Origin of the sequence: uncultured Lutibacter sp. (assembly GCF_947495725.1) — a bacterium.
In the GTDB taxonomy this organism is placed as follows: Bacteria; Bacteroidota; Bacteroidia; order Flavobacteriales; family Flavobacteriaceae; genus Lutibacter.
Map to the genome: position 1 here is coordinate 1 of NZ_CANLZZ010000003.1, position 57,671 is coordinate 57,671.

48 protein-coding genes and 1 tRNA gene (1 of these 49 running past the window's edge) are annotated in these 57,671 nt (G+C 28.9%); 34 read left to right on the plus strand and 15 right to left on the minus strand.

From position 1 onward, the window contains the following. The 23 genes from Q0776_RS06985 to Q0776_RS07090 all read left to right on the plus strand — a co-directional run. Window positions 1–297: OmpA family protein (locus tag Q0776_RS06985; protein WP_298366415.1), on the plus strand; the 297-nt coding region annotated here is incomplete at its 5' end. A 1,432-nt stretch (window positions 298–1,729) separates the two neighbouring features. Beyond that, window positions 1,730–2,359, plus strand: coding sequence for a 7-cyano-7-deazaguanine synthase QueC (gene queC, locus Q0776_RS06990; RefSeq protein ID WP_298366417.1), 630 nt, complete (start codon window positions 1,730–1,732; stop codon window positions 2,357–2,359). Further along, the gene (locus tag Q0776_RS06995) at window positions 2,359–3,189 is read left to right on the plus strand and encodes a glycosyltransferase family A protein (protein WP_298366418.1); all 831 of its coding nucleotides are present in this window, start codon (window positions 2,359–2,361) and stop codon (window positions 3,187–3,189) included. Before queC ends, Q0776_RS06995 begins: the two co-directional genes overlap by 1 nt. Then, complete coding sequence (locus Q0776_RS07000; protein WP_298366419.1) at window positions 3,182–3,934, plus strand: glycosyltransferase family A protein; 753 nt, start codon at window positions 3,182–3,184, stop codon at window positions 3,932–3,934. Before Q0776_RS06995 ends, Q0776_RS07000 begins: the two co-directional genes overlap by 8 nt. Next, entirely contained in the window at window positions 3,927–7,115 is a 3,189-nt protein-coding gene (locus Q0776_RS07005; RefSeq protein WP_298366421.1) for a glycosyltransferase, read from the plus strand. The genes Q0776_RS07000 and Q0776_RS07005 overlap by 8 nt, the downstream gene beginning before the upstream one ends. Before the next feature lie 229 nt (window positions 7,116–7,344). Further along, entirely contained in the window at window positions 7,345–7,653 is a 309-nt protein-coding gene (locus tag Q0776_RS07010; RefSeq protein WP_298366423.1) for a hypothetical protein, read from the plus strand. Window positions 7,654–7,661: 8 nt separating this feature from the next. Then, entirely contained in the window at window positions 7,662–8,189 is a 528-nt protein-coding gene (locus Q0776_RS07015; RefSeq protein WP_298366424.1) for a hypothetical protein, read from the plus strand. A gap of 63 nt (window positions 8,190–8,252) precedes the next feature. After that, window positions 8,253–9,209, plus strand: a complete 957-nt coding sequence (locus Q0776_RS07020) for a DUF4407 domain-containing protein (protein WP_298366425.1) — start codon at window positions 8,253–8,255, stop codon at window positions 9,207–9,209. Window positions 9,210–9,476: 267 nt separating this feature from the next. After that, window positions 9,477–10,466: a hypothetical protein gene (locus tag Q0776_RS07025; RefSeq protein WP_298366427.1), complete on the plus strand. Its 990-nt coding sequence runs from the start codon at window positions 9,477–9,479 to the stop codon at window positions 10,464–10,466. A gap of 234 nt (window positions 10,467–10,700) precedes the next feature. Further along, the gene (locus tag Q0776_RS17805; RefSeq protein WP_366138976.1) at window positions 10,701–10,880 is read left to right on the plus strand and encodes a helix-turn-helix transcriptional regulator; all 180 of its coding nucleotides are present in this window, start codon (window positions 10,701–10,703) and stop codon (window positions 10,878–10,880) included. Further along, window positions 10,880–11,476 (plus strand): DUF1819 family protein, encoded by a 597-nt coding sequence (locus Q0776_RS07030; protein ID WP_298366429.1) that lies wholly within the window; start codon window positions 10,880–10,882, stop codon window positions 11,474–11,476. The genes Q0776_RS17805 and Q0776_RS07030 overlap by 1 nt, the downstream gene beginning before the upstream one ends. Before the next feature lies 1 nt (window position 11,477). Then, window positions 11,478–12,059: a DUF1788 domain-containing protein gene (locus Q0776_RS07035; RefSeq protein WP_298366431.1), complete on the plus strand. Its 582-nt coding sequence runs from the start codon at window positions 11,478–11,480 to the stop codon at window positions 12,057–12,059. A 6-nt stretch (window positions 12,060–12,065) separates the two neighbouring features. Then, window positions 12,066–15,575 (plus strand): BREX system P-loop protein BrxC, encoded by a 3,510-nt coding sequence (brxC, locus tag Q0776_RS07040; RefSeq protein ID WP_298366433.1) that lies wholly within the window; start codon window positions 12,066–12,068, stop codon window positions 15,573–15,575. A 14-nt stretch (window positions 15,576–15,589) separates the two neighbouring features. Then, window positions 15,590–16,453 (plus strand): hypothetical protein, encoded by an 864-nt coding sequence (locus tag Q0776_RS07045; protein ID WP_298366435.1) that lies wholly within the window; start codon window positions 15,590–15,592, stop codon window positions 16,451–16,453. Window positions 16,454–16,458: 5 nt separating this feature from the next. Further along, window positions 16,459–19,848, plus strand: coding sequence for a BREX-1 system adenine-specific DNA-methyltransferase PglX (pglX, locus tag Q0776_RS07050; protein WP_298366437.1), 3,390 nt, complete (start codon window positions 16,459–16,461; stop codon window positions 19,846–19,848). Window positions 19,849–19,881: 33 nt separating this feature from the next. After that, window positions 19,882–20,196, plus strand: a complete 315-nt coding sequence (locus tag Q0776_RS07055; RefSeq protein WP_298366439.1) for a hypothetical protein — start codon at window positions 19,882–19,884, stop codon at window positions 20,194–20,196. An 88-nt stretch (window positions 20,197–20,284) separates the two neighbouring features. Continuing rightward, complete coding sequence (locus Q0776_RS07060) at window positions 20,285–20,620, plus strand: HIRAN domain-containing protein (RefSeq protein ID WP_298366441.1); 336 nt, start codon at window positions 20,285–20,287, stop codon at window positions 20,618–20,620. A gap of 8 nt (window positions 20,621–20,628) precedes the next feature. Further along, on the plus strand, window positions 20,629–23,586 hold the full coding sequence (locus tag Q0776_RS07065; protein WP_298366443.1) for an NERD domain-containing protein: 2,958 nt from the start codon (window positions 20,629–20,631) through the stop codon (window positions 23,584–23,586). Beyond that, window positions 23,576–25,147: a S1 RNA-binding domain-containing protein gene (locus Q0776_RS07070; RefSeq protein WP_298366446.1), complete on the plus strand. Its 1,572-nt coding sequence runs from the start codon at window positions 23,576–23,578 to the stop codon at window positions 25,145–25,147. Before Q0776_RS07065 ends, Q0776_RS07070 begins: the two co-directional genes overlap by 11 nt. Continuing rightward, window positions 25,144–27,645: a BREX-1 system phosphatase PglZ type A gene (gene pglZ, locus Q0776_RS07075; protein ID WP_298366448.1), complete on the plus strand. Its 2,502-nt coding sequence runs from the start codon at window positions 25,144–25,146 to the stop codon at window positions 27,643–27,645. The genes Q0776_RS07070 and pglZ overlap by 4 nt, the downstream gene beginning before the upstream one ends. Window positions 27,646–27,648: 3 nt before the next feature. Further along, window positions 27,649–29,661, plus strand: a complete 2,013-nt coding sequence (brxL, locus tag Q0776_RS07080) for a BREX system Lon protease-like protein BrxL (RefSeq protein WP_298366450.1) — start codon at window positions 27,649–27,651, stop codon at window positions 29,659–29,661. 26 nt (window positions 29,662–29,687) lie between these two features. After that, window positions 29,688–29,957, plus strand: coding sequence for a hypothetical protein (locus tag Q0776_RS07085; RefSeq protein WP_298366452.1), 270 nt, complete (start codon window positions 29,688–29,690; stop codon window positions 29,955–29,957). Window positions 29,958–30,472: 515 nt separating this feature from the next. After that, window positions 30,473–32,014, plus strand: coding sequence for a Fic family protein (locus Q0776_RS07090; RefSeq protein ID WP_298366454.1), 1,542 nt, complete (start codon window positions 30,473–30,475; stop codon window positions 32,012–32,014). Between the two features lie 164 nt (window positions 32,015–32,178). Here Q0776_RS07090 and Q0776_RS07095 read toward each other — a convergent pair whose 3' ends face one another. The 3 genes from Q0776_RS07095 to Q0776_RS07105 form a co-directional block, all read right to left on the minus strand. Continuing rightward, complete coding sequence (locus tag Q0776_RS07095) at window positions 32,179–32,937, minus strand: hypothetical protein (protein WP_298366456.1); 759 nt, start codon at window positions 32,935–32,937, stop codon at window positions 32,179–32,181. A gap of 1 nt (window position 32,938) precedes the next feature. Continuing rightward, complete coding sequence (locus Q0776_RS07100; RefSeq protein WP_298366458.1) at window positions 32,939–34,357, minus strand: site-specific integrase; 1,419 nt, start codon at window positions 34,355–34,357, stop codon at window positions 32,939–32,941. A gap of 53 nt (window positions 34,358–34,410) precedes the next feature. After that, window positions 34,411–34,484: transfer RNA gene (locus Q0776_RS07105), tRNA-Met, on the minus strand. 128 nt (window positions 34,485–34,612) lie between these two features. Here Q0776_RS07105 and Q0776_RS07110 point away from each other — a divergent pair. Together Q0776_RS07110 and Q0776_RS07115 are read left to right on the plus strand one after the other, a co-directional pair. Beyond that, complete coding sequence (locus Q0776_RS07110; RefSeq protein ID WP_298366460.1) at window positions 34,613–34,996, plus strand: START-like domain-containing protein; 384 nt, start codon at window positions 34,613–34,615, stop codon at window positions 34,994–34,996. A gap of 77 nt (window positions 34,997–35,073) precedes the next feature. Next, window positions 35,074–35,892, plus strand: a complete 819-nt coding sequence (locus Q0776_RS07115; protein WP_298366462.1) for an aminotransferase class IV — start codon at window positions 35,074–35,076, stop codon at window positions 35,890–35,892. Here Q0776_RS07115 and Q0776_RS07120 read toward each other — a convergent pair. The 5 genes from Q0776_RS07120 to Q0776_RS07140 form a co-directional block, all read right to left on the minus strand. After that, the gene (locus Q0776_RS07120) at window positions 35,884–36,441 is read right to left on the minus strand and encodes a YqgE/AlgH family protein (protein ID WP_298366464.1); all 558 of its coding nucleotides are present in this window, start codon (window positions 36,439–36,441) and stop codon (window positions 35,884–35,886) included. The genes Q0776_RS07115 and Q0776_RS07120 overlap by 9 nt on opposite strands. A gap of 101 nt (window positions 36,442–36,542) precedes the next feature. Further along, the gene (locus tag Q0776_RS07125; RefSeq protein ID WP_298366466.1) at window positions 36,543–36,815 is read right to left on the minus strand and encodes an HU family DNA-binding protein; all 273 of its coding nucleotides are present in this window, start codon (window positions 36,813–36,815) and stop codon (window positions 36,543–36,545) included. A 189-nt stretch (window positions 36,816–37,004) separates the two neighbouring features. Beyond that, window positions 37,005–37,949 (minus strand): methionyl-tRNA formyltransferase, encoded by a 945-nt coding sequence (fmt, locus tag Q0776_RS07130; RefSeq protein WP_298366468.1) that lies wholly within the window; start codon window positions 37,947–37,949, stop codon window positions 37,005–37,007. Further along, the gene (locus Q0776_RS07135; protein ID WP_298366471.1) at window positions 37,949–39,844 is read right to left on the minus strand and encodes an ATP-dependent DNA helicase RecQ; all 1,896 of its coding nucleotides are present in this window, start codon (window positions 39,842–39,844) and stop codon (window positions 37,949–37,951) included. Before Q0776_RS07135 ends, fmt begins: the two co-directional genes overlap by 1 nt. Further along, entirely contained in the window at window positions 39,841–40,377 is a 537-nt protein-coding gene (locus tag Q0776_RS07140) for an ATP-binding protein (protein WP_298366473.1), read from the minus strand. Before Q0776_RS07140 ends, Q0776_RS07135 begins: the two co-directional genes overlap by 4 nt. A 117-nt stretch (window positions 40,378–40,494) precedes the next feature. On the opposite strand from Q0776_RS07140, the gene Q0776_RS07145 reads away from it, so the two are divergent. From Q0776_RS07145 to Q0776_RS07165, 5 genes are all read left to right on the plus strand, one after another. Continuing rightward, window positions 40,495–40,776, plus strand: coding sequence for a DUF493 family protein (locus Q0776_RS07145; RefSeq protein ID WP_298366475.1), 282 nt, complete (start codon window positions 40,495–40,497; stop codon window positions 40,774–40,776). Window positions 40,777–40,867: 91 nt separating this feature from the next. Continuing rightward, on the plus strand, window positions 40,868–42,484 hold the full coding sequence (locus Q0776_RS07150; RefSeq protein WP_298366477.1) for a peptidylprolyl isomerase: 1,617 nt from the start codon (window positions 40,868–40,870) through the stop codon (window positions 42,482–42,484). Continuing rightward, window positions 42,481–43,332 carry a peptidyl-prolyl cis-trans isomerase gene (locus Q0776_RS07155; RefSeq protein WP_298366479.1) on the plus strand — a complete coding sequence of 284 codons (852 nt, stop codon included), beginning with the start codon at window positions 42,481–42,483 and terminating at the stop codon, window positions 43,330–43,332. Before Q0776_RS07150 ends, Q0776_RS07155 begins: the two co-directional genes overlap by 4 nt. A 1-nt stretch (window position 43,333) precedes the next feature. Continuing rightward, the gene (locus Q0776_RS07160) at window positions 43,334–44,692 is read left to right on the plus strand and encodes a peptidylprolyl isomerase (RefSeq protein WP_298366481.1); all 1,359 of its coding nucleotides are present in this window, start codon (window positions 43,334–43,336) and stop codon (window positions 44,690–44,692) included. A 2-nt stretch (window positions 44,693–44,694) separates the two neighbouring features. Continuing rightward, the gene (locus tag Q0776_RS07165) at window positions 44,695–45,648 is read left to right on the plus strand and encodes a MoxR family ATPase (protein ID WP_298367482.1); all 954 of its coding nucleotides are present in this window, start codon (window positions 44,695–44,697) and stop codon (window positions 45,646–45,648) included. Here Q0776_RS07165 and rsmD read toward each other — a convergent pair. The 3 genes from rsmD to Q0776_RS07180 are packed head-to-tail and all read right to left on the minus strand — an operon-like array spanning window position 45,640 to window position 47,733. Further along, entirely contained in the window at window positions 45,640–46,194 is a 555-nt protein-coding gene (gene rsmD, locus Q0776_RS07170) for a 16S rRNA (guanine(966)-N(2))-methyltransferase RsmD (protein WP_298366483.1), read from the minus strand. The two genes, Q0776_RS07165 and rsmD, sit on opposite strands and share 9 nt — an antisense overlap. Next, complete coding sequence (locus tag Q0776_RS07175; protein ID WP_298366485.1) at window positions 46,194–47,033, minus strand: DUF3822 family protein; 840 nt, start codon at window positions 47,031–47,033, stop codon at window positions 46,194–46,196. The genes rsmD and Q0776_RS07175 overlap by 1 nt, the downstream gene beginning before the upstream one ends. Beyond that, entirely contained in the window at window positions 47,005–47,733 is a 729-nt protein-coding gene (locus Q0776_RS07180; protein ID WP_298366487.1) for a hypothetical protein, read from the minus strand. The genes Q0776_RS07175 and Q0776_RS07180 overlap by 29 nt, the downstream gene beginning before the upstream one ends. A 103-nt stretch (window positions 47,734–47,836) precedes the next feature. On the opposite strand from Q0776_RS07180, the gene Q0776_RS07185 reads away from it, so the two are divergent. Continuing rightward, complete coding sequence (locus Q0776_RS07185; protein ID WP_298366489.1) at window positions 47,837–49,264, plus strand: ATP-binding domain-containing protein; 1,428 nt, start codon at window positions 47,837–47,839, stop codon at window positions 49,262–49,264. Between the two features lie 2 nt (window positions 49,265–49,266). Here the strand turns inward: Q0776_RS07185 and Q0776_RS07190 are convergent, their stop codons facing one another. The 3 genes from Q0776_RS07190 to Q0776_RS07200 form a co-directional block, all read right to left on the minus strand. Then, on the minus strand, window positions 49,267–50,814 hold the full coding sequence (locus Q0776_RS07190) for a PAS domain-containing sensor histidine kinase (RefSeq protein WP_298366491.1): 1,548 nt from the start codon (window positions 50,812–50,814) through the stop codon (window positions 49,267–49,269). Continuing rightward, the gene (locus Q0776_RS07195; protein WP_298366493.1) at window positions 50,808–51,914 is read right to left on the minus strand and encodes an FIST N-terminal domain-containing protein; all 1,107 of its coding nucleotides are present in this window, start codon (window positions 51,912–51,914) and stop codon (window positions 50,808–50,810) included. The genes Q0776_RS07190 and Q0776_RS07195 overlap by 7 nt, the downstream gene beginning before the upstream one ends. Before the next feature lie 115 nt (window positions 51,915–52,029). Beyond that, complete coding sequence (locus Q0776_RS07200) at window positions 52,030–52,350, minus strand: YbaB/EbfC family nucleoid-associated protein (RefSeq protein ID WP_298366495.1); 321 nt, start codon at window positions 52,348–52,350, stop codon at window positions 52,030–52,032. A gap of 70 nt (window positions 52,351–52,420) precedes the next feature. Between Q0776_RS07200 and Q0776_RS07205 the strand changes: the two genes are divergently transcribed. The 3 genes from Q0776_RS07205 to Q0776_RS07215 all read left to right on the plus strand — a co-directional run bounded on the left by Q0776_RS07205 (window position 52,421) and on the right by Q0776_RS07215 (window position 57,009). Further along, entirely contained in the window at window positions 52,421–54,487 is a 2,067-nt protein-coding gene (locus Q0776_RS07205) for a S9 family peptidase (RefSeq protein WP_298366497.1), read from the plus strand. Between the two features lie 84 nt (window positions 54,488–54,571). Further along, window positions 54,572–55,609, plus strand: a complete 1,038-nt coding sequence (locus Q0776_RS07210) for a cysteine synthase family protein (RefSeq protein WP_298366499.1) — start codon at window positions 54,572–54,574, stop codon at window positions 55,607–55,609. A 155-nt stretch (window positions 55,610–55,764) separates the two neighbouring features. Continuing rightward, the gene (locus tag Q0776_RS07215; RefSeq protein WP_298366501.1) at window positions 55,765–57,009 is read left to right on the plus strand and encodes an aminotransferase class I/II-fold pyridoxal phosphate-dependent enzyme; all 1,245 of its coding nucleotides are present in this window, start codon (window positions 55,765–55,767) and stop codon (window positions 57,007–57,009) included. A 74-nt stretch (window positions 57,010–57,083) separates the two neighbouring features. Here the strand turns inward: Q0776_RS07215 and Q0776_RS07220 are convergent, their stop codons facing one another. Next, window positions 57,084–57,671 carry the 3' portion of a Crp/Fnr family transcriptional regulator gene (locus tag Q0776_RS07220; protein ID WP_298366503.1) on the minus strand. 99 nt of this gene lie beyond the right edge of the window, so the window shows 588 of its 687 coding nt (coding positions 100–687); its start codon lies off the right edge, out of view; its stop codon occupies window positions 57,084–57,086.

Below are 57,671 nucleotides of genomic sequence, written 5' to 3' on the forward strand. Positions count from 1 at the left end.
GTTGAATTAGATAAAGTTGTTGAGTTAATGAACAAGTATCCAGGTATGGTAATTAGATTAGAATCACATACAGATAGTAGAGCCAACGATCAATACAACATTGTACTTTCTGAAAATAGAGCTAAATCTACCTATGATTACATCATTTCAAAAGGAATTAGCCCAGATCGAATTACGAAATATGAAGGGTTTGGAGAAACTCAATTAGTGAATAAATGTTCAAATAATGTAAAATGTACAGAAGAAGAACATCAACTAAATAGAAGAACAGAATTTATAATTCTAAAAATGAAATAATAATAAAGAGCAGTCGTAATATAAATTTACTTGATTATACTACCGTTGTGGGGACGACAAATTTCTCAAGAAATTATATGCGGCTGCTTATTTTTACTAGTATTTTAATATAAATATATTTTTATATTACTTACCTCTTGAATAACCTAGTTTTACAAAAAAAAACTGCAATTTTCTCTTTACTAAAATATGATTACTTTTTTAAGTAAGTAGGAGGAATGTTTTTTTATGAAGGAAGTCTATTATTTTTTATAATAATTATCACAAAATTTTTTTTCAGAAAGATTTTTAGTTTATTTTTTACATTCAATTTAGAACTTTAAATGAAACATTTGAAAATTTCAAATATTTTTTGCTTAATAAATTGTGTTTTTAATATCTCTTTTATTTTCGTTAAACTTTTGCGTAGAATTATTTATGATGTTCTTTAAACCATAATATGAGGTTTGTATAATTGTTTTTTTTTAACTAAATTCAAATGTAGAAGAGTCTTTCGTCCAATTTTGTTTTGGAATACTTTTGTTAATTAAAATACAATTCGAGATTATTCTCAAATGATTACCTTACTCGTTTGATAGAAATTCATTTAAATTAAACATGAAAAAAGCGATTTAGGAGCACTAAATCGCTTGTTTTCACATTCTTATTTTGTAGCGTGATGCTGAATTGAACTGCAGACCTCCTGGTTATGAATCCAAGTTAAATTGAATTTAAAGCCATTTTACTGGGGCTCCCGAGCTATTGTATTTTTAAATCGTATGCAAAAACGTATGCAGTTTTAGCTTTTGATTATTATTAATTTTCTTAATGCAATTTAGTAAAAAAAGATTCATTTTTTAATGTTAAATATTGAATTTTTAATAAATAGAAGTATTTATAAATGATAAGGTATTGTAGCTAGAGTAAATTATGTAGAGTCATTAATATATTTTTTGCATTAAAACTTAAACAATAGTATAAATGCTAGTTAGAATAATCTTGAAACAAAGAAGTGAGCTGTAAAATGTGGAAACCCGTATATTAACTGTTAGAGGTATTATTACTTTTGAATCAATCATTAATAATGAATTTAAAGCATTTATTAAATTTAAAATGTAAAATTTATGTTAAGGAAAGTATTAACATTAGTGGATATGGACTTTATTATTTTTTGAGCAAAATTTGATTTGGAGATATTAAATTTTTAAAAGGTTGATTAGGTCCGAAATTATGATGAAACCTTGTTAAAAATAAAAAGTGCTGTTTTTTAATAGAAGATAAACCCTTTACAATTCAAACTTTGATTATTGATTATATTAATTGTATCTAATATATTAAATCAATTAGTTGTATGGAGAATAATTTATTGAAAACCATCTTATTTTAGCTAAATAATAGAGAGGTTTTATTATTTTTGATGTTGAAAATGATTAAAGAACCCCTAAATATTGTTATGAAAAAAGAAACAGTAATTCTTCTGTTAAGTGGAGGAATTGACTCTACAACGTTACTTGCTAAATTAGTTAAAGAAAATTATGAAATTATTTGTTTAAGTTTTAACTATAATCAAAGAAATAAGTTAGAATTGGAGTTAGCGTGTAACAATACATCTTATTTTAATGTAAAAAAACATATAATAATAGATGTTCCTAAAAACTTATTTGAATCATCAGCTCTGGTCAATAACAAACTTGATATAAATGGATTTAATGTTGACTCTTATGGAAATAAAAGAATTAATTCATATGTGCCTTTTAGAAATTTAGTATTTTCAAGTTTAGCATTAAGTAAAGCAGAATCATTAGGGGTAAAAAAAGTTTTTATTGCTGTCAATAAAGATGATTCTGAAGATTATTGGGATTGTAGACCCTCATTCTTTAAACAATTAAATTTATTAACAGAATCAAGCTCAAATATTAAAATTAAGACACCTTTCATTAATTATTCAAAAAGAGAAATTATAGAAATAGCTAATCAGTTATGTGTAAATTTAGATAATACAATTTCATGTTATCAACCAGTTAATAATCAAGAATGTGGAGAATGTTTGAGTTGTAGAATAAAGGAAGAGGCGTTAGCATAATGAAAAAGATTGAAATTGGAGTTTTAATTGCAACATCAATGGATAGAATAGATTTATTATTGAATAGATCTCTAAATTCTGTATTAAATCAATCAATTCTTCCTCATCTATTAGTTATTGTAGATGATAATGAAGAAGAAATTTATTTTTCAAATAAGTGTATAATTGAAAGAATGAACTTGCCAAATGTTTTTTATATTAAAAACACTAGGAAAAGAGGAATGTCTGGTACTGGTGCTTGGAATACTGGTATTGACTATTTATCTAAGAAAATAGGAGTAAGTGATTATGTAGCTATTTTAGATGATGATGACTATTGGGATAGTTCTTATTTAAAAGCAACAAACAGTATTATAAAAAAATCAGAGCCAAAAGCAATTTTTTCTTATTTGAAAAGAGAAGATTGTAAACACCCGCATAAATTTGAATATGAAGATTTAAATGTAAAAAACTTTTTAGTTGGGAATCCTGGAATCCAGGGAAGTAATATGATTTTCAAGCTTTCTGCATTAGAAGAAATTAATGGTTTTGATGAAAATTTAAGAAGTTGTACAGATAGGGATTTAATGATAAGATTTTTAAATGAATATGGAATAAAAGAAATAGAAATTAATCCTAATGTCCTAGTACATCATTGTGTTGGACATAAAACAGTTACTTCAAATATTGAAGCAAAAAAAAGAGGTTTAGATGTTTTTTATAAGAAACATTTAAAAAAATATAATAAAGAAACTTTAATATCGTCTTTAGAAAGATCAAAAAAACTGTTTAATTATTCAAAAAGTGACGAGATTATTAAACTTTTTAAAGAGTTGAAATTTAATGGTTAAAAGAAAAATAGTTGTTGCTGTTGCAATGCATAATAATTCAAATGAAATACGGAGATGTTTAATTTCAATATTAAGGCAAGTAAATATAGAAAGACAAATTCATATTGTTATTGGAAATGATAATTCATTTGATGATTGGAAATCGCAAATAGAAGATATTTTGCATATTAATCATAAGGTAATTTCAATATTAAATTTAAATAACTCTAATGTTGTTAAAACCAGAAATGAAATAAACACATATATATTAAAGAATCTAACGGAAGTAGATTTAATTGCAAGGTTAGATGCCGATGATGAGTATTCAAATGCCGATGTATTATCAAAAATTGAACAAATATTTAATTCAAATAGTCCTGATTTAATTCTTGCAGGAAATTATTTGAGATTAAATAATACTATAATTAGTAGAGTTAATAAAAGCTCTAGAAAATTGTTAGATAAAAAATATTTGAAAGATAGAGTATTTAATATGTCACAAGGTGATTCGAATGCTGAATTACCCTCTTGTAATTTATTTATTAAACCTTCTGTATTAATTCCATATCCAAATATTGAAAGTGGTGAAGATCATTTATTATTGATAAAATATTTATTAAGCAATACTTATAAATGGCATTTTGCTGAAGAGATTTTAGCAGTGAACTATAATCTAAATGGTTCTACAACCTTGAGTAACAAAAAAAAGAACACTTATATTTCTTGTAGAGAAGAAATGTATAATATGCTATTATTGAATGAGTAAAAGAATTGATACAGCAAAAAGTATATTGGAGTCTCAACATATATCCAAAACAATTTATTTGGGGAGTGGTCATGAAGGAGTTGTTTTTAGAGATAATAACTATGTTTATAAAGTTATTATTCCATTGCAATTTGAGAGCTTTAATTTTGAAAAAGCCTACAGAAGAAAATCTTATTTTTTGAACCTACCAACTAATACCAAACATTTATATAATATTGATTTAATCAGAGCAAAAGAGACTTTTATAGTCAAGTATAATTATGAAGAAGGAGAAATTTGCTCAAATTATCACGAAGATGAAGCAATTAGTATTTTAACCGAATTATGGATCCTTAAAATTATTATTATGGATTGTAAACCTGAGAATTGCATTCGGGTTGGTAATACTATTAAAATAATTGATTTAGATGGTAAAGACTATACTGATAATCTATTTCTCAATATGTGTGCGAGAATGTATTTATACATTAATTATTATGCCAAATATGAGTATTCACATTTTCAAAAGGTAAAAAGATCAGCAATCAATAATTTCACATTATCTGAATTAAAAGGGTTGCGAGAATTTGTAAATAAAGTTTTTGCAAATATTATTTTAGAACAATCAAAGGATAAGGTTTCATTTAATTTAACTACATCTTCAAAGGAATCAATTAAGTATTCAGAGAAGTTAAATTTTGAAAAATCGTTTTATTTGGGATTAAAAAAAGGAAAATATTTGACAAATGTTTCATTTGAAGATGTTAATCTAAATGAACATAATTATTTTGAGCCTAGTTCTTTTTTTGTAAATTATGAAAAGATTAAGCCATTACAAGAAAAAGTAAGTTTACTCATAAAAACTTGTCCTCAAGATGTTCAAACTGTGGAGGAGAATATAAAACACATAGTAAAACAATTAATTTCACCTAATCCGTTTTATGAAATAGTTGTTTTAATTGATCCTAGAGAAAATAATTTTTTAAGAGAATATTACTCAAAGGGCTCTGTTCAATTATTAATTGATAAAATTCAAAAATTACATTTAAATAATGTAATTGATAGATATATAGTTTTTGATAATGAACAAAGTTTAAGTATTAACAAACAATGGTTTGATCTTTCTTGTAAAAGATCACACACTTCAAAAAATGCCCCTGTTTCTCCTCAATTATGGGCTTTTAATCAGTGTAAAGGTGATTTTATTTTACAAATGGATGTTGATGTAATGATTGGACGTAAAAATTATAAGCATTCTTTTTTAAAAGATATGCTTAATGAGTTTTATAAGAATAAAGAAGTTCTTTCTGTTGGATTTAATATATTGAATAAAGAATCAAATGATTATTTCGGGTTTAAAAATGGAGGTTTTGTCCCTGAAGTTAGAATGGGATTGTTACATAAAAAAAGAATAAACTCCTTATTGCCTCTACCTAATTCTATTGATGATAATGGAAATTTAGAATTTACTTGGCATAGGTCACTTTTAAAAAAACAAAAAGAATCAAAAAAATGCTCTATTAGAGGAGGTAACCATGAGTCATTTTATATTCACCCACAAAATTATAGAAAAAATAAGCCATATGCATGGATGTTCATACTAGATAGAGTTGAGCAGAATAAAGTTCCAGAAATCCAATATGGAGCTTTTGATTGTGAAGGTTCATTATATGATTGGTCAATTCCAAAACGAAATGAGAAGTTAGTAGTAGTTTCATGTTTTAGAAATGTTTCTTACAATCGTTTTTTAAGAATGTGGTATTCTTTGATGAGTCAAAGTTATAATGATTTTGGTTTGATTCTACTAGATGATAATTCAGATAATGGATTACCTTACCTTATTGATTCACTAATTAAGCCTTATAAAGAAAGAATTACTTTTATAAAGAAAAGAACAAAATCTACAAGACTAGAAAATGTATATAGATCAATTCATTACTATATGGATAATCCTGAATCTATTATCGTAATGTTAGATGGGGATGATGCGTTAATTGGTAATGAAACATTACAAAACTTGATTTACAAGTACGATAATTATAATGCTGATGTTGTTGTTGGAAGATTTCACCAAACTTATAGATTACAACCACATTATAGATATCCTGTTGATTTTAATAACCCAAGAAAAAAAGGAGGAAATGTATGGCAGCATTTAAAAACTTTTAAAAAATACTTGTTTGATTCAATTCCTCTAACACATTTCAAATATGAAGATAAAGAAAAGAAGTTATATCAAAACAATTGGTTTGAAACTTGTGATGATTTTGCTTTAATGGTGCCTATAGTTGAAATGAGCAAGCAACCATTACAGTTAAATGAGGTTAATTATTTCTATGAGCGTGATTATGATAAAAAAGATGAAGATAGAGATTTAAAAGAAAGCTGTATTGCAGAAATTTTAAATAAACCTAGTCTTTCTCCAGTTATTGCGTTTAAAGGAAGAAAAACATTTGAACCAAATCAGAACAAAATTGAAATTGATATTACATATGATTGTAATTTAAAATGTATTGGATGTAATCGTTCTTGTACGCAAGCGCCAACTACAGAGTCTGTTAGTGTATTAGATATTGAAAAATTTATTAATGATTCGATAAGTTTGAATAAAAAATGGGAACTAATAAATGTGTTAGGAGGAGAGCCAACCTTACATCCAAATTTTGAAAAAATAATAGAATTAATACATGAAAATTATATTGAAAAGTTTTCACCTAATACTATTTTACAAGTTGTTTCTAATGGTGTTGAAGCGAAGTCTAGGGATTTATGTGAAAAGGTAAAATCTTTTAAGAATGTCAGAATTGATTATGGATCATTTAAGGAAAGTAAAAATGTAGAATATTTTTCACCTTTTAATGATGCCCCATTTGATGATGAAGACTATGATAATTCGGATTATGACAAAGGTTGTTGGGTAACCAGTTATTGTGGCATTGGTTTGAATAAAAGAGGTTATTATGCATGTAGTATTATTGGTGGTATCGATAGATTAAAAGAAGGAAAGAATGCAATATCGAGCTTATCAGAAGTGTCAAAAGAAGATTTAAAAAATCAACTTGAGGAATTTTGCAAATACTGTGGTAATTTTAAAGCTTACAATCAGAATGCAGGAGATTTTATTCCTAGAATTGAAAAAGAACCTTTTAAAAATATTGTAACTAAATATTGGAAAGATATTTATAAAAAAGCAAATCAATAAGTATATCTAATTTCTTTTTAGAATTACATTTAAAACAAAACTCATGGACTTAAAATATATATGGATAATAAAATATAAAAAGGCTCATTTGTATGAGTTAAGACCAACTTCTGAATAAAGCAATAATTATAAATACAAGTCAATAGTAATTAAAACCTTACGGAAACCCGTAAGGTTTTCTTTTTTAATGAAGGTAAATTTGAGGTAAAAATATTAAACAAGGGAATAGTTGAAAAATTCTAAAAAGCAAAATTATCAATTTGGAAAATTTAATCATGGTTCATATGGAGCGAAATTGTTTGATGAACGTTGGAAAAAATTACGTAAATCCGTGTTGAAACGAGATTTTAATAAATGTGTAGTTTGCAGCTCTGTCGAAAACCTTCAAGTTCATCATAAGCAATATCATTTTTCTGAGCTTAAAAGAACTTTTAAAGAGCCTTGGGAATACGATATTAAATATTTAGTGACAGTTTGTAAAAAGTGTCATCAAAAAGGGCATAGTAAATATAAAATACCAACGAAATATATTAAATAAATTATAAAATGGGATTATTTGAATTTTTTAACAAAAAAAATAAATCAGAAAATTTAATTGAAAATATAGAGCCAAGCGAAGCTCAATTTGTAGATGATACCGAACCTCAACCTGAAAATGAATCTATAATTATTTATAATTTAGATGAAATTTATGATTATGCTAGTGTTGATTTTGAGCAAAGAGGATACCAAGATGCATTGACCAACCCAGATACTTCATATAAAGAAGAAAATATTGATTTATTATTGATGGATTTAGGGATAAAAATAGAAAGAGCAATATTCCATTATTCAAATTTATTACAAGACCTTGAGTTTCATATAAAATCTAGAAAAGATGCTGGGCTTATTGATACAGTTAATCAGCTAGAAAGTCAAAAAGAAAAAACATTAAAGAGTTCATCACAAGTAAAAATGATTAAAGATGATTTTGAAAATAATGAAGGGTTGAGCAAAAGAATTAGATTTTCTTATAAAAGAGGTTTTAATAGAGGGTTGGCATCAATGTCAACTAATTTACTTAATTCAATTTAATTGAACATGAAAAATTGGTGGATTAAATTCGGTTGTTTTCTTACAGGTTACAATTATGAAATAATGAGGAATAGTAGTGAAGCGAGTTCTAAAGCAGTGAAAAAATTTACTTCGGCAATATTAATTGTTTCACTGATATGGGGGTTTATAGGATATTCATTTTGTAATAGATATATTCACCTTAATCAATTTGGATCTATAATAGGGGCTGTAATTATGGTTTTTATAATTATCCAGATTGAACGACAAATTATTCTTAATGTTGGGAAAAACAAATTTTCATTGACTTTTAGATTTGGAATAGCACTAATTATGGCTATTCTTGGTTCTCTAATTATTGATCAAATAATTTTCAAAGAGGATATTGAAATAGCACAATCTGAGAAAATTAATGCAAGAATAGAACAAAATTTAGAAGCTAAAATTTCTATGATAAATGATGAAATATCTAGGCTAGATACATTGATTGTGGAGAAGAACGTAGAGAGAAATTTATTACTTAAAGAAATTACTACAAGACCTACAATTAAAATGCCTTCTAATAAAGTTAAACGAATTCCGGGAAAATTTAATAAAAGCGTAGTTGATAAAGTCACTGGTGAGATTTCTATAGTTCAAAAGGACACCATGTATATAGAAACTGAATATACGAGTTCATCGGTACCTAACCCTAAAGGGGATTTAATTCCAATTATTGAAAATGATCTAAATGAATTTGCAACAATGAGAAGTGATTTTATTGCTCAAAAATTACAAGTGAGGAAAATTGTTGAAAAAGAAGAAAAGGGAAAAATAGGTTTTTTAGATGAATTAGATACGATGTATGTTTTATTGAGTAGTAACAAGGTATCTCTATTTGTTTGGTTACTTTGGTTTTTCTTTTTTATGTTCATCGAGTTGTTTGTAGTTACAGGTAAATTGGGTTCTAATAATGAAACTGATTATGATATAACAATTTTACATCAAAGAGATGTAAGAATAAAAGCTATAGAACAATTATCTAAGAAAAATAGAGATTAAAATTTGTAGATGTTGATCTATTAGAGATTTTGATGTATTTAAAGTAATAAAAATTTAAATACATTTAAAAGCTCCTTCAAAATTTGTCTACCCTTATGTTATTGGAATTTATATTTTTGATAATTTAACTCTCGCTAATTTAGATAAAACTTTTATAGAGTTAATTACTGAAAAATTCAACACTATAAATGATGTACTAATTTAGCCTTGGGTAAAAGAATATGCTGAAAAATTATAGAGTTTAGATAATTTTAAAAACTAATTTATATGTGGTTTAAAAAACTAACTGGATTTGATGAAGTTTCTCCAGAGAACGTAAGAAAGAATATTTTAATTGATGGAGTAAACCTAACTTCAAAAGAGAATAGTAAGTCCTTTCAATTTGGAACTTTGCAAATACCAACACTTAATGAATTAAAAGAACAGTCACCTCCTTTAGCAATATATAAAGAAAAAATTATGGTAACTGAAGTTGTTGGTGATGTTCAAAAATTACATTGCATTCCAGATAATAAAAATGCACTATTTCAGGCTGCATCTCAATTCAATTTACTTGAAATGGTAGGTCCTCATATAACCCCTGAACATGGAATTGATATTTATGAGCATGACCATACTCAAGGTCCGGCATGTGCCATAGCTTGTGGAGCTGGAACTATTTACAGAAACTACTTTGTTCCTCTTAATGGACAAATAGGACAGACTTCAACGAATCAAATTGATTGTTTAGATTTGATTGGAGAAAAATTAAATAATAGCGAGTTACTTCTTTGGAATATGAGTAATGGATACTTCTTACCAAGTAAAGAAAGACTATTAGAAATTAACACTCAGCTAAGCAACTTTAATAATTCTCAAAGTGAGCATTTAAAAGGTAGGCTTAAAATAGGAATTCAGTGGGATACTGAGGTAACTCTTACCAATCAAAAACAAATTGTATCACAAGCATATTGTTCAGCGCTTCCTGTGGCCTATTCGGATATTCAATCGTTTTATTGGGAGCATTTTGCAAGAATAATATTAGAAGCCGCTTATGAAGCAACTCTATATGCTGGTTTGATTAATTTGGGTAAAACAGGTTCGAACAAGGTTTATTTAACGCTTTTAGGAGGCGGTGCTTTTGGCAATGAACCTAATTGGATAATGGAATCAATATCAAAATCAATAGTAAAATTTAAAAATACCCCATTGGATGTTAGAATAGTTAGCTACGGCAATTCAAAACCAAGAATTCAACAACTCATCAACGAATTATAATGATAAAAAGAACTGAGTTGATAATTAAGACTTTTCTTGTTTTAAAATTATCGTTATAAAAAATATTATTAATTAAATAACGTCATCTCCTTTTATTGACATGTCCTATTTATAACCAAAGAAACATTTATAAAAAATTTGAATAATGAATGAAAATTTGAATAAATTTAGAACCATTCTTTTAAACTCTTTCGTTACCTTTACTGAAGAGAAACTTTAATTTTTATTAAATAGATGCTGTTAAAAGAATTACTAAAATCTAAAGGTGTTAAACAAAACTGGTTAGCCCAGCGAATTGGGGTGAGCACTGTCACTATGAGTAACTGGGTAAAAGAAAAAAGCCATCCTTCAAAGAAAAACTTAATGAAGCTGAGTGAAGTACTGAATGTTCATCTAAATGATTTGGTACATTAATGATTGAGTTAAATAAATATAATTTTTCGTTTACGGGGTTTTCACTTAGGGTGAATGAAATGATAAAGGTCGCAGAGGCTATTCAGCTAGGTCAACCAGTTGAAATGGTTGATTTTGGTGATGGCAATAGAAATACTGGCCAACGTAGATTAAACGAAATTAAAAAAAGGTTAAGCAAATTAACAGATAAAGAATTACAACTTTTCATTGCTGGAGATTTCACCTCTCAAAAACAACTCGCATTTTTATCGGTATGCAAATCACATAGTTTTATTAGAGATTTTGTGGTGGAGGTATTACGTGAAAAATTACTGGTGTTTGATTATCAAATTACCGAAGGAGATTACATTTCATTTTATAGACGAAAATCTGAACTACATCCAGAAATGGAAAAATTAACAGAAATTACCGAAAACAAGATAAAACAAGTCACGTTTAAAATATTAGAACAAGCTGGAATCATAGATGACATAAAAAGCAAAATGATTCAACCTCAACTTTTAGACGCTAACGTTATCAATACAATAGCATCTGATAATGAGCAATGGTTAAAAGTCTTTTTTATGAGTGATATGGATATAGAAAATAGAAGTTAATATGGTAGAGATTGTAAAAAAGTTTGACGATTTATACAAGAAACTATCATCTAGTCGGTTTTTAAGAAAAGATGGATTGGGTGGTGAAATACCCTTCTTTATATCACCATATAAAGCCGAACAAGAGCTAAAAGTAGCGGAGTCAATTCAACTATTGAAAAAGAAATTAGACACCGCTGGGGTGCCTATTTTAGAAATAAATTTATATGATTTAGTTTGTGAAATACTAGACGAAAAAGGTGGTGTGGAGCGAATGTTTCGAGTAGAAAAAAAGAAATCCAAAGAGAAATTTTTAAGAGCATTACAATCGTCATTAAATATACATCAAGTGTTGATGCCTAGGATTGAAAAGAAGATATTGGAAAGTGAAGCCAAGATTTATTTCCTAACGGGTGTTGGTTTAGTATACCCATTCATAAGGTCTCACAATGTATTGAACAATCTTCAAAATATTGCAAAAGAGGCTCCAACGGTGATGTTTTTCCCTGGGGATTATGATGGGCATTCTTTAAATCTTTTTGGACTGTTGAAAGATGACAATTATTACCGAGCATTTAATATTGATAAAATTGAAGCAAAATAGATTATTATGATAAAGAAGTTTTTTGAAAAAGACATCAACAGAAACATTGAAACGGTTATTAAAGCGGATGACCGTGAGCATATCTCAGATGAGGTAGTTGAATATGTAATCACCAATGAAATTGGAAAAAAAATTAGAGACCTCTTCTCTGAATACATTGATTATGCTGGAGCCAATGGTGTTTGGATATCAGGTTTTTTTGGTTCTGGTAAATCTCACTTGTTAAAGATTTTATCATATGTGTTAGAGAATAAAGAAGCATATGATGGTTATAAAAGTGGAGAGTTATTTGCTGAAAAGATTGAAAATGACGAAATGTTAAAAGCCGATGTTCTTAGAGCCTCCAAAATACCTTCAGAATCTGTTTTATTCAACATAGACCAGCAAGCTCAGATTACAAGCAAATCTGATGAGAATGCCATTTTATCTGTATTTTATAAAGTGTTTTTTGACCATTTAGGGTATTATGGTTTTCAACCTCACGTTGCGGAATTTGAAATGTGGCTGGATAAACAAGGCCAGTACGATACGTTCAAAACCAACTTTAATACCAAGCACGGAAAATCTTGGGAAGAAGCTAGAATTGATTATTTCGACCCGATGGTAACTGACGATATTGCTGAAGTATTGGGTAAATTAAATAATACAGATGCATCAAAATATGAAGATATTTTAGATGATTTAGAAGATAAACAAAAACAATCCATTGAAGATTTTGCTGAAAGAGTTCATAACTATCTAAAAACAAAACCATCAAATTTTAGACTAAATTTCTTTGTGGATGAAGTTGGGCAGTACATTAGTGACAACACTAAACTGATGCTAAATTTACAAACCATCGCTGAAACCTTAGCTACAAGAACTCACGGAAAATCTTGGATATTGGTAACATCTCAGGAAGATATGGAAAAGGTTGTTGGAGATATGAACAAGCAACAACAGAATGACTTTTCACGTATTCAAGCTCGTTTTAAAATAAAAGTTCCATTGACCTCTGCAAATGTGGATGAGGTAATTGAAAAGCGTTTATTAAAGAAAGATTGTGATGCTCAAAAACAGCTGGTAGCTTCTTATCAAACAGAAAGTGCCCATTTAGAATCATTAATTTCATTTTCAGAAGCAGGAGTTCAATTTAAGGGATATCGTGATGGAGCTGATTTTGGGAATAAATTCCCATTGGTTCCATATCAATTCGATTTATTTCAACAATGTAGAAGAGCATTATCAACACACAATGCATTCCAAGGAAAACACGCTTCCGTTGGAGAACGTTCTATGTTGGGAGTATTTCAGCAAGTGATTCAAAAAATTGAAAATAGAGATGACAAAGCCCTGGTTAGTTTCGACTTAATGTTTGAAGGTATTCGTAATGAATTACGTGGTGAAATCCAAAGTTCAGTGATTTTAGCGGAACGAAATCTGGATAACAATTTCGCTAAGCAAGTATTAAAAGCACTATTCCTAGTGAAGTACTTTGTGAATTTTAAAACAACCAAAAGAAACATCTCCGTATTGATGATTGATGATATCAATATCGATATTAAAAAGCACGAAAAAAATATTGATGAAGCGCTGAATATTTTGGAGAACCAAAATTACGTACAACGAAATGGTGATTTGTATGAGTTTTTAACGGATGATGAAAGAGATATAGAAGAAGAAATCAAAGAGACCGAAATAGATGAAACAGCTGTTACCCAATTATTAAAAGAAATTTTATTTGATGAAATCATACGTGATAACAAAATAAAATACTTGGATAACAAGCAAGATTACGATTTTACCACCAAGATTGATGGCTCTATGTTTGGACGAGAAAAAGAGTTAGAAATTGAAATCATTACAGAAAATTATAGTGATTACGAGAACGTAGTTTTTATACAATCACAAACAATGGGTAGCACCAGTATGAAAATGGTGTTGAGTTCTGATGCTGTATTTATGAAAGATGTTAAAATGTATTTAAAAACTCATAAATACGTAAAACAAAATCAATCTACATCCAATGCAACAGAGCGCAAACGAATACTTCAGGATAAAGCACAATTAAATGCTGAAAGACGAAGAAATTTAATGCTCATTGCTAATATTTCGTTGGCAAAGTCTACTGTTTATATGAATGGTTCTAAACACGAATTGGGGCAAACAGCTGATGGTAAGACTCGTGTGGTAAATGCATTTCAAGACCTGATAAAAACAGTGTATTCAAGTCTTAGAATGTTAGGTAGCACACAATACAGTGAAGATACTGTTAAAGCAACTATTGTCTCAAGACAAGATGATTTATTTGGAGCAGATGATGCTACTATTTCAGAAGCAGAATCAGAAATATTAAATATCATAAATAGACGAAAGAAACAAGCAGACAGAACATCCTTAAACGACCTTAAAATACACTTTTCACGTAAACCATATGGTTGGTATTCAAATGCTATTTGGACCGTTACCGCAAGGCTATACAAGCGAGGTAAAATTGAAGTAATGCAAGGTCCGAACCTATTGGAGGACCAAGATGTATTGAACGCATTATTGAACAGTTCTAAACACGGAACTACATTATTAGAACCACAAGCAAGTTTTGATGTGGGTGCTGTAAAAAAATTAAAGCAAACTTATAAAGATGCTTTTGATGAATCGTGCCCATTAAAAGAACCTAAGGATGTGGCCAATGCTTTTAAGAATCAAATAAAAGAAATGGCTGTTGGTGTAAATCAATTGCTGGCTCGTAAAAATGAATACCATTTCCTAAAAACTTTAGAAGATTTTAGTGAAAAATTGGATACGCTATCTAAAAAAGAGTACAGTTATTATATTACCAATTTGGCCAATTTTGAGGATAACTTATTAGATGCTAAAGAGGATTTATTAGACCCGATTAAACGGTTTATGAATGGTGACCAAGTAAAAATTTACGATGAGGTTAAAAAATTATTGAATAGTAACAATGCCAATCTAAATTTTATTGAAGGAGATGAGGTTAAAACCTTAGAGACCATTCTTGATAGTGAAACTCCTTACAAAGGAAATGGCATTCAATTGGCAAAAGCATCAAAAGATAGCTTAACTAAAAAAGTATTGGAAGCTATCAATTCCGAAAAGGAGATATTCAATACGAAGTTGAATGCGATTGAGAAAGCAATTAAAGATTCGGAAGAATACAGCAAAATTGAGGAGGCAAAACAACGACAAATTGAAAAAACGATACTCGATTTAAAAAAGAAAATAGCTGAAGAACGCTTTATTGGTAATATTAGAGATATTACTCATACAATGGATGACCATTTGTATAGTAGCCAAATGAATTTAATGACGGAATGGTTAACTCCAAAATCAGCTGAAGGTGATGGAAGTAAAGAGTATAAAAAAACAACACCAAAATACATTAAAAAGAGTAGCATTCACATTGAATTTGCAAAGCACGAATTAACTACTGAAGAAGATGTGGAAGCATATATGGAAGCTTTAAAAGAAGCCTATTTAGAACGCATACACCAAAATCTTAAAATCACATTGTAATTAAAATAATTGTTATGAAATATACAAAGCCAGAAATTATTAGTCTTAAAAATAGTAATGAGTATAACGAAAAATGGTTGCAAGCAAGAATTGAAGAGGACCCTAGTGTAATTGGTTTAGGAGAGCTAGAATTTAGAGATACTGAAAAAATACTATTAGGAGGAGGTCGTTTGGATACAATATTATATGACCCTGAAGATAATAGGAGATATGAAGTGGAAATTCAACTAGGGAAAACAGATGAAACCCATATTATTAGAACTATAGAATACTGGGATTTAGAGCGTAAAAAAAATCCACAATATGAACACTGTGCAGTTATAATTGCTGAAGATATTACAAGTCGTTTTTTAAATGTAATTTCATTATTCAATGGCTTTATTCCCTTAATTGCAATCCAAGTTAAAGCAATTAAAGTCGAAGATAATATTTCATTATTTTTCACAAAAGTATTAGATGAATTAAAATTTGAATTGCTTGATGAAGATATTGTTTCTGAACCTTCTGATAGAAATTATTGGGAAAAAAGAGCAACTATTCAATCTTTAAAATTGATGGATAATATTTTTAAGGAACTAGGTGAATTAGTTATTGAATATAAACCTAAATACAACAAGCATTATATAGGTTTAGAGAAAAATAATATGGCTAATAATTTTATAGAATTTGTACCAAGAAAATCTGTTGTTATTATGAATGTTAAACTGGTAAAATCTGAAGAACACGATGAGTTATTAGAGCACTCGGACATAGATACTCTTCCTTATGATAAAAATTGGAAACAGTATAGAATGAGGTTAAATAAAAAAGATATACCAGCAAATATAGAAGTAATAAAGAAACTAGTAAATGACGCTAAACAAGCTTATAGAAATTAATTGCTATGAACACCAACACCCTAAAAAAATTCGCTCAAGAAGCTCGACTAAAATTAATATCACAAATTGGAGCTAAATTAGAACTGGTTTTAACAACCGATTCTGCTGAGTTACGTGAAAAAGCATCGCAAGTTAAAAAGCTACAAGAAGCTATCAATACTTCTAGTAAAGAACACGTAATTGACACAGTTGCCTATACGTGGTTCAATCGTTTTATGGCATTGCGTTTTATGGATGCCAATGAGTACCAACCTATTGGCATACGAGTAGTAACTCCAAAAGCTGGATATACCTTACCAGAAATTTTAGATGAAGCCAAACAAGGAAATATTTCTGATGAGTTACACGTAAATATACAACATATTTATGATGTCTTGGATGGAAAAACACCAAGTAACAACGCACAAAACGAAGCCTATAAGGAATTGTTAATTGGAGCTTGCAATCATTTAAATCACGTTTTCCCGTTCTTATTTGAAAAGTTAAGTGATTATACAGAGTTGTTATTACCAGACGATTTAATATCTGAATTCTCAATTATACAAGATGTAAGAGAAGGGATGACCACTGAAGATTGCCAAGATGTAGAAATTATTGGTTGGCTATATCAGTTTTATATTTCTGAAAGAAAAGATGAATTAATCAATGCCAAAAAGCGATACAGGGCTGATGAGATTGCACCTGTAACCCAATTATTTACACCCAAGTGGATTGTACAATACATGGTTGATAATACCTTGGGGCAATTATGGAAAGAAGCCAGACCAAATACAAGGATTACCAGCGCATTAGAATTTTATATCAAACCAAATAATTCAGAACTCATTCCTTCACGAGATTTAAAATCTATGGAGGATATTACGTTTTTTGACCCCTGTGTAGGTTCTGCTCACGTATTGTGTTATGCTTATGATATTTTCTATAAGATGTATGAGGAAGAAGGCTATAATCCTTCCGATATTCCAGAACTGATTATCACTAAAAACTTATTCGGAATAGACATTGATGATAGAGCTGCTCAATTGGCAAGCTTCGCTTTGATGATGAAAGGCAGAAAGAACCAAAGACGTTTTTTTAGAAAGAATATTGTACCAAATATAACAGCTTTTCAAAATATTGAATCACACCCGAAATTTGAAAATGCTAAAGTGTTAGGGTCTCTAATTAAAATTACAAAAGAAGAAGTTGATGAAATAGAAGTTGATGAAACAACATTGTTTGTTGATAGAGATTTGCAATTAAAAAAACAGGCTTCTTTACTCGCTGATAAATATGACATTGTTGTCACCAACCCACCATACTTAAATTCTTCCTACATGGAAGGTTCTTTAAAGCAATTTGTAGAAAAAGAATATAAAGAAACAAAGTCTGATTTGTTTGCTTGCTTTTTGGTTCAAGTTTCAAATTTCACAAATGAAGATGGTCTCATTGGGTTTATATGTCCATATGTATGGATGTTTATAAAATCTTACGAATGGCTACGAGAAAATACAATAGATAAAACAACAATAGCTTCTTTAATTCAATTGGAATATAATGCCTTTGGACCAGCAGTAGTTCCTATTGGAACTTTTGTTTTAAGAAACAAATTCATACCTGATTATGAAGGGTTATATATCAAATTGTCTGATTTTAAAGGTGTAGAAAATCAAAAGCCAAGAACACTGGAAGCTATTCAAAATGCAGATTGTGGATGGTTATTCAAAGCAAACCAAAATGACTTTTTGAAATTACCTAATTCAGTTATTGGTTATTGGGCTAATGAATCCATGATTGAAATTATGGACAACGTTAGTCTTGAGAAAACGACTTCCTTCAAAGAAGGTTTAACGACAGCTAACAATGACTATTTTCTTCGCCTGTGGTATGAGGTACCACTTTTTAAATTAGATTTTGCTCTTAACCCTAATAAAACAGGAGATGATAAAAAGTGGATTCCTTATAATAAGGGTGGAGCTTTTCGAAAGTGGTATGGCAATAGATTTTTTGTTGTGAATTGGTCTCAATCTGGAATGGAAATAAAAAATTATAAAGGTTCCTCTTTTAGAAATGCTAGTTTCCAGCTTAAGGAAGGCGGAACCTTTTCAGCATTAAGTAGTGCGTCTCTTTCTGCAAGATATAGTGAGCCTGGATTCGCTTTTGATAGTAAAGGAACAATGTTCTTTTCAGACAAAAACCTAGAAAATGTAATTGCGTTTTTAAATTCAAATGTTTGTTCGAAAATGCTCAAAGTTGTTTGCCCGACTTTAGATTTTAGATTTGGTACTATTCAACAGTTACCATTTTTGGTTAACGAAAAAATTGACATTGGAAATGTAGTTAATATAGCAAAAGAAGATTGGAATCAAATTGAAACATCCTGGGATTTTAATCAAAACGAACTAATCCGCATCAAAGGGCAAGACCTTGAAGAATCCTACGATTTATATCAGCAATACTGGGAAAAAAAATTCTTCCAACTGCACCAAAATGAAGAAGAACTCAATAAGCAGTTTATAGATATTTATGGGTTACAAGCCGAATTAACACCAGATGTAGCTTTAAAAGATATTACCATTTTAAAAGAAGAAACCAAGATTGTAAATAACCAATTGGTATTTCAAGCAGATGAGGTGTTCCAGCAATTTATGAGCTATGCAGTGGGTTGTATGTTTGGCCGTTATAGTTTAAATAAAGAAGGTTTAATACTAGCCAACCAAGGTGATACCTTAGAAGATTATTTAACCAATGTTGGAAAGTTAAAAGAAGAGGTTACTTTCCTTCCAGATGATGATAACATTATTCCAATATTAGATGATGAATGGTTTGAAGATGATATTGTAAACAGATTCAATGAGTTTTTAAAAGTAACATTTGGTAAAGCTAACTTTGAGAAAAACTTGGCATTTGTAGAAGAATGCTTAGGTAAAGATGTCCGTAAATATTTTGTAAAAGACTTTTATGCAGACCACATTAAGCGTTACAAGAAAAGACCAATTTATTGGATGTTTTCTTCACCAAAAGGAGCTTTTAATGTGTTAATTTATATGCACCGTTACACACCAGACACGTTGAACCAAATATTAAATGGCTATCTAAAAGAATACCGAGAAAAACTAAATACACACATTGAGTCTTTAGACCATTTAATTGAAACTGGTTCCTCTTCAGAGCAAACCAAAGCATCCAAAGAAAAAGACAAGCTTAAATTAGTGATTAATGAGCTCCTAGAATATGAAAGAGATGTATTGTATCCACTAGCTACAGAACGTATTGCTATAGACCTAGATGATGGTGTATTGGTAAACTATAATAAGTTTGGGGAAGCCATTAAAAAAGTAGCTGGTTTAAATGATGCTAAAGCTAAAGCCAAGGTGAAAAAGTTTGATTGGATAGATGTAAAAGAGATAAGATAAAGTAAACATAAATAATAATTTAAAAGAATAAAAATGAGCGATGTAATAAAAATAAGTAAAGATGTTATGTCAGCATTCTTTCCAAATAGTGATGAGCATAAACAATGTTATGATAGACTTTTAAAAAGAACACAAGAAGCAGGATTTAGTTCACTTCAAGTTCATCCTAGTTTTCAAAAAGAACACAATAAAAATGGTAAGCACCTTGTTTATATGGAGACTAAAAACTTATTTTATGCTACTGATAATCCAAGTGCATATGTTCTTAAATGTGTTAGAGAAGGTGTAAAACCTGAAAGCATTTGTGCCATTAATAAAAAAGGAGAGTATATGAATATTCATATTTAAAAATAGTTGGCTTAGTTAATAAAAAAGTCAAAGACAAGGTTAGAAAATTGATTGATATAAGTTTAATATGACAATATAAAACTTTGAAATGGAAAATGAAAGAAAAGTTTTCTTGATTTATGTGGCTGGGTCTCGTTATGAAAATAGTGATGGGTCATCAAGAATTAAATATTTGTTAGGGTTGACAAATAGCGATAAGCTGAAATTAATACGAGAACCAGACAATCCTTTTGACCAATATGCCATTAAAGTAGTCTATGGAAACAACTTTCAAATTGGATATATTCCAATGGAAAAATCAAAAATCATTACCGAATATTTGACTCAAGGTTATAAATATGAAATACCAAAATTTTCGATAATTAGAGCTGATATTGGATATAGATTGAGTTGTGAGTTTAAATTAATAATGATAAAAGAATAAAAATTGCTATGCCACTTGAAATTAGACACAATAGAGCTGAACACGCTCACGAAAACTTTCAATTTAGACGAATTGTCAAAACATTAAAATTGGTGTTTGAGGAAAAAGGATGGGATGGCTTATTAATAGGCAACCCCGAATCTGAAGTCTTTCCAAGATTTAGAGCCGATGCTATATTGTTATATAATTATGGGTTATTGGTAATAGATTTAAAAAATTATGAAGGTGAAATAGTATTACCTATTGATGATACAGATTTTAAAAGGAATACTTGGTATATTGATACGAAATCTGATAAAGCAAGAATAGAAATTAAAGGGGGAGCTAGATTCGCCAATCCTTTTAAGCAACTGGTCTCTTATAGAGATGTAATGTACGAAGTAATTAGAGCGAATCCAATATTAAAAGCTAACCTCAACCCTAGCAGAACGTGTGCAATAAATCTATTTTCAGGTCCAATTAAATTGAACAGAAAAGTACCTGGAGCACTACCTTACTATAAAATAGTTCAGGAGAGTGACCTTTTCAAATTTTTATATGATTTTAATAGTAAAAATGAATATTCAGAAGAAACCGCTAATAGTTTAAAAACAATTTTTCCAACTGAAGAATGGGACGAATGTTTACCTTTTGAATTTAAAGATGAGGTTTATAAAGGACGAATTATTGAAATTGATAATAATGTAAAAGGTGAAATTACTTCATTTCTAAAGAGTGAAGAATCTGGAATTTTAGTATTAGAATCTATGGAATCTTTAAAAAGAGATGAATGGGCGCATTACATTCTGTCAGAAGGAATAAGTTATAATATCCCTCAAATTGAACCTTGGACTCATTCTACTAGAATTCAAAGAAAAATTAAAGTTCGTAGCGGGATTAATCCAGCTAGTTTATTTAATACAATATATGGGGGGAAATCTAGATTAGAAGATGGGAAAATTGTTGATGCTTTAATTGAGCCAGAAGATGAAAATGAGGATTTAAAAGATATCATACCATTGAGGTCTGATGAAATATTGGATGAAAGAGCTGTAGTAATTCTACAAGATGCCCACTTAATTTCAAGAAGTTTACATCAATCTGAATTATTAAGATTTGGTACTGGGAGATTGCTTGAAGATTTAATGACATTTCTTTCATTAGAAAATACAAATAGGAAATTAATATGCATTGGAGATCCGTATTCATTGTCTTATGGAAAAGAATCGGAGTCAGCAATTTCAATTGAAACTTTAAAGGAACTTTTTAATGGTAAAATTCAACATTATAGAGATGAACCAGCTTTTAAAGATGGAAATGAAATAAATAAACTAAGGTCAAATTTAGCATCTTCCATTAATTCAGAATTATTTAATAGTCTCAAATATAATTGGAATGAGAATGATTTATTTAAACCTGAACATACAGAAGTATTAGCATTATTAAAAACATGGTTTTCAGAACCTTTAGGTTCTCAACCTACTAATGCTGTTTTATTATTTTCTAATGAACTCGCTAAGAAATCCAACCTTTGGATAAAAAATAATTGCCTTAAAAACTCTTCGAATTTGGCGAAAGATGATTTATTATTATTAAATAATAATGTAAGCATCCCTGATGAAACTGGGTTTGGAAATCCATCAAGACTTTATAATGGCATGTATTTAAGGGTTCTTTCTCTTCTTGATGAAAAAACAGAATCAGTTATCATAAAAAAATCTAAGCCACCTATTAATTTACGCTATGTAAAGTTAAAAGTACTTTGTTTAAGCTTAGAAAATAAACAAGAAGCCGAAATTTGGTTAAATAAAACTTATTTTGAAGGGAATGGAAGTTTTACAAAAGAAGAGCAAATAGCATCTAAGATTTTAATTTCCTTGAAGTTAAAGAATCATAAAGAAAAATTTCCTTTTAGTGAGTCTTTCGAATATCGAGAATTCAAACAAGATAATTTTCATGTCAGCCTGAATAAAAAAATTAAAGAGCTTGAACTTGAGTTGAAATCTGGTGGTAGAGTGAAAACTTTGTTAACTGAAGCTAAGTCTAATTTGAAAAGATTGGAAAGGAAGTATCAGAAAAGATATAACCATATGATGCTAATTCAAGTATCATCAAATGACCCAATTTTAAATGCTGTAAATGCTAGTTATGGTTGGTGTATAACGGTGCATAAATCTATAGGAACACAATTCAACAATATAATTATTAATGCTACTCAAAGTGAAAATGGAGGGGTTAATAATGCAAATTATTTTCGTTGGTTGTATTCTGGAATAACTACCTCAAAATCTAAGGTTTATTTGGCAAACCCAATAGAATTTAATCCATTTATGAATTGCCAATTTGAAGATTCAGTAGATGATGGTTGGGAAGAAAAAAGCAAGAAGAAAAAAGGATATGATTTTCCTAACTTTTCTATTCCTAAAAAATATGATATCAAACTGAATAGTGATTTAAATGGAAATTCTAAAGTAGCAATTTATTTGTTTTCAAAATCCATTGATAAGGATGGTATTTTGTTTAAGAGAACTAGAAAGCAAGGAGATTATTTGTGCAAAGCTTTTTTTTCAACACCGAATAATTTAGGTGAAATCACGATGGCCTTTAATAACAATAAGGAAGGCCTCGTAACTTCTATAAGAGCTGAGATGAATGGAGGCCCTTATGAGAGGTTCATTTCAAAAGCAATTGAATTTATTGAAGAACATATACCTAAAGAAGAAATTGAATCAGAAGCAATACCTACTGATTTCAGAAAGCCAGTATATGCTGAATTAATGGACGTTTGCTCAAAGAAAGGATGTGAATTCAAATTATTAGAAAGCAAACCTTATCAAGATATTTTACAATTTGAAAAAGGAAAAGAAAAAATTCGTTTTAGAATGTATTATAATGGAAAAGGAATGTTTTCTTCAATAACTGTTTTAGAGAAAACTAATTCAAATATTAGTATTGAACTTCATGAATTGCTATTAAATGATGAGTAAGAGAGAATTACAAATACAAGCCGAAAATTTACTGAACAACAATTCCCAAGAGGAAGCTTTAGTAATATGCAGAAAACTATGGGATGACTTTCCTCAAAACGAAACTGACTCTTTTAATTTGTACGATGCTCGTCTTACCTTAAAAGCAGTTAAAAACAATTATAAAGCAGATTTTAATTTTGTGTATGAGGTTTCAAAAATGTTTTCAAGCGACTTCCAAATCAAAAACTCCTTTAGTTGGTTCGTTTTTCATAAATACATCAAAGGATGTTCTAATAATGACATAATTCAATATGAAAATGTAATTTTTAAATTAATAGAAATAGCCTCTCAAAAAAATTTAAGAACTGATGACTCGTTTCCATGTCCAGTTACAATTGCTGTATTAAATTTAGTAAAAGCTTATTCAAAAGGTTTATTTAATGCCTCTAAAATATTAGAATGGTTGGGAAAATTGAATCCAGAATTTTTGTCTAAAAAAGAGAATATTATTCCAAATACAGAAAGAGGAGATATAAACGATGCCTCAGATTTAGAAAAATATTACTCTTGGATAACTAAGGCTTTAATAAAGCAAGAACGTTATATAGAATGCGAGGAGAAATGTAAAAAGGCGCTAGAAGAATTGAAAAATTTCCACTATGATAATTCTTTATGGTTGCATATGCGGATAGCAATTTGTGAAGAACACTTGGGAAATATTGATAAAAGTGAGCATATGTTTCAAGATATTCTTAACACCAAAGCTGGAAGCGACAAATGGTTCATATATAAAGAAATCGCACTTTTATATTTTGAAAAAGGAGATTATGATAATGCTTGGTCCTATTCAGTAGATAGTGCTTTTTATGGGAATGAGCCAGAATATATGATTGGCTTATTTTTGTTACAAGCTAGAGTGTTAGTTAAATTAAATAGAGTTAATGAAAGTAAAATTTTAGCGAAATTAATTGGAGCTATTATAAAAGAAAAAGGATGGAATAACAAGCAAGAATACAATAGACTATTAGAATATCATAAAGTAGATATAGCCAATTTGGAAAGTGCAATATCATTATTTAGACAGGCCAGAGAGTTTTGGGTTTCTGAACGTTATAAAGGACTTATTGAGGAAAAAGGGAAAATTGTATTTATTCATCCGAGAGGGAAAATGGGTAAAATAAAAACAGAAAACAATAATACTTATAATTTTCACAAACGAGATTTTCAAAAAAGGCAACGAAATCTGGAAGAATTAAAAGAGGCTGAAGTTTCGTTTATAAAAATGAATTCTTTTGATGGGAAATTAATTGCAGAAAATATCAAAGTATTAAAAATGGTAAAAAGTTCTATTTCAGAAAAATTTAAAGTAGGAACGATTATTACTGGGACTGTTAAAAATATTGCTGATTTTGGAATCTTCGTGAGATTAACTGGACCAAAAACGGGGCTGCTACATAAAAATGGCTTACCTAATCATTTAAAAAGTTCATTTAATGAGGCATTTACATCTGGGCAAAAAATAAAAGTTAAAATTATTAAGGTTACTGATAAAGGACCACAGCTAAAATTACAAGAATGAGTATTATTAATTTAGAGAATTCATTAATAAAAATATTCAATACTTCACGCATTACTTTTTGGTATGATGAAAAGAAAGAATTCGCTGAACAATATGAAGAATTGGATATTAATGGGGTGGATAAAATTCATGTTCAAGGAAATGAGTTCGAAGTAAAATATCGCATCTCCAAACAAGAGCCAAACAATAAGTTCTTGCTCTACTTTACAGATGAGAAACCACTAAATGAAGAAAATTGGTTGTTGGATTTAGAATTGGCACACCACGTTTTTCATACGGACCAAGAAGCAATGTTTATGCAAGAAATTGGAATGGGGTATCATTTCAAAGAATTGGTTACTGAACATATTGAATTCTTTAAATCTAAAGAACGAAGAACTAAATTAAAAGAGCTGTTGGGAGAAGGTGACCAGCACGAAGATATTAGAGGTAAAATGTTAGCTGTGTTGTTCAACACGGACTATGTGAATTTAAGCACTTTTATTCAAGCGCATAGCTCAGAATTTATTGATGGGAATGATAAGTTTGATAAAAACTTGGACCGATATAATCTTACTAACTATTATTGGGGGAAAATTAAACACCAATTTAATTATCTCAATGAAGCTCCATCCATATATGATTTTCTTTTAGAAGTATTTAGCACCAATTTTGTATTGGATTCTAAAAGCAAGTTAAATAAAGAATCAAGAATATTGCTGTTGCAATGGAAGGACACCATCCAATTTAGAGATAGCTTTGACCAAGTTTCTGAGAAAATTGCATTGGATTTGGATGTTAAATCCAAATTGAATGAAACGACTATAGAAACTATTATTGATGATGATTTATTTAGGTTAGCAGATTTCAAAGTAATCCATGAATTAGTTAATCAATTAGCTGAAGGAAATATTACAACTGAAAAAGTTTTAAAGTTCATAAAACAGCGGGAAAATAAGTTTTGGAACAATGAATTTCAACCTTTCTATAGCTGTATCACTTTTGGAGCTCAATTCATTGATAAAGCAAAAGAAACCTCATCTACTAAATATAAATCATTTGATGAAGGTATAAAAAGCTATTCAGAGAATTTGTATGAAGTAGACTTTATTTACAGAAAATTCATTTGGAATTACAGACAAACAAAACAAAATAGAATATTAGCAAATTTAGTTGAAACAGTAGAAAAAATATATTCCAACGATTGGTTGTTGAACAACAATAATAACTGGCAAAAAGTAATTGACAATGTTGAGGTATGGCCAGTTAATAAAGGCAACAGCCAGAGAGCATTCTTTAAGAAACACGTTGTGCCATTCATTGAAAAGAAGCAACGATTGTTTGTCATTATTTCCGATGCATTGAGATATGAGTGTGGAGCTGAATTGAGTGCGAGACTTCAAGCTGAAAACAGATATGAATCATCTTTAGAATCAATGGTAGCATCACTTCCTTCCTATACACAATTAGGAATGGCTTCGCTATTGCCTCACAAAGAAATTACGTTTAAAGAAGGTTCAGATTCCGTTGAGGTGGATGGAATGTCTAGTTCTGGTACACAAGGAAGAGCAAAGATATTAGCCACCAATTCAGGAGTAAGAGCCACTGCAATAAAAGCTAAAGACTTTATGAATTTTAATTCTGCAACTCAAGGAAGAGAATTTGTAAAAAAACATGACCTCATCTATATTTATCACAACAGAATTGATAACACGGGGGATACGCTAGAAACTGAAGAAAAAGCTTTTGATGCTGTTGAAGATGAAATGGATTTCTTGATGGATATGCTAAAGAAAATAGCCAATATGAATGGAAATAACATGATAATTACATCAGACCACGGTTTTATTTATCAGAACAATCAATTGGATGAAAGTGATTTTATTGAATCCAATCATAATGGTACCATCTGGAAAAAGAATAGAAGATTTGTAATAGGAGAAGATTTAAAAGGAGATAATAGTACAACAGCATTTACAGGAAGTCAATTAGGTTTAAAATCGGATGCTGATGTTTTGATTTCTAAATCTATTAACAGACTTCGAGTTAGCGCCTCTGGTTCAAGATTTGTTCATGGGGGAGCATCGTTGCAAGAAATTGTGATTCCTGTCATAAAAGTTACTAAAAAGCGTCAGGACACAACGTCTCAAGTTGATATTGATATTATTAAATCTACGGATAGAATTACCACGAATATTTTACCAGTATCCTTTATTCAATCTGACTTGGTAACAGAGAAAGTACTTGCAAGAATAATTCGTGCTGGTATTTATGCCGAAGATGGAGAATTACTAAGTGACCAATTCAAATACAACTTTGATATTGAACAAGGAAGTGAACGCCAACGAGAAGTGAAACATAGGTTTCAATTAATGGCAAAAGCAAGTGGTAAATATAAGAACCAACGGGTACAACTTATTTTGGAAGAACCAGTTGAAGGAACTACCAAATGGAAGCAATACAAAGAATACTATTATACATTAAACATATCATTTACTAACGATTTTGATGATTTCTAGGCTATGGAACAATTAGATATAAAATTGAATGAACATTTTGGAGGAAAAGTAGTTCGTAAAGATTTAACCAAATTGGTGAAAGGAAATGCCATTGTACCAACCTATGTATTGGAATATTTATTAGGACAATATTGTGCAACGGACGATGAGGAAACCATTATTGGAGGGGTAGAAACAGTTAAGAGTATTATTGCTAAACATTTTGTACATAGAGATGAAGCTCAGCTCATAAAAGCAACGGTTCGTGATAAGGGTTCTCATCGTATTATTGATAAGGTATCCGTAAGCTTGAACGATAAAAAGGACCAGTATGAAGCATCTTTTGCAAACCTAGGTCTGAATAGAATCCCAATTGCGGATTCAGTAGTTAAAGAACATCAGAAGCTGCTTTCTAGCGGTGTATGGTGTATTTTAACGCTGGCATATTTCCATACTGACGAAAGAGATTCAACACCTTGGATAATTGAAAATATAAAGCCTATTCAAGTTTCCAATGCTGATGTGGATGAGTATAAAGAAGCACGAAAAGCATTTACAAAGGAAGAATGGATTGACGTGTTACTGCAAACTATTGGTTTAAACCCTGAAGAATTTACTTTCAGGTCTAAGTTGATTCAGCTTACTAGACTAGTGCCATTTGTTGAAAATAATTACAATCTTATTGAGCTCGGACCAAAAGGTACTGGGAAGTCACATATATTTTCAGAGTTATCACCTCACGGGATGTTGATTTCGGGTGGAGAAGTTTCTAAAGCAAAACTCTTTGTAAATAACAGCACTGGTGATATCGGTCTTGTTGGTTATTGGGATGTTGTAGCTTATGATGAATTTGCTGGTAAAACCAAGAGAGTTGACAGAGGGTTGGTTGATATTATGAAAAACTATATGGCCAACAAATCATTCTCCAGAGGAACACAAGTGTACGGAGCATCCGCTTCTATGGTGTTTGTTGGAAATACAGACCACACCGTTCCTTATATGATTAAGCATAGTGATTTGTTTGATGCGCTACCAAAAGATTATTATGACACGGCCTTTTTAGACAGATTACATGCCTATATACCAGGGTGGGAAGTCCAAAAGTTAAGAAATGAAATGTTCACTTCAAACTATGGATTCATAGTAGATTATTTGGCTGAAATTCTAAAGGATTTAAGAAAAGAAGATAGAACTCACGAATATTCTAAGTTTTTTGAGCTTTCAAATTCCATTACCACCAGAGATAAGACATCCATAGCAAAGACCTATGCTGGTTTGGTAAAAGTAATCTATCCTCATAATGAGATAATAGAAAAAGATGCCAAAGAGCTGTTAGATTTTGCTATAGAAAACAGAAAAAGAGTAAAGCTACAACTTCAAAAAATGGATGAAACCTTTGAAGAAGTAGATTTTAGCTATACTGTTAAAAGTTCTGGTGAAATTATCAATGTTGACACCTTAGAAGTTATTCAATATGGTCCTAAAAAAAGCCCAGGTGTTGAAATTAAATCCGAACCGCATCAAGAAACTAACTCAACTTTTACTGAAGAGAGTCAAATTGAGCTCCAAGGTGGGCAAAAAATTATTAGAGACAACCAAATGGGAATATCATATGATTTGTTATTCGGAGCATATTTGTTGGGAGCTACGGACATAAAAGTGACTGACCCATATGTTAGGTTACCCTATCAGTTAAGAAATTTTATGGAGTTTGCAAAATTAATATCAGAGAAGAAAGACCCTGATGTTGAAGTGAAACTTCATTTAGTAACAGCAAACAATGAAGATTATATTGAAAATGCAAAAGAAGCGTTTGAACAAATGTCTTATTCGTTAGAATCCCTTGGTATCATTTTCACATATGAGTTCGATGATTACATTCATGACCGTTCTATTGTGATGGATAATGGTTGGAAGCTGGTTCTTGGTAGAGGTCTCGATATTTGGCAAAAGACAGGAGGTTGGTATGATATAAATGAATATGTTCAGGAGCAACGGTTATATAAAGCACATGAAATAACATTTGTGAAAAATTAAAATTGAGATAAAAGGAAAATTATAATATGATTAAAAATGATCGAAAGTACTTAGAATGGATTAGAAAAGATGGAGTTGGTTCAAATGACCGAATAGCTTCTTCAACAAAATCATATATTTCATATTTAAATACAGTCTCCAAATTAATTGGAGAGGATATTTCTGAAAAAAATTTATTCAATGAAAATTGCGTTGAAATTATTTCGGAAAGGTTAAAAGGATTGAGAAGTGATAAATCTATTTCCAATTATAAATCCGCATTAAGACAATATGTGAGAATGATTAAAAATAATTAGTATTTCCATTCTTAACTGTCTTATTGAATAGAAATTACAGAAACCTAAAAAAAGAAAAGTCATAACTTTAGGATGTTAGTCTCTTTACGAAGTGTTTTTTTCTTTCTTAAATTTTGCATTTTTTTAAGTTAAATAAAATCCAATTGCAATTGCATTTTTAAATTGCAACTACAATTATTGCAATTTAAATATTATAAATAAAATACATCATAGAAATCATCATCTATCAGATTAAAAACACTTGATATGTTTTTTAGTTTGGGAACCAATTTTAAACCAATATATTCAAATCAATATTAAAAATTACCTAAAAAACCAATTTTAAACCTGTTTTGCCATTGATGAAATACCTTTTTTCCAAAAAAAGGTAAAATTAAACCTGTTTTTCCAAAACCATACCCGTTTTTACACTATATTTGAGTAAGTGTTTTTCACCTAAAGTAGTTTTTAGTAAGTAATATTCACCATTTGCAGGTGTTTTTCACAATAAAAATAACTATTTTTCACTTAAACTAATGAATAATAAACGTTTTTCACTAAAAATAACTGTTTTTCACGGCAGATCTACTCCAGAGGAAGGTGTTTTGGCTGGTTATGGAGCAATTATAGAAGCTTATAAGCTACAAGTTCCAATGCCCAATCAATTGACTTTAATTAGTTTAAAAAAACGAAAATATAATACAACTAATTGGAAGGTATTTACCTCTAGACATCAACCAGAAGATAATTTATACAAGCAACTTATATTTGCTTTAAAGTATGAAGGCGTAAATTTATTGTTATTTAAAAAGTTATTTTCAATTGTATCTCAACAGGAAATAGAAGAGATTATTCAATCGGAAATGTTTGGACAATACAGTCGTAGAATTTGGTTTTTGTATGAATGGCTTATGCAAATAAAATTGCAAATACCAGATTTAGATAGAGGAAATACGGTACCGTTATTAGATAAAAAAATTCAGTATGCTGTAAAAGGTACTCGATCAACAAGACATCGAATTTTAAATAATCTTCCCGGAACCGTAGATTTTTGTCCGCTTGTATTTAAAACCGAAAAATTAGAAAGCTATATAGCTGCAAACTTATCAAACAAAAAAGATGTTTTTTTAAATAGTGTTCATAAAGATATATTGCAAAGAGCATCTTCTTTTTTACTATTAAAAGATTCAAAAGCATCATTTACCATAGAAGGTGAAAGTCCAGGTAATAATAGAGCTACACGTTGGGGAAAAGCAATTGGGCAAGCTGGGCAAAAACCTTTAAGTGTTGCTGAATTAATACGATTGCAACAAATAGTAATTGAAAACACAAGGTTTACAAATATGGGCTTACGAACCGAAGGAGGTTTTGTAGGTGAATACGATAGAGGAACAGGGGAGCCGTTACCAGAGCATATTTCAGCTAAACAACAAGATGTTGGGAAATTATTAAATGGTTTAATAGCAACAAATAGTATAATACAAGAAGAAACATACGATGCTGTTTTAGCAGCTGCAAGTATTGCATTTGGGTTTGTGTTTATACATCCGTTTTCAGATGGAAATGGACGTATACATCGCTATTTAATTCATCATTTATTAGCAACAAAAGAATTTACAAAGCAAGGGGTTATATTTCCTGTTTCGGCTTCAATTTTAGATCATATAAATGATTATAGAAAAGTACTAGAAACCTATTCACATTCTTTATTAGATTTTATTAAGTGGAGAGAAACAGCAGATCATAATGTTGAGGTTACTAATGAAACCATTGATTTTTATCGTTATTTTGATGCTACCAAACAAGCGGAGTTTTTATACGACTGTGTAAATGATACTCTAGATAGAGTGATACCCGAGGAAGTTGGTTATCTTCAAAAATATGATGTGTTTAAACGATATTTAGATAACAATTATGAAATGCCAGATAAACTGGTTGCTTTATTGGTTCGCTTTTTAGAACAAAACAAAGGGGTTTTATCAAAACGTGCATTAGAAAAAGAATTTTCTGAATTAACCGATAAAGAAATACAAGACATACAAACTAATTATTCTAACATTTTTATGGAAATGCTGTGATCCATAAGTGTTGGCTTTACAATAATAAAAGTAGAATTATCATATCTAAAATCTAATTGCAATTAGAAAATACAAACTTAAACACACTAAAACCCTAATAAAACAAGGGTTTTTAACTTTAAAAAAAATACAATTGCAATTGCATTTTTTAATTGCAACTGCAATTATTGCAAATTAAATACTTTTTTAAGTATCATCAATTCAACTTTTTTATCATCCAACTTTGGACGTTGTTTTTTCTTTTTAGGCTTAGGTATTTTTGTAATTTGATTGGATTTTTCCTTTACAGTATCTATATCTTCGCTATCTCTTTTAACTTCTATTTCAACTTCTTCTTGAGCTTCTTCAATTTTAGCGTATCTAGAAATTAAATCTGGGAGGTATTGCAAAACAAACTGACCCACTGTAAAATTAAAATCCTTTTCAAGATCTAAACACAATCCAAAGTAATTACAGATATCTTTTAAATGTGTTACATAAAATTGACATTGCATATGAAATGCTCCTATAATACTAATATGAACATCATCGCCATTATACTTTTTTACATTTTCACTTAACCATTGTGTGATGTCAATAAATAACATTAAATATTCGTAATACTTTTCTATTATTACCAGAAACTCAAACTCTGTTAATTCCTTTGATTTTTCAACTAGTTTGAAAGTATTCTGTTCTAAAAATGTTCTTTTTCCAATTAAATACGAATTTACTTCATATGCATTTTCATTTGTAAATATTCCACTACCCAATTTATTATCCATAAAATAAAACGCATCGTAGAAATCATCATCTATCTGATCTTTCAATTGCTCTTTTACATCTCCAACAATATCACTAGGTACGTAATAAATAACTTTATGAAAAAACACTTCTAAAAGTTCATCTAAAAATAATGTTGTTTTAATGATTTCTGAAGACATATTAAATTGATTTTAAAAGTTCTGAATAATCCTCTGGAAGCTCTGCATCTATATCTCTTAAGTATTTTTCTAATGCTGTCATTGTAGAATGTCCTGTAATCAACATCAATCTACTCTTAGCTTCATTGGGAGATGAAATCTTTCTCAATTCTCTATATAATTTTGTAATATAAGTATGTCTAAAGCTATACAAACCGTAATTTTTATCTAGATTAAAATGATCTTTTACAACTTTTTTAAATCGTTTTGAAAAATAATCTCTCCTATTAACTTCCGATGTTTCCCACTTATCACCAATCTTCTCTGGTGTAAATAATAATGCTTCCGGATCTAAATTTGATATATCAGGAAGGTCTTTTAATAAAATGTCTGGTATAATTTTAGTTTTTAAAAACTTATTTTTTGCTTTAAATGAAATTGTTCGTTCTTGCAATTTAATATCTCCAACTTTTATTCGATTTACCTCAATAGGTCGCATAAAGTTATACGAGATAAATTTAATATACAATAGTAAAATAGGATCCTTTTCTTCTAAATAGTTGAAAATATCAGAATCTAACTGTTTTGAATATGTCTTATGACGTTCCGGAGTAGCCTTTAAAACTGGAATATTTTTAACAAAATTTGATACAATAATTTCATTTTCTTCCAATACCTGCATTAGTGAACTTATCTCAATTCTAACATTATTTCGTGTTCTAGGGGTATTTTTCATTAACACACTGTTTAAGAATTGTACAACCATGCTTTTAGTAAGTTGATCAATATGCTTTACATCTGGGTATTTTGTTGCAACAAACTGTTGCAACAAATTAGATCTGCTTTTGTATGCTTTTAAAGTAGTTTCATTTACTAGTTTCTTTTTAAGGTTGAGTGCAAATTCAAAGGCTTGGGAGATCGTTTTTGAAATTGTTTCCACATTTTCTGTTGTTTTAGCAACGTTTGTTGCCGGAGTTGCAACAGTTGTTGCTGGAGTTGCAACAGTTGTTGCTTGAGTTGCAACGTTTGTTGCTTGGGTTGCAACGTTTGTTGCCTGAGTTGCAACAGTTGTTGCTGGAGTTGCAACAGTTGTTTCCTGGGTTGCACTTTCTTTTTCCTTTTGAAACAGCGCGGTATTATCTTCAAAAGGATTGTATCCTCTTTTTAATAACTCTTGAATTTTATGCTTGTAAACTGCCAGTACAAACATCCGATCTGACTTTGTTTTGTATTTATTTGCATCTCCATAGAAGGGAGTAATTCTTTTTAGCTTCCCAGTTTTAGGATTTCGATAAGAAAAATACACATACCAACGTTTAGATAAATCACCATTGGCATCATAAATTTTGGGGTTCGAATAATTCTTTTTCATGGACAAATCGTATGCAAAATCGTATGCATTTTGATTATCAAAGATAAGGCTTTTGTTAAAATTAGACATAAAAAAAACGGTTTAGAAAGCTAAACCGTTCGTTTTGTTTGATTTAAATTTTGTAGCGTGATGCAGAATTGAACTGCAGACCTCCGGGTTATGAATCCGACGCTCTAACCAACTGAGCTACCACGCCTTTTAACGAGGGTGCAAATATAAATATAAATTACTTGTTTGAGCAAATTTATTTTGCAATTTTTTTTTAATAATTTAAATTTTTTTAAAAAGGATAAATTATATATATTGTGCTTTTAAATAATATATATGTCAGCAAAATTAAAATTTGAAATAGAGTTCCCTATACACGCTTCACCTCATATGTTATATCAATATTTTGGAACCCCTTCGGGGTTATCGGAATGGTTCGCAGATAACGTTAATTCTAGAGGTGAAATATTTACGTTTATTTGGGATGGTTCTGAGGAAAAAGCAAAAGTGCTTCAAGAAAGGCCTGATGAGAAAATTAAGTTTAAATGGTTAGACGGAGAAGATGATAAAAGCTTTTTCGAATTTAGAATTGAGGTGGACGAAATAACCAAAGATGTTTCATTAATTGTAACAGATTTTGCTGAAGAAGATGAAATTGAAGAATCTAAAATGTTTTGGGAAAATCAAATAGATGAATTAAAGCATACAATAGGCGCCTAAGAATATTTTATATAAACTTTTAAAACCCTTTTTTTAAGGGTTTTTTTTGTGAAGTTTAACGAAAGATGATTTAAACTATGATAAATTATAACAGTGAATTAATTAATAATGAAAAAGCTATTTTAAATGCCAATAATAGAGCATTTAAATATGGAGATGCATTATTTGAAACAATAAAAATAAAGCGTTTAAAAGTAGTTTTTTTAGAAGATCATTATTTTAGATTAATGGCCTCAATGAGAATGTTAAGGATGGATATTCCTATGGATTTTACATTGGAATATTTTGAAAGTGAAATTTTAAAAACAGTTAGCTCAAATAATTTAGTAGATTCGAGAGTGCGATTTACAGTTTTTAGAAAGGATGGAGGTTTATACACACCATTAACTAATGAAATTGATTTTATTGTTGAAGTTAGTGAATTAAAAGGAATAAAAAAAGAATCTTATATATTAGATATTTTTAAGGATTATTTTCTTTTTTCTGGATTGCTTTCAACTTTGAAAACTACAAATAAGCTAACTAATGTGTTAGCAAGTATTTTTGCTAAAGAGAACAAACTAGACAATTGTATTTTATTAAACGAAAAAAAATATGTTGTTGAAGCAATTAACGGAAATATTTTTTTGGTAAAAGATAATATAATAAAAACGCCTCCATTATCTGAAGGTTGTGTTAAGGGGATTCTTAGAAAAAAAATTATTGAACTAGTTTCAAAAGACGATAAATATACCTTTGAAGAATCGCCAATTTCACCTTTTGAACTTCAAAAAGCTGATGAAGTTTTTATAACAAATGCTATTGTGGGAATTCAAGCGGTTACAAAATATAGAAAAACTAATTTTAAATCAATTATATCTAATGAGATAGCAGAAAAACTGGAAAATTTAGTTTAAAGTAGGATTTTCAGGGGCGTTTGCCCAAATTTGATATTCACCACCAAACGACATTAATTGGTTTTTCCAAATATCATCACTATTTATATTTAACAAGTTAGGATATTTGTTTTTAGTAATTATCCAAGTAGATTCATTGAGTTCTTCATTTAATTGGTTTACAGACCAACCAGAATAGCCAAGAAAAAATCGGATATCATTAAAATCTATTAAGCCTTCATTTAATAGTTTTGTTAAAATGTTAAAATCTCCTCCCCAATAAAAATCATCTTTAATTTGAATACTATCGGGTATTAATTCGGGAACTTTATGAATAAAATATAAATTTTCCTGCTCAACAGGACCTCCGTTGTACACTACAAAATCACAATCTATTTCAGGAATTAAGTCTTTGAGAACAAATTCAGTAGGTTTATTTAATATAAACCCTATACACCCTTCGTTATTGTGCTCAGTTAAATAAATTACAGATCTATTAAATTCTTTATCGTTTAAAATAGATGGTTCTGCAATCAATAAATTACCTTTTGAGGGAGTTTTTTTTATCATAAACTTAAATTAGTTTAAATAAATATAGTAAAAAATGGTAATAAAAAAAACTCTTCAAATAATGAAGAGTTTAATTTATAATAATAAGTTGTATTAGAATACTAGTTTACAGCATCACTAAATCCAGCTCCGGCTTTAAATTTTACAACATTTTTAGCTGCAATTTGAATAGATTTTCCAGTTTGAGGATTTCTTCCGGTTCTTGCTGCTCTTTTAGAAATAGACCAAGTTCCCCATCCTACTAATGCAACTTTACCACCTTTTTTAAGTGTAGCTGTAACATTATCTGTTAATGATTCCAATGCTGCTTTTGCTGCTGCTTTTGAGATGCCAGCATCAGCTGCCATTGCATCAATTAAATCTGATTTGTTCATAGTTTTAATTTTAAATTAATTGGTTAAACATTTTTTTTACTTATAATAAGCTTAACAAAGTTATATGGAATAAGGGTTTATGCAAGTTTTAACCCTAAAAAGTAGCTTTTTTGTTAATAAAAGATACTAAATGTTAATAACCTAAGGTGTTTTTTAATGAAAAATGCGTTAAGCCCTTTAAAATAAGGGCTAATTCATAGCTGCTAAGGCATCAAATTTAAAACCATTTAATAAATCTTTAGTGTTCATTTTTCGTTTACCTGATAGTTGTAAACTTTCAATAAAAATATATCCGTCAATTGTTGCTACTTTAATTTCATTTTTTGAAGTTACAACTGTTCCTGGTTTTAAAGTATGTTTTTCAATTATTGGTTTACAATCAAATAATTTAACTTTAATTTTATCTTCATTATTAATAAGTGTAGACCAGGCAGCAGGGTATGGGTTTAATCCTCTTATTAAATTATAAATGGATGTTGTTTTTTTATTCCAATTAATTTTACAAGTTTCGGTAAATATTTTTGGAGCGGGTTTTTCTTCAATTTCAGGTTGCTTTATTGTTTTAACATTACCTTTTTCAATTAGCTTTACGGTTTTTACTACAAGGTGACTGCCAATAGTCATTAATTTTTCATATAGTTCTCCAAGAATTTCATGTGTGCCAATTTCAATTTCTTCTTGTAAAATAATATTTCCAGTATCAATTTTTTCATCAATAAAAAAAGTTGAAACTCCTGTTTTTTTCTCGCCATTAATAATAGCCCAATTAATTGGAGCTGCACCTCTATAATTAGGTAGTAGGGAGGCGTGTAAATTAAATGTGCCAAATTTTGGCATTTGCCAAACAATTTTAGGTAGCATTCTAAAGGCAACAACAATTTGTAAATTGGCGTTTAAACTTTTTAACTCAGATAGAAAATCTTCGTTTTTTAAATTTGTAGGTTGTAAAATGTTAAGGTTATGTTTAACCGCATATTGTTTAACAGGTGATTCATTTAATTTTCTCCCTCTTCCTGCCGGTTTATCAGGAGCTGTAATTACTCCCACTATATTAAATTTAGCTTTTATTAGTTCGTCTAAGGTGGCAACAGCAAATTCTGGCGTTCCCATAAAAACAATTCTTAAATCTCTCATTAATTGTTTAGTTTAAATTTATTTTGCGAAGTTATTGCTATTTTATTTTTTTCTAATAGTAATTTAAGAGAAAATAACAATTCTTTATCGTTACAGTTTAACAATCCAGCTAATTCATTTGATGATAAATTTTGTTTATAAAGTAGTTTTAAAATAGTAGTTTCAATATTTTTATTTGATTTAGGTTTTATTGTATTTTTCTTACATACATCACATTTACCACAAGGTGTTGTATAATGTTCATTAAAGTAGGATAATAGCTCTGTGTTTCTGCAAACATCATTGTTTTCAATAAAAGATATTACCGCTTTTAATTTTTCAAATTTGAGTTTCGAATGCTTTTCAATATTTTTAGAAATACTATTTATGGTATAATTGTCTTCTCTTAAAACTAGAAAGGTTAATCTTGAATTGGAATTCTCAGAAGAATAGATTAGAATTTCGTCTTTCATTAAAGCTTTTAATGCTTTTATAAAATCATTTTTAGACACTCCAAGCTTTTTGGCAAGGTTATATTCGTTAATAGTTGTATAATGATCAAAAATACCTCCATAACTTCTTAAAATTAATTTTATAAGATCATTTTTAGAAGGGTGTCTATCTAAATAATTAAATAATTGAGTATTACTTACAATAAATTTTACTGTCGATTTTTTACTAAAGTTATCGTCAAGAACTAAAATATTTTCTCTTTCTAATATTTTTAAAGCATTGAAGGTTTGTAATAAATTAAGTTTGTATTTAGAACAAAATTCTTGAAGCGAAAAATTAAATGATTCTAATGGCAGCTCTCCAATAGGAATATTATAAAACTGATTTAAACTAAAATAAACTGACTTTATAAATTTTAAAGTTGGTGTATTTGTTATAAATCTTGTTTTTGTATTATGTAATTCAGCTTGGTTAGTTAAAATTATTGAATAAGACGGCTTTCCATCTCTACCAGCTCTACCGGCTTCTTGTATATAATTTTCTAAACTATTGGGAATGTTTAAATGAATTACAGCTCTAACATTAGATTTGTCAATCCCCATTCCAAAAGCATTTGTTGCAACCATTACTGGAGTTTCTCCTGAGATCCAAGAATTGTAGGCATTGTTTTTTTCTTGAAATGATAAACCACCATGATAAAATGCACTTTTATAATTATTCTGAATTAAAAATTTGGCAACTTCCTTTGTTTGTTTTCTATTACCAGTGTAAATAATTACAGATTCATTTAACTTACTTAAAAAATAGAGTAATTTTTCGTAATAGTTTTCGGTAAAATAAACTTGATAAATTAAATTTTCTCGTTTAAATGATTTTTTGAATACATTAGCATTTTTTATATCCAAATTTATCTTTATGTCATCAAGTACTTTTTCGGTTGCTGTTGCAGTTAAAGCAATAAATTTAACATTTGGTTGAAGCTCTTTTAATATAATTAACTTTAAATAAGAAGGTCTAAAATCATGTCCCCATTCCGAAATACAATGTGCTTCATCAATAGCAATAAATGAAACGTTTAATTGCTTTATTTTATCTTGAATAAATTTAGATTGTAATTTTTCAGGTGAAAGATATAGAAATTTAAATCCTCCAAATTGCAAGTTATCAAAAGCAATAATAATTTCTTCTTGAGATAATTGAGATGTTAGTGCAATTGCTCTTATATTTTTATTGTTTAAGCTTTCAACTTGGTCTTTTATTAAAGCAATTAAAGGAGAAATAACAATGCAAACACCTTTCAATATTAAAGCAGGTACTTGATAGCATATTGATTTTCCTCCTCCAGTAGGAAGTAGCACAACATTATCTGTTCCATTTAAAACAGAATTAATAATTTCTTCTTGAGAATCTCTAAAGTTGTTAAAACCCCAGTAGGTTTTTAATATATCTTGTGGAGTTTTCAAGAGTTTATATGGTCTAAAATAAAATTTGTTCTAAAAGCAACAGTTCCTATTGGAACTTCAATTATAGGGTAATTAAGTTCTTTGTAGGTGCGTTCTAAATGATTATGAATTGCTAATGCTTGTTCAAAATTTTCATAACGCTCATTGTCTGTTATATAAATTTCTTCCCAAGGCGGCATTAAAAATATATAATCATAACGATATAAGTTACTTTTAAAAATGTAACTTTTAGGATATTTAATGCTTATATAATTCATATAGGCATGAACATCTGGAATTCCTCTATCAAAGAAAACGAAATTTTCATTCTTTTTTTCGGCTTCTAAATATTGATTTATACGTCCTTCTAAAAGTAGTTCGCTAAATAATAACGGTTTCGTTAAAAATAATTGTTCTGTTCCATTTTCTCTTGCATTTAAAGTAATTTCTCTTGAAACTTCTGGCATACATTCAAACCCGTTTTCACAAAGATTGCTAATTACGGTTGATTTTCCGGTGCCAGGTCCTCCAGTTATAACAATTTTTTGCTGCATATAGCAAAAATAGGTTTTTCAGTAATTTATACTAAAAATATTAATGTAATTTTGTCAGCTAAATATTAACATTTTTGGTTTGGTATTATAGTTGTACTTGATTTTAAAAAATAATAAATGGATAATAGAACTCAATTTTATAAAAAATTAAAGAAAAAATTAAAAAAAGATACTTCTTTTCCTACAAAATATCTTTTTAAGTTTATTGTACCTTCAGATGAAGTTAAAATTTCTCAAGTAGAAGATCTCTTTAATTTTGCTGGTGCGGTAATTACAAAAAATACATCTAAAACAGGAAAATACACAAGTGTGTCAATTCATATTATAATGAAAAAGGCCGATGATATTATTTTAAAATATCAGCAAGCCGAAAAAATTGAAGGAATTATTTCTTTGTGATTCCTTTAACAAGTAATGTGAAAAATATGAAATAAATTGCGTTGCTTTTAGTTAATAATAAAATAAGTTGACAAGCGAAAATAGTTGTTTTATGAAGTTTAAATATTTGTACCTTTTTTTCTGTTTAATAACCATAGCAGGTTTTTCTCAAAAAAAACAAAACCAATTATTATTCACCATAGAAAAAGTTCCTACTTATGCTAATGAATTTTTAAAAAGCTTTGAAAAAAATAACTCTCAACTAGTTGATTCATTGAGCAATATAGGAGATTATTTAAATTTATACATTAATTATAAATTAAAAGTAAAACAAGCTTTAGATTTAAAATTAGATACGGTTAAAAAGTATAAAGCTGAATTGAAAGATTATAGAGAACGATTATTAGCACCCTATTTAAGGGATAAAGAGGTAACGGACAATTTGGTTAAGGAAGCATATAAACGGCTTCAAAACGAGGTAAATGCTAGTCATATCTTAATCTTTTTAAAGCCAAATGCAAGCCCAAAAGATACCTTGTTAGCTTTTAATAAATTAATTGAAGCAAGAAACTTAATTTTAAATGGAAAACCTTTTTCTGAGGTAGCCAAGAAGTATTCTGAAGATCCATCTGTCAATAAAAACGGAGGTAATTTAGGATATTTTACAGCCTTTCAAATGGTATATCCTTTTGAAAATGCTGCATTTTTAACTGAGTTAAATAGTGTTTCTAAACCATTTAGGACAAAATTTGGTTATCATATTTTACAAGTTCATGATATTAAAAAAGCGAGAGGTGAAGTAGAAGTGGCGCATGTTATGATTAAAAATAATAATGCAAATGCCAAACAAAAAATAGATTCTATTTTTAATTTGATTAAAAATAAAAATTTCTCGTTTGAAGAAATGGCTAAGAAATTTTCAGATGATAAAGCGAGTGCATCTAACGGTGGTAAACTTAATAAATTTGCGTACGGACAAATGCTTGAAAGTTTTTCTGAAGTGGCTTTTAACTTGGAAAAGTTGAATGAAATTTCAAAGCCATTTGAAACGCAATATGGTTGGCATATTGTAAAATTATTGAATAAGTATCCAATCGAATCTTTTAAAAAAATGGAGCCAAGTTTAATTCAGAAAGTTGAAAAAGATAGTCGTTCTGAGCTTATTGGGAAATCCGTAATTAATAAATTAAATACAACTTATTCTATAAAAGTTGAAAAGCAAGCTTTAGATGAATTTAAGAGTGATAAATGGAAAATAAATTCAGATAATTTCAATAAATTATTATTAACAATTGAATCTAAAAAAATTACTCAAAATGATTTTGTAAATTACTTGAAATCAAGTAAATACAATACGGTTAACGATGCTTTTAATAGTTTTAAAGATCAATGTTTAATTAATTATTATAAAGAAAACATAGAGGCAACAAACCCAGAATTTACAGCAACATTTAAAGATTTTAAAGAAGGATTATTACTTTTCGATTTATTAGAAAAAAAGGTTTGGGATAAATCTAAAGATAGTACAGGACTTTCAAATTATTTTAATTTATTTAAAGAAAAGAAATATAAAGGAAAAGAACTAAACGAAATTAAAGGAATTGTAATAAACGATTATCAGAATTACTTGGAAAATTTATGGATTAAAGAATTACATAAAAATTATAAAGTTGTAATTAATAATTCCACAAAAAAGAAAATATTAAAGAAACACAAAAGTAAAAATTGAAACATTTAATTAGTTATATTATATTAATTGTATTTGCCCTTCAATCGTGCGAGTATTTAACTATAAAAAATGACGATCGAGAACCGGTTGCTCGTGTTTTTGATAAGTACTTATATAAGGATGAGTTAAAGAATATTATTAGTGGTGATATTGCTAAAAACGATAGTATATTGGTTACTAATAATTATATTAATAATTGGATTAAACAGCAATTATTGCTATCAAAAGCACAACTAAATTTAGGTGATAAAACACAAGAATACGAAGACTTAGTTAAAAAATATAGAGAAGATTTATTTATAAATTCATATAAAGAAGCTGTTGTTAAACAATATTTAGATACCTTAATAACATTTGAAGATATTGATGAGTTTTATACAAATAACACTCAAAATTTTAAACTAAATGAAGACTTATTAAAGCTGAAATATATAAAAATAGGACACGGAGTTTTGGATAAAAAAGAATTAAAAAAATTATTTAAATCTACCAAAAAGCAAGATATCGATAGTTTAAAAGCAAAACTTCTTTCTTTAAAATCGTATCATTTAAATGATTCTATTTGGATCAAATATACCGATGTTTTGAATGAAATTCCGCTTCTAAAGTCAGAGGATAAAAATCGAATTCTAAAAAAAGACTATTTTTTTGAAAAAGAAGATTCATTAAGCTTATATTTGGTCGCCGTAAAAGATATCTTAAAAAGAAATAGTTTAGCTCCAAAAAGCTATATTACACCAACTATTAAGCAAATGATTTTACATCAAAGGAAATTATTATTATTACGAAGTATTGAAGAAACAATAATTGATGACGCAAGAAAAAAACAACAAATTGAAACATATTAAAATGAAGAAAATAAGTATACTAATTGCTTTACTTTTAACTTTTGCAGTAGGAAAATCACAAGAAAGATTAAAAGTTGACGGAGTGGCAGTTGTAGTAGGTAAAAACATTGTTTTAGATTCTGATATTGATAAATTTAAAAAAGAGTTAAAGCAACGTATGGAGGGTAAGTTAGATATTACCGATTGTGAAATTCTTGAAGAAATTATGCTTCAAAAATTAATTGCTCATCACGCAGTAGTTGATAGTGTTTTGGTCTCTGAAGCTGAAGTTAATTCGGAAGTGGAACGAAATATAGCTTATTTTTCTCAACAATTAGGTTCTATGGATAAGGTTGTTGAATACTATGGATTTACAGATGAAGAAGATTTAAGAAAAGAGTTATATGGTATTCAAAATGAGCAACTTCTTATACAAAGAGAGCGTGCAAGTATTACAGAGGATATTGATGTTACTCCAGAAGAAGTTAGAACGTATTTTAAAAATCTTGAAAAAGATGATAATTTACCAGAATTTAGTGCTGAAATTGAATTGGCTCAAATTGTAAAAACTATAAAACCAACAGAAGAAGAAACTAATAGAGTTTATGAAAAGTTAAACAGTATTAAAAAAGATATTGAAGACGGTTATAGTTTTAGGTTAAAAGCACTTATCAATTCAGATGATCCTGCTGTATCTGGAAATGGTCCTGGTTCTGGAGGGAAATATACCATTACACGACAATCAAATTTTATTAAAGAGTTTAAAGAGGTTGGGTTTAGTTTAGATGAAGGTGAAATTTCTGAACCATTTGAGTCTGGTTTTGGTATTCACATAATTCAGGTTGAAAAAATTAAAGGACAAGAAAGAGATGTTCGACATATTTTAATACAACCAAAAGTTTCTGAAGAAGAATTAAAAGCTTCAAAAGATGAATTGGCAAGAATAAAAAAAGAAATATTAGATGGTGATATAACTTTTGAAGAAGCTGTTGTAAAATATTCTGATGATATTGAAACAAAAAACAGTCAGGGTTTAATATTAAATCCACAAACAAATGATACTCGTTTTGATTTAACTCGTATGGATCCTAATTTATATAAAAGGGTTAGTAGTTTAAAAGCAGGTGAAATTACAGAGCCATTTTTTGATGAAATTAGAGGAGAGTCTAAAATGCATAAAATTATTTTACTTAAAAGTAAAACAGAAACTCATACAGCAAATTTCACCCAAGATTACGAAAAAATTCAACAGTTAACACTTCAGAAAAAACAAGAAGAAACTATTGACAAGTGGGCAAAAGATAAAATTGAAGACACATATATTAAAATTAATAAAGATTTTAAGAATTGCGAATTTAAAAATAATTGGAAAAAGAAATAAATATGTCTGATGTTGCTGTCTTAAAGGTATTGGTCGAAAAGCACGGGTTGCTTAAGAAGGAAATAGGAAAAGTAATAATAGGTCAAGATGAAGCAATTGATCATATTTTACTTTCTATTTTAAGCGGAGGACATTCATTGTTAATTGGAGTTCCAGGTTTAGCTAAAACGTTAATTGTTCAAACAATTTCTAAAACACTTGGCTTGGATTTTAAGAGAATACAATTTACTCCAGATTTAATGCCCTCTGATATTTTAGGAAGCGAAATATTAGACGAAACCAACCATTTTAAATTTATTAAAGGGCCTATATTCAGTAATATAATTTTAGCGGACGAAATTAACAGAACACCTCCAAAAACACAAGCAGCCTTATTAGAGGCAATGCAAGAGAGAACTGTTACAGTTGCAGGGCACCATCACAAATTAGCAAAACCATTTTTTGTTTTAGCAACGCAAAATCCTATAGAACAGGAAGGAACTTACCCGCTTCCAGAAGCTCAATTGGATAGGTTTATGTTTTCAATTCAATTGGATTATCCAAGTTTTGATGAAGAAGTTGCTGTAGTTAAAAGCACAACTAACGATGAAAATCCAGTTTTAAAGCCCATTGTATCAGCTGATGAAATAAATGCGTTTCAACACTTAATTAGAAGAATTCCTGTTGCTGATAATGTAATTGAATATGCAGTAAAGTTGGTTTCAAAAACACGACCTAAATCGCAATATTCTACCAATATAGTTAATAATTATATCGATTGGGGTGCTGGACCAAGAGCTTCACAAAATTTAATTTTAGGAGCAAAAGCAAATGCAGCAGTAAAAGGAAAATATTCACCGGATATTGAAGATGTACAAGCCGTTGCATATTCTATTTTAAAACATAGAATTGTAAGAAATTATAAAGCTGAGGCAGAAGGAATTTCTGAAAAAGAAATTATAGAATCTTTATTCTAATTCTTCTTCTGAATTTTCGAAAAAACTAAACATATTTCCTCCATATTTTTTTTGGTAGCTTAGTTTTGCTTCAGATTCTAATGTTGTATGCTTAGAATGCTCAATAACCAATAATCCACCTTCATTTAATAGCTTGTTTTTAAATACGAGTTCTATTATTTTTATAAATTGATCAGTTTCAAAACCATATGGTGGATCTGCAAAAATTACATCGAAAGTTGTTTTACAGTTTTCGAGGTACTTGTACACATCACTTTTTATAGTATTTATATCTAATTCTAATGTTTTGGAGGTTTCATTTATAAATCGAATGCAGCCATAATGTGCATCAACCGCAACAATTTTTGTGGTTCCTCTAGATCCAAATTCATAACTGATATTTCCGGTACCCGAAAACAAATCTAAAACACTTAATTCATTTAAATAATAATGGTTGTTTAAAATATTAAAAAGTGCTTCTTTCGCCATATCTGTTGTTGGACGAACAGGTAGTTTATTTGGAGCTTGAATTCGTTTACTTTTATGTTTACCAGATATAATTCTCATTAAAATTGATTTAAAAGTGTAAAATAGGAGTGAGGCGATACATTTTCAATAATTTTAATTGTTGAATGCTCTTTGTAAAAATCGATGTTTCTAACATATTGAAATGCAATAGCGTATAATTCTGATTCTTTTTCAATATCACCTAGTAAGAGTAATTGAAATTCTTCAGGGTTTAAATTTAATTGCTCTGCAACAAACAAAATGTAGTAAATAAAATCCTCTTTTGTTTTAAATGAAAAAGAATTATAAAGTTCTAATTTATTCTTTTTTAATACTACAATTTCAAAATTGAGGTTTGTAACGTTTACAAACATTATTTCTTTTTCAAAATTTTTATATTTATTTAAAAGCGTTTCAATTAAAACTGTAGATGAGTGCTTATAATTAAAAGCGCCAAATTTATCTATTAAAAAGTTATTTATGTTTACAAAAGGAATATAAACATTTACAATTTCAGAATTTGAAATTTGATCGTAGACTAAATAATCGTTTTCAAGTACTTTTACAGAGTATTTTAAATAGTCACCTAAATTATCTTTATTAAAGAAGGGTAGTGGTACTTGAGTAACTAAATTATTAAAATGAGTTACATTAACATTTTTAAATTTAGCCTGCAGTAAAGGTTCTTGTTTAAATAAATTTTCAACTAATTCTAAATGTTTATAAGGTGTATTAACATTTTCAAATTCGAAATGTGCAAAAGCATTTATTATTTTATAATTTGAATTGTATATACAAAAAGAAAATCCATCCAAACTAAGTTGGATGGATAGTTGATTTTCTTCTAGATTTTTTAAATCTAAATTTTGTTTAGTTATCTTTTTTATCTCCTTTATCATAAAATGGAGGCCAGTTACCGTCTTCACTAACTTCACCTAAAGAACCAATTCTAATAGCTTCACCTCTTACTTCTTCACCACCAATTGCTTCTTTTTCTTGTTTAATTAAGTTATAATCCATTCCTTTTAAAATTAAAGCTTTATCAACTTCAACTTGGAAAACAGGAGCTTTTAAACCTTGAATTTTTTCAACGAATCCAACTTCAATTTTAAATTTTTGATCCGTTCCTGGAATCTGCATCATATTTTTGTAGTTTCTTCCGGCAAAAGATGTTTTAACATCTTCGTATCCAATTGTGTCTACAACTCTTTCTTCAATTTCTTTTGTAATACCACCACCAACATTAATAGTTTTAGGAACGTTACGTGTTTGTGTTAAAGCAAATTTAGCAGTATCAATAAATTTAATTAAATTTTCTCCATTATCTGTGTATTTACCAGTTACTTTTTTATGAGCAACTTCTGCATCACGAATAATTTTTAAATTTTCAATTACTTTAGCATAACGTACTTTTTTCTCTTTATTGAATTTTATTGGCTTTCTAATCTCAAAATTGATTTTGTATACTAGCAATGCTGCAAGACCAATTAATATTATTGAAACTATCCAATGTAATTTTCTTGGAATATAGTTAACTATTGCAAAAGCTAATAAGCCTGTAACTAGGATACCCGCTAGGATAATCAAAATTGTTGTCATTTGAATTTTATTTTTTAATGTATGTACGCAAATCTACAAATTTTTTTTAATGCGAAAAACTTTTCGGGCAAAATCAATTTGTATATTTGAATTTTATTTTCTTATGACAAAATCAGCACCAGAATTTTATAAAGAATTATTGCAAAAATTTCCTTTTGAACCCACAAATTCACAGGAATTTTTATTAGAAAGTTTGTCCAATTTTGTTTTTAGTAAAAACAAACAAGATTTATTTTTATTAAAAGGTTACGCAGGTACTGGAAAAACGACAACAATTAGTACAGTTGTTAATAATTTATGGAGAATGGGAAAAAAAGCTGTGTTACTAGCTCCAACGGGTAGAGCAGCAAAAGTTATTTCTGGTTATGCAAACAGGCAAGCATTTACAATTCATAAAAAAATATATTTTCCAAAAAAAAATAAAGGAGGTGGAGTAGATTTTACTTTGCAACCTAATAAGCATACAAATACATTTTTTATTGTTGATGAAGCTTCAATGATTCCTGATAGTCCAAGTAATGCTAAGTTATTTGAAAATGGCTCGCTACTAGATGATTTAATTTCTTATGTATATTCTGGTGTTAATTGTAAAATTATTTTTATTGGAGATACGGCACAATTACCACCAGTTAAATTAAATATAAGTCCGGCATTAGATGGAGATAAATTAACTCTAAATTATAATAAGGATGTAACTGAAATAGAATTGGACGAAGTAATGCGACAACATGCAAATTCGGGAATATTAATTAATGCTACTGAATTACGGCTTATTATTGCCAATAACGGATATGAAACGTTTCAATTTAAATTAGGGTATCCAGATTTAATTAGATTAACAGATGGATATGATATAGAAGATGCAATAAATACTGCTTATGATAATATTGGAGTAGAAGATACGGCATTTATTGTTCGTTCAAATAAACGAGCAAATCAATATAATCAACAAATTAGAAGTAAAATTCGTGGACAAGAGAATGAAATTTCTACGGGAGATTTTGTAATGGTTGTAAAAAACAATTATTATTGGTTAAAAGAATCTAGCGAAGCTGGTTTTATTGCTAATGGCGATATTTGTGAAATACTTCAAATATTTAATATTAAAGAGTTATACGGATTTAAATTTGCCGAAGTAAAGGTGAGAATGATTGATTACCCAAACGAAAAGCCATTTGAAACAGTTTTACTTTTAGATACTTTAACCTCAGAAACACCTTCTTTGTCTTATGAAGAATCTAATAAGCTTTACAAAGAAGTAGGAAAAGATTTTGCACATGAAAAATCTAAGTATAAACAATTGCTAGGTATAAAAAACAGTAAATATTTTAATGCATTACAAGTTAAGTTTTCATATGCTGTTACCTGCCATAAATCGCAAGGTGGGCAATGGAAAACTGTTTTTATTGAACAACCATACTTACCTGATGGCCAAAGTATCGAATATTTAAGATGGTTATATACAGCAGTAACCCGTGCCCAAGAAAAAGTATATTTAATTGGTTTTAAAGATGAATTTTTTATTGAGTAAATTTAGTTTTTAAATGGATGAGTAAAATAAAATGTAGAACCTTCATTTTTAATGCTTTTAACCCATATTTTGCCTCCTAACATTTCTACCAAAGCTTTGCTAATTGAGAGTCCTAAACCTGCACCTTGTGTTGTATTTGTATCTTCAATATCTGCTTGTATAAAGCGCTCAAAAATAGCTTTTTGTCTATTAGGATCAACTCCAATACCAGTATCGCGAACATAAAATTCTATTGTATTTGTTTCTTTTTTTAAGTTATAACCAATTTCAATAGATCCTTTATTGGTATATTTAATCGAGTTTTTTATAAGGTTTGTAAAAATGGCATAAAATTTTTCATAATCTGTATTAAATATTGCAAGCGTATCGGTAAGTGTTTTGTTTATGATTAACTCAAGGCCTTTATTTGTAGCTTCAACATTAAAAAAATTAAAGAGGTTATTTAATTGTTCATTAATATTTACTTCAGAATATTTAATAGACATTAAACTTGCTTCAATTTTTGAAAGATCTATAATATTATTAATTAAATTAAGCATTCGGTCGCCACTTTTTTCAATAATACTTATATATTTTTCTCTTTTTTCGCTTGATAAATGGGGTGTTTTTAGTAGCTCGGTGAAACCAAGAATCCCACTCATGGGTGTTCTAATTTCGTGACTAATATTTGCTAGGAAAGCTGTTTTTAAAAGCTCACTTTTTTCGGCTTCTTCTTTAGCATTTATTAAATCTTGTTCAGTTAGTTTTAACTGAGTTATATCGAATGCTGAAATTAATATAGCATCTAATCCAATCCATTTTATAAGACCTGTATTTACATTTAACCAGCTTTCAGTTTTATCTTTTTTTATAATTTTAATTTCAGAATTGAGTGTTTTTTGCTCTTTTAAATTAGTTATTATTAATGTTTTATAAAATGATTTAAAATCTGGATGTAACAAGTCAGAAATTTTTAAGTTAACCAATTCCTTAAAATTGTAGCCAGTAATGTTCTCCGCAGAATTATTAGCATATATAATACTATTATTATAATATATTAAAATGCTTGCAGCGGTTGAGTTTAAAAGAGTACGTAAACATTGTTCACTTTCTATTAAAGATTTTTCAGCTATTTCACGTTGTGTTTTTTCCTGCGCTTGTGATAATTTTATGCCTAAATAATTAATAATTTGTTTTAATTCATTTGTTAGATTAATACTGAATGGTTTTTTTCTACCTAGTATTAAAATTCCATAATTATTTAAATTGTATGCATAATATATTGCGTTTTCATGTATTAATTGTGAACAGGGCTCAAAATCTAATTGCGATTTACTCAAAAAATAGGATTTAACTTGCTGCCAATCTTTAGAATTTTTATTCACATAAGGTATTAGCATAGTTTCCTCAAATCCAAGGGAGTTTTTTTTAAAAACTCCTGCCGAAAAACAATTTAGTTTTCTAAGGTAAAGAGGAATACTTTTTTTTAAAATTGTTAGTTCATTAGTATCGCTAGAAGCACTAAAAACAAGTTCTAACAACATTTCTGTTTGTAGGTTGTGTTTTACCATATAGCAATTACAATTGTTTTATTAAAAATTTCTAAAACAGATTCTCCTGAATTTGCAATTTCCCCAATACTTAATATTCCAGAAGTTGGTGCTTTTTTTTCAACAACATTAAGTTCCATATCAAAACTATCTTGCATGTATAGCGCTCTTGAAATACAATCTAAACAAAAAGAAGTTTTTATTTGACTTTTATCGCTATTTGAAAAAGCTTTCTCAGTTGCAGTTAGTGCACTTTGAAGTAGTGATTTTGTATTCCCATTCATTATTTCAATATATTCCCCTTCGTGTATTATATCAATTAAATATAGTTTATTTTTAAAAGTTTTATAGGGGTCCCTAACCACTTTTTCTGCATCTATTTTTGAAATTCCTAAAGGGTATGATTTAGCAATTTTAAAAAAATTAGTATTATTAAATTTCTTATTGGAGTGTAATTCAACAATTTCTTTATAAGTTTCAAAGGCAGGTTTCCAATTTATATCAATTATTTCATTTTTAAATGTTTTAGTAACTTTTAGTGGAGTTGATATTGACTCCCAACCATGTGCTGCACCAATCGCAATTTTGTTGCTTGTCCATCCAATTACAGCAGCGTTTTTGTGTAAACCATAATTATTTATAATGCAAGGGAATGAATTAAAACTTAAGGAACCTGCTCCACCACCAATATAGGTTGGATTTACACCAAAAAAATTAAATAAATTTTCAATAAAACGACTTTTGTTATCGCTTAATGCATCATAAAATACAAATAATGAACTTGAAGAATCTATGGAGTTTTGTTGAGTGGTTTTTAATTGTTTTAAAATAGATTCTGCAGAATTGGATAGTTTTATTAGTTGAGTGTTTAATTCAAATTGTAAAGGAATTAATAAAACACCAGTAAACTGCCTATTACCTTTAAAAATTATTTCAGGAAATATACCACCAATTATAGGTTTGCTAATTTTGTTAAGAATTGGATTAAGCTCACTTTCATTGTAATGTTGTTCATCTGCCATAAAAAATAAAACAGACTTTACATTTTTATCATTTTCATAATTAAATAAATGACTTTTTAATGATGTAATATTTTGAGGGGGTAAATATATCTCATTCATAAAATTTAAAAACTTTTAAAATAGTATAATAGTGGGCTTATTATAACTTTTTGTGTAACAACAATCTAATTTCAATAAAATAATTAGTTAAATATTAATAATCACATTAGGTTTTTTATTTAAACATATCCATTCCCGGAATGTTTGGCATTCCATCTTTAGCAGCTATTGCCAATTCATGTTCACTAATATCGTTTGCTTTTGAAAGTGCTTTATTTAAGGCAATAATTAAATAATCTTCAATTTCTTCCTTGTCGGTAAGCTCTTCTGCAATTGAAATAGATTTTACATGTTTATTAGCTGTAACGGTAACCTTTACACTACCATTAGCAGAACTTTCATCAATTAAAACTGTATCCAATCTTTTTTTAGTGTCTTCTATTCGTTGTTGAGCTTCTTGCAATTTGCCCATCATTCCAGATAAATCTCCAAACATTTTTGTGTATTTTTTAACTTGTTTAACATGCAAATATAGTACTTTTGCCGCTTAGCAAAAATGTTTAATAATGATAAATAAAGTACTTTCACCACCTAGTGTTGAGAAAATTGAAAAGAAATTAGAAATTCATGGTGATGTTAGAATTGATAATTATTATTGGTTAAATGAGAAGGAAAATCCAAAAGTTATAGCATATTTAAATGCTGAAAATGATTTTTATAACCTAAAAACCGAACATACAAATAAATTTCAAGAAGATTTATTTGATGAGATGAAATCTAGAATTAAAGAAGATGATGAGTCGGTTCCATATAAAAAGAATAAATATTTTTATATAACCCGATTTGAAAAAGGAAAACAATATCCAATTTATACTAGAAAAAAGCAATCATTAGAGGCAAAAGAAGAATTACTTTTTGATGTAAATATATTAGCTGAAGGATTTAAGTATTATAATTTAGCAGGGCTCTCTATTAGTTTAAATAATAAATATGCTGCCTTTGGAGTAGACACAGTAAGTAGAAGACAATATACCTTACAGTTTAAAAATTTGGAAACAGGTGAGTTATTTCCAGAAAAAATAGAAAACACCACTGGAGGAGCAACTTGGGCCGCTGATAACAAAACAGTATTTTATACTCAAAAAAATCCAACCACATTAAGAGGTGAAAAAATATTTAGACATGTGTTAGGTACTGACCCTTCACTTGATGTTGAAATTTTTTACGAAGACCAAGAAGCATTTAGCACTTATGTTTATCGATCAAAATCTGATGAATATATAATTATAGGATCACATAGCACAGTATCTACAGAATATCGATATTTAGAAGCTAACAATCCAAATGGGGATTTTAAAATATTTCAACCTAGAGAAAGAGATTTGGAATATAGTATAGCTCATTATAATGGTTATTTTTACGTATTAACGAATAAGGATAATGCAACTAATTTTAAATTAATGAGGGCTTCAAATAGTAAAACATTAAAAGAAAGTTGGGAAGAAGTTATTCCTCATAGAGAAGATGTTTTATTGGAGGATATTTCTATTTTTAAAAACTTTTTAGTAGTTGAAGAACGAAGTAATGGATTAAATAAAATAAGAATAATCCGCTGGGATAAAACAGAAGATTTTTATTTACCATTTGAAGAGGAAACATATTCAGCTGGAGTTTACTTTAATCCCGAATTTGATACTAACATAATACGTTATGGCTATAATTCAATGACTACACCTAGTTCGGTAATAGATTTTAATGTAGACACAAAAGATAAGGAAGTTAAAAAGGAGCAACAAGTTTTAGGTGGAAAATTCGAAAAGAGTAATTACAAAAGTGAACGATTATGGGCAAATGGAAGAGATGGAGTAAAAATACCAATTTCTTTAGTATATAATAAGAATACTAAAATTTCAAAAGACACACCATTATTATTATACGGTTATGGATCTTATGGACATACAATAGATGCTGGTTTTAGTACAACACGATTAAGTTTATTGGATAGAGGATTTATATTTGCAATTGCACATGTTAGAGGAAGTGAATATTTAGGTCGTAATTGGTACGAAAATGGAAAATTATTAAACAAACACAATACTTTCTATGATTTTATCGATTGCTCAAAATATTTAATTGAGCATAAGTATACTTCAAAAGAACATTTATATGCTAGTGGAGGATCAGCAGGTGGATTATTAATGGGAGCAATAATTAATATGAATCCAGAATTGTACAATGGCGTATTGGCTTCGGTTCCATTTGTAGATGTTGTTACAACAATGTTAGATGATAGTATTCCATTAACTACAGGAGAATATGATGAGTGGGGAAATCCAAATGAAGAAAAATACTATAATTGCATGAAATCTTATTCTCCATATGATAATGTTAAACCACAAAAGTATCCAAATATGTTGGTTACAACTGGTTTACACGATTCTCAAGTACAATATTTTGAACCTGCAAAATGGGTAGCGAAACTTAGAGAGTTAAAAACAGATACAAATATTTTAATAATGCATACTAATATGGAAGCAGGTCACGGGGGTGCATCGGGAAGATTTGACGCCCTAAAAGAAGTAGCTCGAGATTATAGTTTTATACTAGATTTGGAAGGAATAAATGCTATTTAAAAAAAAATATTAAATTTGCATGTTAGAAAATTAATAATAGTTCAAATAGTTACATAATTTAATATTTGAATTAAACTCTAAAAAATGAAGCAAAATACTGGAATAAGTAACAATATTTTAGATCTAATTGGTGATACACCTCTTATAAAATTAAACAAAATTACAAATAATCTTCCCGGTAAATTTTATGCAAAGTATGAAGGGTTTAACCCTGGACATTCTATGAAAGATAGAATTGCACTGCATATAATTGAAGAAGCTGAAAGACAAGGATTGCTAAAAGAAGGAAGTACAATAATAGAAACTACCTCTGGTAATACTGGCTTCAGTATGGCAATGGTAAGTATAATAAAAGGATACAAATGTATTTTAGCAGTTACATCTAAAGCTTCAATAGGTAAAATTAACATGTTAAAAGCAATGGGAGCACAAGTTTATGTTTGTCCAGCACATGTTAAAGCAGACGATCCAAGATCTTACTATGAAGTAGCAAAGAGATTGCATTCCGAAACAGCAAATTCATTATACATTAATCAATATTTTAATAAATTAAATACCGAAGCTCATTATAATTCTACAGGTCCAGAAATTTGGAAGCAAACAAACGGAGAAATAACACATTTAGTAGCTGCAAGTGGAACTGGAGGAACAATTTCTGGGGTTTCTAAGTTTTTAAAAGAACAAAATCCAAAAATAAAAACGTTAGGTGTTGATGCATTTGGATCAATTTTAAAGAAATTTCATGAAACTAAGGAATTTGATAAAAATGAAATTTATCCTTACAGAATTGAAGGATTAGGAAAAAACCTGATTCCAACGGCTACAGATTTTGATGTAATAGATATATTTGAGAAAGTTACAGATGAAGCTGCAGCCCATAGAGCTCGAGAATTAGCCGTTACAGAAGGTTTATTTACAGGTTATACAAGTGGCGCCATTATACAAGCTACTATGCAATACGCTGAAAAAGGAATGTTCGATGAAAATTCAAAAGTAGTTTTAGTACTTCCAGATCACGGATCTAGATATATGGAAAAAATATATAGTGATGATTGGATGGATGAGCAAGGCTTTTTTGATACAGAAAAACAAGCTAAAGGTAAAGTAGAATTTATTAAATAAAATATTTTAGAAAAAAATAAAAAAAGAGGTCTAAATTAATTTTTTAGACCTCTTTTTTTTGTATTATTTAGATTTGAATAGCACAAAAAAAATACCGTACTTTGCAGCATTAAAGAAATAGTATAAAATATTATTTCTTTGTCAAATTTATATATATGAAAGATTTATTTGAAAGAATAGTTAAAGATAAGGGACCATTAGGAAAATGGGCAAAACAAGCAGAAGGTTATTATGTTTTTCCAAAGTTAGAAGGAGAAATTTCTAATAGAATGACGTTTAACGGAAAAAAGGTAATTACTTGGAGTATAAACGATTATTTAGGCTTATCTAATCATCCTGAGGTTAGAAAAGCAGATGCTGAAGCAGCTGCAGAATATGGAATGGCATATCCAATGGGAGCAAGAATGATGTCTGGTCATACGGTATATCACGAGCAATTAGAGAAAGAATGTGCTGAATTTGTCAATAAAGAATCGGCATATTTAGTAAATTTCGGGTATCAAGGTATGGTGTCTGCAATTGACGCTTTAGTTAGTAAAAACGATGTAATTGTTTATGATATAGATGCACATGCATGTATAATTGACGGTGTTCGTTTACACCCAGGCAAACGATTTACCTTTCAACATAATGACGTAGAAAGTTTAGAAGTAATGTTAAAGCGTGCTACTAAAATTGCAAACGAATCTAATGGAGGAATCTTAGTTATTTCTGAAGGTGTTTTTGGAATGCGCGGAGAACAAGGAAAGTTAAAAGAAATTGTTGCTTTAAAGAAAAAGTATAACTTTAGATTATTAGTAGACGATGCTCATGGTTTTGGAACTTTAGGTGAGAACGGTAAAGGAGCTGGTTTCGAACAAGGTGTTCAAGATGATATAGATGTATATTTTGCAACTTTTGCGAAATCCATGGCAGGTATTGGAGCGTTTTTTGCTGCTGATAAAGATATTATTCAGTATTTGCAATACAATATGCGTTCTCAAATGTTCGCAAAATCGTTGCCTATGGCAATGGTTAAAGGAGCTTTAAAACGTTTGGATATGATTCGTACAATGCCCGAACTTAAGGATAAGCTTTGGGAAAATGTAAATGCATTGCAAAACGGTTTAAAAGAGAATGGATTTAATATAGGAAATACAAATACTTGTGTTACTCCAGTATTTTTAGAGGGAGATATTCCAGAAGCAATGGCAATGGTTAACGATTTAAGAGAAAATTATGGAATATTTTGTTCAATAGTTGTTTACCCAGTAATTCCTAAAGGATTAATTATTTTAAGATTAATACCAACAGCAACACATACATTAGAGGATGTAAAAGTTACAATTGAGTCTTTTTCTGCAATTAGAGAAAAACTTGAAAAAGGAATTTATAAACGAATTGCAGCTTCAATGGCTTAATTTATTATAAATTATAAAAAAACCTTTTAGAATTTCTAAAAGGTTTTTTTTTATTTTAAAATAGACGATTTAATTTAATAGCCTTCAGAAATGTTTTTTAAGGCGTTTTTATTCGAAATTTTTATTCTTTTACCAATCAAATCTATTACTCCATCTTTTTTAAGGTTTGATAATAACCTAATAGCAGACTCTGTTGCAGTTCCAATAGTATTCGCAATTTCCTCCCTAGTTAATAACACATCAATACAACCTTCATTATCAACACCAAAAATATCTTCAAGGTGAAGTAAAGTCTCCGCTAATCTATCTTTTACCGGTTTTTGAGCCATTTGAGATATTGAAGTGTTTGCTTCGTTTAATTGGTGAGAAATATTTTTCATTAAACTTAAAGAAAACAAGTTGTTTTCTTTAATGGTATCCATAATATCTCCTTTAGGTATAAAACACACATGCATATCTTCAAGAGCTATGGCATTTAAACCAACTAATTCTTCACTTAAAATGGAACGATGCCCTAAAATATCACCACCTTTTATAAATTTTATAATTTGCTCTTTCCCGTTGGTATTTAATTTTGTTAATTTACCTTTACCATCTTTAATGCAGTACAAACCGTTTATTGCATTTCCTTCTGTCATTAAATTCTCTCCTTTTTTTATAAT

Bases quoted from the DNA above. Each gene is read 5' to 3' on its own strand.
- Q0776_RS07095 (WP_298366456.1), bottom strand. From the start codon at position 32,937: ATGTCTTCAGAAATCATTAAAACAACATTATTTTTAGATGAACTTTTA.
- Q0776_RS07195 (WP_298366493.1), bottom strand. From the start codon at position 51,914: ATGAATGAGATATATTTACCCCCTCAAAATATTACATCATTAAAAAGT.
- Q0776_RS07085 (WP_298366452.1), top strand. From the start codon at position 29,688: ATGATTAAAAATGATCGAAAGTACTTAGAATGGATTAGAAAAGATGGA.
- Q0776_RS07005 (WP_298366421.1), top strand. From the start codon at position 3,927: ATGAGTAAAAGAATTGATACAGCAAAAAGTATATTGGAGTCTCAACAT.
- Q0776_RS07030 (WP_298366429.1), top strand. From the start codon at position 10,880: ATGATTGAGTTAAATAAATATAATTTTTCGTTTACGGGGTTTTCACTT.
- Q0776_RS07070 (WP_298366446.1), top strand. From the start codon at position 23,576: ATGATGAGTAAGAGAGAATTACAAATACAAGCCGAAAATTTACTGAAC.
- Q0776_RS07090 (WP_298366454.1), top strand. From the start codon at position 30,473: ATGAATAATAAACGTTTTTCACTAAAAATAACTGTTTTTCACGGCAGA.
- Q0776_RS07055 (WP_298366439.1), top strand. From the start codon at position 19,882: ATGAGCGATGTAATAAAAATAAGTAAAGATGTTATGTCAGCATTCTTT.
- Q0776_RS07020 (WP_298366425.1), top strand. From the start codon at position 8,253: ATGAGGAATAGTAGTGAAGCGAGTTCTAAAGCAGTGAAAAAATTTACT.
- Q0776_RS07035 (WP_298366431.1), top strand. From the start codon at position 11,478: ATGGTAGAGATTGTAAAAAAGTTTGACGATTTATACAAGAAACTATCA.
- Q0776_RS07215 (WP_298366501.1), top strand. From the start codon at position 55,765: ATGAAAGATTTATTTGAAAGAATAGTTAAAGATAAGGGACCATTAGGA.
- Q0776_RS07210 (WP_298366499.1), top strand. From the start codon at position 54,572: ATGAAGCAAAATACTGGAATAAGTAACAATATTTTAGATCTAATTGGT.
- brxC (WP_298366433.1), top strand. From the start codon at position 12,066: ATGATAAAGAAGTTTTTTGAAAAAGACATCAACAGAAACATTGAAACG.
- brxL (WP_298366450.1), top strand. From the start codon at position 27,649: ATGGAACAATTAGATATAAAATTGAATGAACATTTTGGAGGAAAAGTA.
- Q0776_RS07025 (WP_298366427.1), top strand. From the start codon at position 9,477: ATGTGGTTTAAAAAACTAACTGGATTTGATGAAGTTTCTCCAGAGAAC.
- Q0776_RS07185 (WP_298366489.1), top strand. From the start codon at position 47,837: ATGACAAAATCAGCACCAGAATTTTATAAAGAATTATTGCAAAAATTT.
- Q0776_RS07110 (WP_298366460.1), top strand. From the start codon at position 34,613: ATGTCAGCAAAATTAAAATTTGAAATAGAGTTCCCTATACACGCTTCA.
- fmt (WP_298366468.1), bottom strand. From the start codon at position 37,949: ATGAGAGATTTAAGAATTGTTTTTATGGGAACGCCAGAATTTGCTGTT.
- Q0776_RS07065 (WP_298366443.1), top strand. From the start codon at position 20,629: ATGCCACTTGAAATTAGACACAATAGAGCTGAACACGCTCACGAAAAC.
- Q0776_RS07150 (WP_298366477.1), top strand. From the start codon at position 40,868: ATGAAGTTTAAATATTTGTACCTTTTTTTCTGTTTAATAACCATAGCA.
- Q0776_RS07190 (WP_298366491.1), bottom strand. From the start codon at position 50,814: ATGGTAAAACACAACCTACAAACAGAAATGTTGTTAGAACTTGTTTTT.
- Q0776_RS07160 (WP_298366481.1), top strand. From the start codon at position 43,334: ATGAAGAAAATAAGTATACTAATTGCTTTACTTTTAACTTTTGCAGTA.
- Q0776_RS17805 (WP_366138976.1), top strand. From the start codon at position 10,701: ATGCTGTTAAAAGAATTACTAAAATCTAAAGGTGTTAAACAAAACTGG.
- Q0776_RS07000 (WP_298366419.1), top strand. From the start codon at position 3,182: ATGGTTAAAAGAAAAATAGTTGTTGCTGTTGCAATGCATAATAATTCA.
- Q0776_RS07180 (WP_298366487.1), bottom strand. From the start codon at position 47,733: ATGACAACAATTTTGATTATCCTAGCGGGTATCCTAGTTACAGGCTTA.
- Q0776_RS06995 (WP_298366418.1), top strand. From the start codon at position 2,359: ATGAAAAAGATTGAAATTGGAGTTTTAATTGCAACATCAATGGATAGA.
- Q0776_RS07045 (WP_298366435.1), top strand. From the start codon at position 15,590: ATGAAATATACAAAGCCAGAAATTATTAGTCTTAAAAATAGTAATGAG.
- Q0776_RS07145 (WP_298366475.1), top strand. From the start codon at position 40,495: ATGGATAATAGAACTCAATTTTATAAAAAATTAAAGAAAAAATTAAAA.
- Q0776_RS07165 (WP_298367482.1), top strand. From the start codon at position 44,695: ATGTCTGATGTTGCTGTCTTAAAGGTATTGGTCGAAAAGCACGGGTTG.
- Q0776_RS07140 (WP_298366473.1), bottom strand. From the start codon at position 40,377: ATGCAGCAAAAAATTGTTATAACTGGAGGACCTGGCACCGGAAAATCA.
- Q0776_RS07115 (WP_298366462.1), top strand. From the start codon at position 35,074: ATGATAAATTATAACAGTGAATTAATTAATAATGAAAAAGCTATTTTA.
- rsmD (WP_298366483.1), bottom strand. From the start codon at position 46,194: ATGAGAATTATATCTGGTAAACATAAAAGTAAACGAATTCAAGCTCCA.
- Q0776_RS07125 (WP_298366466.1), bottom strand. From the start codon at position 36,815: ATGAACAAATCAGATTTAATTGATGCAATGGCAGCTGATGCTGGCATC.
- queC (WP_298366417.1), top strand. From the start codon at position 1,730: ATGAAAAAAGAAACAGTAATTCTTCTGTTAAGTGGAGGAATTGACTCT.
- Q0776_RS07205 (WP_298366497.1), top strand. From the start codon at position 52,421: ATGATAAATAAAGTACTTTCACCACCTAGTGTTGAGAAAATTGAAAAG.
- Q0776_RS07060 (WP_298366441.1), top strand. From the start codon at position 20,285: ATGGAAAATGAAAGAAAAGTTTTCTTGATTTATGTGGCTGGGTCTCGT.
- Q0776_RS07200 (WP_298366495.1), bottom strand. From the start codon at position 52,350: ATGTTTGGAGATTTATCTGGAATGATGGGCAAATTGCAAGAAGCTCAA.
- Q0776_RS07120 (WP_298366464.1), bottom strand. From the start codon at position 36,441: ATGATAAAAAAAACTCCCTCAAAAGGTAATTTATTGATTGCAGAACCA.
- Q0776_RS07015 (WP_298366424.1), top strand. From the start codon at position 7,662: ATGGGATTATTTGAATTTTTTAACAAAAAAAATAAATCAGAAAATTTA.
- pglZ (WP_298366448.1), top strand. From the start codon at position 25,144: ATGAGTATTATTAATTTAGAGAATTCATTAATAAAAATATTCAATACT.
- Q0776_RS07100 (WP_298366458.1), bottom strand. From the start codon at position 34,357: ATGTCTAATTTTAACAAAAGCCTTATCTTTGATAATCAAAATGCATAC.
- Q0776_RS07175 (WP_298366485.1), bottom strand. From the start codon at position 47,033: ATGATAAAGGAGATAAAAAAGATAACTAAACAAAATTTAGATTTAAAA.
- pglX (WP_298366437.1), top strand. From the start codon at position 16,459: ATGAACACCAACACCCTAAAAAAATTCGCTCAAGAAGCTCGACTAAAA.